General features: G+C 60.1%; 37 protein-coding genes. 16 read left to right on the plus strand and 21 right to left on the minus strand.

What is annotated here, in order from left to right; genetic code table 11:
• Positions 1-260: 260 nt before the first annotated feature.
• The 3 genes from AAFH49_RS15465 to AAFH49_RS15475 all read right to left on the minus strand — a co-directional run bounded on the left by AAFH49_RS15465 (position 261) and on the right by AAFH49_RS15475 (position 2,948).
• Entirely contained in the window at positions 261-893 is a 633-nt protein-coding gene (locus tag AAFH49_RS15465) for a bifunctional nuclease family protein (protein ID WP_342299583.1), read from the minus strand.
• A 213-nt stretch (positions 894-1,106) separates the two neighbouring features.
• The gene (locus tag AAFH49_RS15470; protein WP_342299584.1) at positions 1,107-2,084 is read right to left on the minus strand and encodes an electron transfer flavoprotein subunit alpha/FixB family protein; all 978 of its coding nucleotides are present in this window, start codon (positions 2,082-2,084) and stop codon (positions 1,107-1,109) included.
• Positions 2,085-2,207: 123 nt separating this feature from the next.
• Complete coding sequence (locus tag AAFH49_RS15475; RefSeq protein WP_342299585.1) at positions 2,208-2,948, minus strand: electron transfer flavoprotein subunit beta/FixA family protein; 741 nt, start codon at positions 2,946-2,948, stop codon at positions 2,208-2,210.
• A 154-nt stretch (positions 2,949-3,102) separates the two neighbouring features.
• On the opposite strand from AAFH49_RS15475, the gene AAFH49_RS15480 reads away from it, so the two are divergent.
• The 7 genes from AAFH49_RS15480 to AAFH49_RS15510 all read left to right on the plus strand — a co-directional run bounded on the left by AAFH49_RS15480 (position 3,103) and on the right by AAFH49_RS15510 (position 15,006).
• Positions 3,103-3,441, plus strand: a complete 339-nt coding sequence (locus AAFH49_RS15480) for a tetratricopeptide repeat protein (protein ID WP_342299586.1) — start codon at positions 3,103-3,105, stop codon at positions 3,439-3,441.
• Between the two features lie 253 nt (positions 3,442-3,694).
• Positions 3,695-4,459 (plus strand): DUF937 domain-containing protein, encoded by a 765-nt coding sequence (locus tag AAFH49_RS15485; RefSeq protein ID WP_342299588.1) that lies wholly within the window; start codon positions 3,695-3,697, stop codon positions 4,457-4,459.
• Positions 4,460-4,599: 140 nt separating this feature from the next.
• Positions 4,600-5,907 (plus strand): TolC family protein, encoded by a 1,308-nt coding sequence (locus AAFH49_RS15490; protein ID WP_342299590.1) that lies wholly within the window; start codon positions 4,600-4,602, stop codon positions 5,905-5,907.
• An 88-nt stretch (positions 5,908-5,995) separates the two neighbouring features.
• Positions 5,996-7,075: an efflux RND transporter periplasmic adaptor subunit gene (locus AAFH49_RS15495; protein ID WP_342299591.1), complete on the plus strand. Its 1,080-nt coding sequence runs from the start codon at positions 5,996-5,998 to the stop codon at positions 7,073-7,075.
• 113 nt (positions 7,076-7,188) lie between these two features.
• Positions 7,189-10,347, plus strand: a complete 3,159-nt coding sequence (locus AAFH49_RS15500; protein ID WP_342299594.1) for an efflux RND transporter permease subunit — start codon at positions 7,189-7,191, stop codon at positions 10,345-10,347.
• 276 nt (positions 10,348-10,623) lie between these two features.
• The gene (locus tag AAFH49_RS15505; protein WP_342299596.1) at positions 10,624-13,773 is read left to right on the plus strand and encodes an efflux RND transporter permease subunit; all 3,150 of its coding nucleotides are present in this window, start codon (positions 10,624-10,626) and stop codon (positions 13,771-13,773) included.
• Between the two features lie 183 nt (positions 13,774-13,956).
• Positions 13,957-15,006: a methyltransferase domain-containing protein gene (locus AAFH49_RS15510; protein WP_342299598.1), complete on the plus strand. Its 1,050-nt coding sequence runs from the start codon at positions 13,957-13,959 to the stop codon at positions 15,004-15,006.
• 67 nt (positions 15,007-15,073) lie between these two features.
• On the opposite strand, the gene AAFH49_RS15515 is transcribed toward AAFH49_RS15510, so the two are convergent.
• The 12 genes from AAFH49_RS15515 to pseC all read right to left on the minus strand — a co-directional run bounded on the left by AAFH49_RS15515 (position 15,074) and on the right by pseC (position 28,222).
• A complete protein-coding gene (locus tag AAFH49_RS15515; RefSeq protein WP_342299599.1) occupies positions 15,074-16,561 on the minus strand; it encodes an oligosaccharide flippase family protein in 1,488 nt (495 codons plus the stop codon).
• Positions 16,562-16,647: 86 nt separating this feature from the next.
• Entirely contained in the window at positions 16,648-17,958 is a 1,311-nt protein-coding gene (locus tag AAFH49_RS15520) for a DUF7033 domain-containing protein (RefSeq protein WP_342299600.1), read from the minus strand.
• Positions 17,959-18,042: 84 nt separating this feature from the next.
• Complete coding sequence (locus AAFH49_RS15525) at positions 18,043-19,350, minus strand: glycosyltransferase family protein (protein WP_342299602.1); 1,308 nt, start codon at positions 19,348-19,350, stop codon at positions 18,043-18,045.
• Complete coding sequence (gene pseI, locus AAFH49_RS15530) at positions 19,350-20,393, minus strand: pseudaminic acid synthase (protein ID WP_342299603.1); 1,044 nt, start codon at positions 20,391-20,393, stop codon at positions 19,350-19,352. The genes AAFH49_RS15525 and pseI overlap by 1 nt, the downstream gene beginning before the upstream one ends.
• A 123-nt stretch (positions 20,394-20,516) precedes the next feature.
• Positions 20,517-21,161, minus strand: coding sequence for an HAD family hydrolase (locus AAFH49_RS15535; RefSeq protein WP_342299606.1), 645 nt, complete (start codon positions 21,159-21,161; stop codon positions 20,517-20,519).
• 127 nt (positions 21,162-21,288) lie between these two features.
• Positions 21,289-23,253, minus strand: coding sequence for an NAD-dependent epimerase/dehydratase family protein (locus AAFH49_RS15540; RefSeq protein ID WP_342299607.1), 1,965 nt, complete (start codon positions 23,251-23,253; stop codon positions 21,289-21,291).
• Positions 23,225-23,818, minus strand: a complete 594-nt coding sequence (locus tag AAFH49_RS15545; RefSeq protein ID WP_342299608.1) for a GNAT family N-acetyltransferase — start codon at positions 23,816-23,818, stop codon at positions 23,225-23,227. The genes AAFH49_RS15540 and AAFH49_RS15545 overlap by 29 nt, the downstream gene beginning before the upstream one ends.
• A gap of 123 nt (positions 23,819-23,941) precedes the next feature.
• On the minus strand, positions 23,942-24,688 hold the full coding sequence (locus tag AAFH49_RS15550) for a class I SAM-dependent methyltransferase (RefSeq protein WP_342299609.1): 747 nt from the start codon (positions 24,686-24,688) through the stop codon (positions 23,942-23,944).
• Between the two features lie 28 nt (positions 24,689-24,716).
• Entirely contained in the window at positions 24,717-25,604 is an 888-nt protein-coding gene (locus AAFH49_RS15555; protein WP_342299610.1) for a class I SAM-dependent methyltransferase, read from the minus strand.
• Positions 25,601-26,335 (minus strand): cytidylyltransferase domain-containing protein, encoded by a 735-nt coding sequence (locus AAFH49_RS15560; protein WP_342299612.1) that lies wholly within the window; start codon positions 26,333-26,335, stop codon positions 25,601-25,603. Before AAFH49_RS15560 ends, AAFH49_RS15555 begins: the two co-directional genes overlap by 4 nt.
• Positions 26,335-26,988, minus strand: coding sequence for a pseudaminic acid biosynthesis-associated methylase (locus tag AAFH49_RS15565; RefSeq protein WP_342299614.1), 654 nt, complete (start codon positions 26,986-26,988; stop codon positions 26,335-26,337). The genes AAFH49_RS15560 and AAFH49_RS15565 overlap by 1 nt, the downstream gene beginning before the upstream one ends.
• A gap of 52 nt (positions 26,989-27,040) precedes the next feature.
• Positions 27,041-28,222 carry a UDP-4-amino-4,6-dideoxy-N-acetyl-beta-L-altrosamine transaminase gene (gene pseC / locus AAFH49_RS15570; protein ID WP_342299616.1) on the minus strand — a complete coding sequence of 394 codons (1,182 nt, stop codon included), beginning with the start codon at positions 28,220-28,222 and terminating at the stop codon, positions 27,041-27,043.
• A gap of 68 nt (positions 28,223-28,290) precedes the next feature.
• Between pseC and AAFH49_RS15575 the strand changes: the two genes are divergently transcribed.
• The gene (locus tag AAFH49_RS15575) at positions 28,291-30,525 is read left to right on the plus strand and encodes a T9SS type B sorting domain-containing protein (RefSeq protein WP_342299618.1); all 2,235 of its coding nucleotides are present in this window, start codon (positions 28,291-28,293) and stop codon (positions 30,523-30,525) included.
• 83 nt (positions 30,526-30,608) lie between these two features.
• On the opposite strand, the gene pseB is transcribed toward AAFH49_RS15575, so the two are convergent.
• Positions 30,609-31,628, minus strand: coding sequence for a UDP-N-acetylglucosamine 4,6-dehydratase (inverting) (pseB, locus tag AAFH49_RS15580; protein WP_342299620.1), 1,020 nt, complete (start codon positions 31,626-31,628; stop codon positions 30,609-30,611).
• Between the two features lie 162 nt (positions 31,629-31,790).
• On the opposite strand from pseB, the gene AAFH49_RS15585 reads away from it, so the two are divergent.
• Positions 31,791-33,263 carry an MBOAT family O-acyltransferase gene (locus AAFH49_RS15585; RefSeq protein WP_342299622.1) on the plus strand — a complete coding sequence of 491 codons (1,473 nt, stop codon included), beginning with the start codon at positions 31,791-31,793 and terminating at the stop codon, positions 33,261-33,263.
• A gap of 8 nt (positions 33,264-33,271) precedes the next feature.
• Complete coding sequence (locus tag AAFH49_RS15590; protein WP_342299624.1) at positions 33,272-34,195, plus strand: SGNH/GDSL hydrolase family protein; 924 nt, start codon at positions 33,272-33,274, stop codon at positions 34,193-34,195.
• Positions 34,196-34,266: 71 nt separating this feature from the next.
• On the opposite strand, the gene AAFH49_RS15595 is transcribed toward AAFH49_RS15590, so the two are convergent.
• Positions 34,267-37,668, minus strand: a complete 3,402-nt coding sequence (locus AAFH49_RS15595; protein WP_342299626.1) for a T9SS type A sorting domain-containing protein — start codon at positions 37,666-37,668, stop codon at positions 34,267-34,269.
• Positions 37,669-37,723: 55 nt separating this feature from the next.
• A complete protein-coding gene (locus tag AAFH49_RS15600; RefSeq protein WP_342299629.1) occupies positions 37,724-39,043 on the minus strand; it encodes a glycosyltransferase family 4 protein in 1,320 nt (439 codons plus the stop codon).
• Between the two features lie 157 nt (positions 39,044-39,200).
• Between AAFH49_RS15600 and ffh the strand changes: the two genes are divergently transcribed.
• The 3 genes from ffh (at position 39,201) to AAFH49_RS15615 (ending at position 42,453) form a co-directional block, all read left to right on the plus strand.
• Positions 39,201-40,565 (plus strand): signal recognition particle protein, encoded by a 1,365-nt coding sequence (gene ffh / locus AAFH49_RS15605; protein WP_342299630.1) that lies wholly within the window; start codon positions 39,201-39,203, stop codon positions 40,563-40,565.
• Between the two features lie 313 nt (positions 40,566-40,878).
• Positions 40,879-41,604 (plus strand): cytochrome b/b6 domain-containing protein, encoded by a 726-nt coding sequence (locus AAFH49_RS15610; protein WP_342299632.1) that lies wholly within the window; start codon positions 40,879-40,881, stop codon positions 41,602-41,604.
• Positions 41,605-41,619: 15 nt separating this feature from the next.
• On the plus strand, positions 41,620-42,453 hold the full coding sequence (locus tag AAFH49_RS15615) for a molybdopterin-dependent oxidoreductase (protein WP_342299633.1): 834 nt from the start codon (positions 41,620-41,622) through the stop codon (positions 42,451-42,453).
• Positions 42,454-42,555: 102 nt separating this feature from the next.
• Here AAFH49_RS15615 and AAFH49_RS15620 read toward each other — a convergent pair whose 3' ends face one another.
• Positions 42,556-42,849: a hypothetical protein gene (locus AAFH49_RS15620; protein WP_342299635.1), complete on the minus strand. Its 294-nt coding sequence runs from the start codon at positions 42,847-42,849 to the stop codon at positions 42,556-42,558.
• Between the two features lie 90 nt (positions 42,850-42,939).
• A complete protein-coding gene (locus AAFH49_RS15625; RefSeq protein WP_342299637.1) occupies positions 42,940-43,116 on the minus strand; it encodes a DUF2256 domain-containing protein in 177 nt (58 codons plus the stop codon).
• A gap of 153 nt (positions 43,117-43,269) precedes the next feature.
• Between AAFH49_RS15625 and AAFH49_RS15630 the strand changes: the two genes are divergently transcribed.
• Both AAFH49_RS15630 and AAFH49_RS15635 read left to right on the plus strand, forming a co-directional pair.
• Positions 43,270-44,013: a class I SAM-dependent methyltransferase gene (locus tag AAFH49_RS15630; RefSeq protein ID WP_342299638.1), complete on the plus strand. Its 744-nt coding sequence runs from the start codon at positions 43,270-43,272 to the stop codon at positions 44,011-44,013.
• A gap of 95 nt (positions 44,014-44,108) precedes the next feature.
• Positions 44,109-44,537, plus strand: a complete 429-nt coding sequence (locus AAFH49_RS15635; protein WP_342299640.1) for an acyl-CoA thioesterase — start codon at positions 44,109-44,111, stop codon at positions 44,535-44,537.
• Positions 44,538-44,615: 78 nt separating this feature from the next.
• Here the strand turns inward: AAFH49_RS15635 and AAFH49_RS15640 are convergent, their stop codons facing one another.
• On the minus strand, positions 44,616-45,185 hold the full coding sequence (locus AAFH49_RS15640; protein ID WP_342299641.1) for a DinB family protein: 570 nt from the start codon (positions 45,183-45,185) through the stop codon (positions 44,616-44,618).
• A 157-nt stretch (positions 45,186-45,342) separates the two neighbouring features.
• Here AAFH49_RS15640 and AAFH49_RS15645 point away from each other — a divergent pair.
• Positions 45,343-45,934 (plus strand): hypothetical protein (locus tag AAFH49_RS15645; protein ID WP_342299642.1); only part of this gene is annotated, 592 nt, incomplete at its 3' end.

The following is a 45,934-nucleotide window of genomic DNA, read 5'->3' on the forward strand; positions in this document are numbered from 1 at the left end:
GGCCGTGAGCTGAGCCGGCAGCTCGGCCAACTGCTGAATAAACGCCGTGCGTTCGGCAGGGGCGAGGGGGCTGGTGGGCAGCTGCGGCCGGCCAATGGGGTATTTGAGTGGGTCGAGGTTGGAGTCCATAACTGCAAAGAAAACGAAAACGCTGCCCCCGATGAGAAGGCAGCGCTTTCAAAAGGCATCAATAACGGAAACGGGAAAGCGGAACCACAAAAAATCTGTTTTATCCGCTAAAATCCGTTAAATCTGTGGTCTTAGCCGTTGCGCTTGTTCAACTCGTCGCGGATTTTGGCGGCTTTCTCGTAGTCCTCTTTTTCGAGGGCCTGGGCCAGCATTTTGGTCAGCTCGTCCAGCGAAACCTGGCCGCTGGGCTCGCGGGGCTCGGGCTGGGGACGGTTGGCGCGGGGCGAGTCCGTGTCGTTGTCTTCGTCCTCATCTTCATCGTCCTCCTCAGCTTCGCTTTCGGCTTCGTCGAGGTCGGAAAGGATAATGCCGGCTTCGCTTAGCACGCTTTCAACCGTATAGATGGGAACACCGAAGCGCAGGCCGATGGCAATAGCGTCGGAAGGCCGGGCATCGATATCGAATGTCGTCGCCCCGTCGGAGCATACAATGCGTGAATAAAAGACGCCTTCTTTGAGGTCAGAAATTACCACTTCCAGAATCACAACGTGCACGTGTTCAGCAAAAGATTTGAACAGGTCGTGCGTGAGAGGCCGATTGGGGCTAATCTTTTCTATCTGAATGGCAATGCTTTGTGCTTCAAACATGCCGATAATAATGGGCAAGCGGCGGTTGCCGCCCTTCTCGCCCAGAATCAGCGCGAAGGAGCCAGATTGTGACTGGCTGGACGAAAGGCCCAGGATTTCAAGCTGGATTTTTTTCAAGGGAATAAGGAACTGGGTGTCTTGGAAGCGGAAAGGAGGGAGGGGCCGGGCCGAAGCCGGTAGACAGGATGTACGTGCAAATAAAGAAAAGTCCGGGTATCTGCGGCCAAAACCTACCGTAGAAACCGGAAATGCTGAAAAAAGATTGGGGACCCGGCCCGCGGCTTCTTGCGAAAACCACCGGACCGAGTCCCCAATGCCTGCACAGTAAACCTAGTTAAGGGCCTTTACAGCGGCGGTTAGTTTGGGCAGTACGTCAAAAACGTCGCCCACGATGCCATAATCTGCCGCTTTGAAGAAAGGAGCTTCCGGGTCTTTGTTGATGACCACAATCACCTTCGAGCTATTCACGCCGGCCAGGTGCTGGATGGCACCCGAAATGCCGCAGGCAATGTACAGGTTCGGCGAGATGGTGATGCCGGTCTGGCCCACGTGCTCGTGGTGAGGGCGCCAGTCAACGTCCGATACGGGCTTGGAGCAAGCCGTAGCCGCACCCAGAGCCTTAGCCAGGTCCTCAATGAGGTGCCAGTTCTCGGGGCCTTTCATGCCGCGGCCACCCGATACCACGAGTTCGGCCTCGGGCAGCAAAATGCCGCCGGCTTGGTCCTGCATCACCACTTGCGTGGGCGCATCAGCAAAATCAGCGTCCGATAGCTGGGCTGCGAAGCTTACCACTTCGGCCGTTTTGCCAGCATCGTGCTTGGCTTCGGTCGAGTTTTTCTTCACGGCGATGATTTTGCGGTCACCACTCAGTACCACGTCCGAAAACGCCTTGCCCGAGAATGCGCCCCGCTTCACCGTGAACTGGCCGCCGTCGGTTTTGGGCAGCTCTACCACGTTGGTGGCCAGGCTGGCCTTCAGCCGCACCGAGAGGCGCGAACCTACTGCCGCGCCAATGTTGGAGTTAGCCAGTACGATGATTTTAGCCTGTTCCTGCTCGGCTGCCGTGGCGATGAGCTTCGTGTAGGCATTGTTTACGAAATCCTTGAGGCGGGGCTCAGCATCGTACAGCACTTTCGTGATGCCCTGCTCGCCGAGCTTGGCCAAGTTGGCCTCATTGGCTTCGCCTACGGCAATGGCCGTGGCGGTAGTGCCCAGTTGGGCAGCCACCTGCGCCCCGTAAGAGGCTACTTCGAGCGACGACTTTTTTACTTCGCCGTCGGCGCATTCAACTACAACTAATACAGACATGATTTTTATTTTTTGTCATCCTGAGCGCAGCGAAGGACCTTATCACGCTGGCGCTGTTAGAATTGGGGATTGCGACGAAAGCAGCCGTGATAAGATGCTTCCTCCGTCAGCATGACAGACGAATTAAATAACCTTGGCTTCGTTGCGGAGCAGCTTGATGAGCTCGCCGGCATTTTCAGCGTCGATGAGCTTCACGCCCTGCTTTTTGGGCGGCAGCGCGTACTCGGCTACGGTGGTGCGGGCGGGCTCGCCCACGGCGGTCACCACTTTCAGGGGCTTGGTGCGGGCCGTCATGATGCCGCGCATGTTGGGAATGCGGGGCTCGCACATGGGCTGCTGGCACGAGGCCACGAAGGGCGTGTTCACGGTCACGATTTCCTTGCCGCCTTCGATTTCGCGCTCCAGCGTGGCGGTGTTGCCGCTCATATCCAGCTTCATGGCCGGGGCCACGGTCGGGATGCCGAGCATTTCGCCCACCATGCCGTGCACCTGGAAACCGTTGTAGTCGATGCTTTCCTTGCCCATCAAAATCACGTCGTAAGCACCCTCTTTGGCAACGGCCGCAATCTGCTCGGCCACGAAGTAGGCGTCCTGCGGCGCGGCGTTCACCCGGATGGCGTCATCGGCCCCGATGGCCAGCGCCTTGCGGATGTTGGGCTCCGTGTCGGCTTCGCCTACATTCAGCACAGTTACGGTGCCGCTGCCGGCGGCTTCTTTCAGTTCGATGGCGCGGGTGAGGGCGTACTCATCCCAAGGGTTAATCACGAACTGCACACCGGCCTTATTGAACTCCTTGTTATCGGGGGTGAAGGCAATTTTGGTGGTCGTGTCGGGCACGTTGGAAATACAAACCAGAAACTTCATCTAAGCGGGATTAGGGTGGCGAAATCGAATGAAAAAGGCTGCATGCATAACAACCTATAGTAGCTTGCCGGTTTCCGGTAGCCAATCTTTAACAAGGGATATGCGGTGGAAAAGCCGCAATTTTGCCCCAAAGGTAAACAAAACTCCTGCCCTGATGAACACTCCGACCACTCGTTTGCAACAGTTATTGGCTTTCTATGCCGATGACCCCACCGATGCCTTCACCATATATGCCCTGGCTACCGAATACCGCGCCCAAGAGCCGGAACGGGCCTGGGAATTTTATCACAAACTCTTAACCGAACACCCCGATTACGTGGGCACTTACTACCACGCCGGCAAGCTTTTGGAGCAATTCGGCAAAAAGGATGAGGCCGAAAAAGTGTACCGCACCGGACTGAAAACGGCCCGCGCCGCCGGCCAGCAGCACGCTGCCAGCGAGCTGTTGCAAGCGCTGAATAGCTGCCTCGGGCTTGATTACGAGGACGACTAACGGTTAGGTAGCCTATAGAAAAAAAGCCCGGCAAACTGTCGGGCTTTTTTCGTTGGCTGAGTGCGGGATGGTATGCGAATTTGGCCTTTTATGCCTGAAAATGGGAAGAGCTTTATTTCATTCAGCAGGCAAATTTTGAGTTTGGTCGGGCAAATTTTGAGTTCCGCCGCGTACATAATGCTTATGCTATTACTATTTAGCTACTTTGCATCGATACCACGAGAAAGATTCTACCACATCTTCCTGTTCTGCCATGTCTGCACTGTTCTCTGCCATTGCCAAAGCCTTTCCCCGTGAGCTGATTAACCACCTGGCTGCCCGCCTGGGCGAGGGCGAAAACGGCATGAAGCGTGCCGTGGAAGGCGTGCTGCCCGTGATGATGGGCGGCATGGCCCGGCAAGCCGAAACCTCGGATGCCCAATTGCTTTTTGAATGGAGCAGCCGGGCCTATCAGACGACGCGGTACGGGCTGGGCAGCGTGACCGGAATGCTGGGCATTCTGGGCAGTGGCCAGGAGGCCGGCAGCGCCATGATGCAGGGCGAAACGCTGCTGCTGGTGTTGTTCGGCAATTCCTGGCAGACCATCGCCGCTTCGGTAAGCCGCTACGCGCAGGTGAAGCGCACCACAGCCAGCACGCTGCTGACGTTGGTGGGGGCGGTGCTGCCGGGCCTGCTGGGCCAGTATGCCGAGCGTAACCGGCTGTCGGCGGCGGCGGTTTCGGCGAATTTAATTGGCATCAAAAACCAGCTCAGCACCTTGCTGCCCCTTGATTTGCGGGCTGTGGCCGATGCCTTGGGCCTGACGGCCGGCACCCAGCCAACGAAGGGCCGGAACCGGGAAGGGCGGACTATTTCCTGGGCGCTGCTGCTGATACTTACGGCGTCCCTGGGCCTGCGTAGCACTCCCCCAGACCTGTGGGCCCATGTGCTGCCAACGGTTTCCTCGCAGCTGGTGCAGGGGTATTTGCTGGCGGTGCAGGTAGCCGGTGGAGTGGCCGGACTGACGCAGACCATGTAGGGGCCGCCCGGCCCGCAAAAAACTGGCCCCTTGAAAAATGGGTGTTCACCGAGGTTTAGCGGGCGTTCGAGGGGTAAAAGGAACATTCATTTTATCCTCATACAGGTACTGGCACCTTTGTCAGGAAATCAACGCCAATTATGTCCCGCTTTCCTTTTCTGGTTCTTTTTGGGGCGTGGTGCCTGGCCGCTCAGCCGGCAGCCGCCCAAAGCGCCGCGGCCGTCCAGGCCTCCCCAACTGACACCATTCGCCTGACGCTGCCCGACGCCGAGCAACGCTTCTTCCAAAACAACCTGGCCGTGCTGGCCCAGCAGTACAACGTGACGGTGGCCCAGGCACAGGCCGTACAGGCCCGGCTGATTGACAACCCCACGCTGTATGTAGAGCAGGACGTGCTGCGCCGTCGCATTGGCCGCCCTACGGTGCCAGAGGGTACCGCCAGCAGCCAGGCTGTGGTGACGGTGCAGCAGCTGTTTTCGTTGGCAGGGCGGCGCAAGGCAGCTGGCCAAGCTGCCCAGCAAGGGGCTGTGGTGGAGCAGTACAACCTCCAGGACCTGCTGCGCAACCTGCGCTACCAGCTGCGCACCACGTTCTACGACATCTACTTCAAGCAACAGACGCTGAAGGCTTACGCTACGGAAATTGCCTCGCTGACGCGCACCGTGGGCCTGTACCAAACGCAGTTTGAGAAGGGAAACATTGCGCTGAAAGAGGTGATTCGCCTGCGGGCTTTCCTCTTTACGCTGCAAAGCGAACGGCAAACCCTGCTCAACGACGTGGCTTCGGACCAGACCGACCTGCACGTGCTGGTGCGCGATGCGACAGGCACCCAGTTTGTGCCGGTGGTGGACGTGAACAAAACCCGCGACCTGAGTCTGAAAAGCTACTCGGAGCAGCAGCTGGCCGATACGGCCCTGGTGCTACGCACTGACCTGAACGCCCGCCGCGCCACCGTGGAGCAGCAAAACCTGAATCTGCGCCTCCAGCAAAAGCTGGCCACGCCCGACCTAGCCGTGGGCTACACCTATGACAAAGCCGGCTCCTACATCGACAACTACCAGGCCCTGACGCTGGGCATTGCCGTGCCGATTTTCAACCGCAACCAAGGCAATATTCAGGTGGCGAAGGCCCAGATTGCCGGTAGCAAGCTGCTGGTGGACCAGCAGCAGCTGGTGGTCCAGAACGAGGTGCACCAGGCCTACCAGCTGGCCGCCCGCAACGACGACCTTTTTCAGAACACCGACCGCGACACGGCACCCTTTGCGCGGCTGATGGTGGGCATTGAGCAGAGCTATGCCAAGCGCATTCTGAGCGTGGTGGAATACCTGGACTTTTTCGAGTCTTACAAGAATAACCTGGTGCAGCTGAACACCTTGCGGGCCAACCGCGTGCGGGCTTTTGAGCAACTGAATTTTGCTATCGGCAAGCCCATTTTCCGGGCCGAATAATTTCGGCTTAGCTACCGCCGCAACTGTCTTAATCCTGAAAATATCATAAGCTGCTGGCCCAAGGCCATTGGCTAACACCTACCTCCTGATGAACCGCTCCTTTCTAGCATTGCTGACCGCCGTAACCTTGGTTGGCTGCTCCAAACCCGAAGTCAAAGAAGAAAAGAAGGAGGGCTTCCGCCTGTCCGACACCATGATGCAGCAGATTGTGCTCGACACGGTGCGCCTGCGCCCAGTGCAGGACGAACTGGTGCTGACCGGCGAAATTGCCACCGACGGCGACAAAACGGTGAAAGTGTACCCGCTGGTGGGCGGCGTGGTGGAGCAGCTGAAAGTGCAGCTCGGCGACAAGGTGACCAAAGGCCAGGTGCTGGCCGTCATCAAATCGGGCGAGATTGCCGACGTGCAGAACCAGACTACCGCCGCCAGCTCCGACCTCGACATTGCCCGCAAGAACTTGGCCGTGGCCGAAGACATGTACAAAGCCGGCCTGAACTCAGAGCGCGACGTGGTATTGGCCCGCGCCGAGGTGACCAAAGCCCGCGGCACGGTGGGCAAAAACGTGAAGCAGCTCAGCGTCTACGGCATCGGGGCCGATGGGATGTACACGCTGCGCGCGCCGATTTCGGGCTTCATCACGGAGAAGAATGCGACTGACCACGAGCAGTTTAACAACGACAACGTGGGAAACCTGTTCACGGTGAGCGACCTGGACGATGTCTGGATTATGGCCAACGTGTTCGAGTCGGACATCTCGAAGGTGAAGGAAGGCTATTCGGCCGACGTGACCACGCTGAGCTACCCGGACAAGCATTTCCGGGGCAAGATTGACAAGGTGTTCAACGTGCTCGACCCCGACAGCAAGGTGATGAAGGTGCGCGTGCGCCTCGAAAACCCCGGCTATCTGCTGAAACCCGAGATGTATGCGCAGGTGCGCGTCGAGAACACGGAAGGGGCGAAGGCCCTGGCCGTGCCCGCCAAATCGGTGGTATTTGACAAGGACCGCAACTTCGTGATGGTGTTCAAGGACCGCACCCATGTCGAGACTCGGCCCGTGACCATCAGCAAAACGGTGGGCGATTACAGCTACGTGACCTCGGGCCTGAAGCCCGGCGACGTAGTGATTGCCAAAGACCAGCTGCTGGTTTACGACGAGCTGAACGACTAATCAGATAAGGTTGATATTGACTCCGAGCAATGGCTTTTTGGCCTTGCTCTGGGACAATACTGCCTTTATAATCTACCCAATCATCATTGTTTCTTCACTGTTAGAAACTGAAAATGAACAAGTTTATTCAAGGCATTATTGCCTTTTCGCTTAAGAATAAGGGCTTCATCTTCCTCATGACGCTCGTGGTGGTGGTGATGGGCATCGTGAGCTACCGGAACACGCCCATCGAGGCCTTCCCGGACGTTACCAACACCGAAATCACCATCATCACGCAGTGGCCTGGCCGCTCGGCCGAGGAGATGGAGAAGTTCGTGACTGTGCCCATCGAAATTGCCCTGAACCCGGTACAGAAAAAGGCCTCGGTGCGCAGCACCACGCTGTTCGGCCTGTCGGTGGTGAAGGTGATTTTTGACGATGGCGTGGACGATGCCTTCGCGCGCCCACAGGTGAACAACCTGCTGCGCGAAGTGGACCTGCCCGACGGCATCACGCCCGACGTGCAGCCGCCCTACGGCCCCACCGGCGAAATCTACCGCTACACGCTGGAAAGCAAAACCAAGACCGTACGCGAGCTCAAAACTCTGCAGGACTGGGTGATTGAGCGCAACCTGAAAGCCGTGCCCGGCGTGGCCGACGTGAACAGCTTCGGCGGCGAGGTGAAGGACTACGAAATCTCGGTGAACCCCGGCAAGTTGCAGGATTTCGGCCTCACGCCGCTCGACCTCTATACGGCGGTGCAGCGCTCCAACATCAACGTGGGAGGCGACGTGATAAACGAGGGCCAGCAGAACTACGTGGTGCGCGGCATCGGCCTGCTGAACAACATCTCCGACATCACCAACACGGTGATAAAGAACGTGAACGGTGTGCCGATTCTGGTGCGCGACGTGGCCAAAGTGACCGAAAGCGCCCTGCCGCGTCTGGGCCAGGTCGGCCGCGGCTTCGAGGACGACAAGCTGGAAGGTATCGTGGTGATGCGCAAGGGCGAAAACCCTTCGGAAGTCATTGCCCGCCTGCATGATAAGGTGGAAGAGCTGAACTCAAAAATCCTGCCGCCCGACGTGAAGATGAAAACCTTCTACGACCGGCAGCAACTCATCGATTTCTCGACGGAGACGGTGATTCACAACCTCATGGAAGGCATTGTGCTGGTCACGCTCATCGTGTTCCTGTTCATGGCCGACTGGCGCACGACGGTGATTGTGTCGGTGATTATACCGCTGGCGCTGCTGTTTGCCTTCATCTGCCTGCGCTTGCGCGGCATGAGCGCCAACCTGCTGAGCATGGGCGCGATTGACTTCGGTATCATCATCGATGGCGCGGTGGTGATGGTGGAAGGGCTCTTCGTGGCCCTCGACCATAAGGCGCATGAGCTGGGCATGGAGCGGTTCAATAAGCTCTCCAAGCTAGGCTTGATTAAGAAGTCGGGCCGCGAGATGGGCAAGTCGATTTTCTTCGCCAAAGCCATTATTATCACCGCGTTGCTGCCGATTTTTTCCTTCGAGAAGGTGGAAGGCAAGGTGTTCAGCCCGCTGGCCTGGACGTTGGGTTTTGCCCTGCTGGGCGCGCTGATTTTCACCCTCACGCTGGTGCCGGTGCTGGTGAGCATCCTGCTGAAAAAGAACGTGAAGGAGAAGGACAACTTCTTCGTGCGCGGCGTGAACAACGGGGCCAACCGTTTCTTCCGCTTCACCTACGCCCGCAAAACGGCCACGCTCATCATCGCCTTCGTTGTGACGGCCGTGGGCCTGTATTCCTTCTCATTCCTGGGCTCGGAGTTCCTGCCGGAGCTGAACGAGGGCTCGATTTACGTGCGGGCGCAGCTGCCGCTGAGCATCAGCCTGGAATCCTCAAACGAGCTGTGCAACCAGATGCGGCGCGACTTCCTGAGCTTCCCCGAGGTGAGCGACGTGGTGAGCCAGACCGGCCGCCCCAACGACGGCACCGACCCCACGGGCTTCTATAACAACGAGTTTCTGGTGCAGCTCAAGCACACGCCGGAAGTGGAGAAGAAGATGAAATCAAAGGCCTACCGCGAGGATTTGGTGGAGCGCATGAAAGCCAAGCTCGACAAGTTTACGGGCGTCGATTTCAACTTCTCGCAGCCTATTACCGACAACGTGGAGGAAGCCGCCTCGGGCGTGAAAGGCTCCATTGCCGTGAAGATTTACGGTACCGACCTGGCTACGCTGGAGGCCAAGGCCCGCGAGGTGTATGAGGTGCTGAAAACCGTGAAGGGCATTGACGACCTAGGCGTGTTGCGCAACATCGGCCAGCCCGAGTTCCATGTCGACCTCGACGAGCGCCGCATGGCCAGCTACGGCGTGAATAAATCGGACGCCAACTCGGTGCTGGAAATGGCCGTGGGCGGCAAGGAAGCCACACAACTGTACGAAGGCGAGCGCAAATTCCCCATCCGGGTACGCTACGAGCCCCAGTTCCGGCAGACGCCGGCCGAAATCGCGGCCCTGATGGTGCCCACCCAATCGGGCAAAACCATTCCGCTCTCCGAAATTGCCAACATCGGCTCCGTCACCGGCCCGAGCCTGATTTACCGCGACGACAACCGCCGCTTCGCTGCCGTGAAATTCAGCATCCGCGGCCGCGACATGGGCTCTACCATCAAGGAAGCGCAGGAAAAAGTGAACCGCCACGTGAAGCTGCCCGCCGGCTACGAGCAGAAATGGACCGGCGACTTCGAGAACCAGCGCCGCGCCCAGCAGCGCCTTACGCAGGTGGTGCCCATCTCGCTGGGCCTCATCTTCTTCATCCTTTTCATCCTGTTCAGCAACCTAAAGGATGCCGGGCTGGTACTGCTCAACGTGCCGTTTGCCATTATCGGCGGCATCGCGGCGCTGCTCATCACGCACACCAACTTCTCGATTTCGGCCGGTATTGGCTTCATCGCTCTGTTCGGTATCTGTATTCAGAACGGCGTGATTCTCATCTCCGTCTTCAAGCAGAATCTGGTCAAGAAGCACTCGCTCGACCATTCTATCAACGAAGGCGTGATTTCCCGGGTGCGCCCGGTGGTGATGACGGCCCTCATGGCCACCATCGGCCTGATGCCGGCCGCCATCTCAACGGGCATTGGCTCGGAGACTTCCAAGCCGCTGGCCATCGTGGTAATCGGTGGTTTGATAACGGGTACCATCCTCACGCTCTTTGTGTTCCCGCTGGTGTTCGAGCGCTTCTACCGCTCAGAGCACACCAAGTACGTGGCGCTGCCCGGCGAGCCCGGCTACGTGGAGCCGGTGGCTACGCACTAACCAGCTGTAGCGTGGACTCTGCGAGTCCGCGCCTGCCCGAACGACATCTGCTACGCGCGGACTCTCAGAGTCCACGCTACATAAAAAAAGCCCGCTGCCTTAACCAGGTGGCGGGCTTTTTTTATGCTTTCCGGCTTCATATATCCTTCACGGCTTCATAAAATCCTCATTGTTTTCTCATCAACTTTTCACCAGATTCTCATTTTCCGGCCGGCAACTATTCAAATAGGCCGCCATCGCAACTCGACACGTCGCTGCTTCCCACCACGCACTTGCATGAATAAGTTTATTTCCGGCATCGTTGCCTTCTCGCTGAAGAACCGCTTCTTCATCTTTTTCATGACGGCGCTGCTCGTCGCCGGCGGCACTTACAGCTACGTCCACACGCCCATCGAAGCGTTTCCGGACGTGACGAATACCCAGATGATTATCGTGAGCCTCTGGCCTGGCCGCTCGGCCGAGGAGGTGGAGCGGTTCGTGAGCACGCCCATTGAGGTGGCGATGAACTCGGTGCAGATGAAAAGCAACATGCGCAGTATCAGTATGTTTGGCTTATCGGTGCTCAAGATAAACTTCGAGGACAACGTGGAAGATTTCTTCGCCCGGCAGCAGGTGAACAACCTGCTGAGTGGGGTGAATTTGCCGGTCGGGTGCGACTCGCACGTGCAGCCGCCTTACGGTCCCACCGGTGAGATTTTCCGCTACACGGTGCAGAGCCGCACCGGCCGCAGTACCAACGAGCTGCTTGCCATTCAGGACTGGACGGTGGAACGGCAGCTGAAATCCGTGCCCGGCGTGGCCGACATCGCGGCCTTCGGCGGCACGCGTAAGGTGTACGAAATCAGCGTAAACCCTGCCATGCTGGCCAAGTACGACATGACCCCGCTGGAGGTATTCGAGGCCGTGCAGAAGTCGAACATGAACGTGGGCGGCGACGTGATTGAGAAGAACTCGCAGAGCTACGTGGTGCGCGGCATCGGCCTGCTCACCAAGCCCGAAGACATCGGTAACATCATCGTCAAGGACATCAACAACGTGCCCGTGCTGGTGCGCAACGTGGCCAAAGTGACTGAAAGCAACGCCCCTCGTGTGGGCCAGGCTGGGCTGGACGACCAGAGCGACGTGGTAGAAGGCATCGTCATCATGCGCAAGGGTGAAAACCCCGCTGAGGTGCTGGGCCGCGTGAAGGCTAAAATCGCCGAGCTTAACGAGAAAGTTCTGCCCAACGACGTGTACCTCAAAACGTTCTATGACCGCGACGTGCTGATGGACCACTGCACGCACACCGTAATCCACAACCTGATTGAGGGCATTGTGCTGGTGACGCTCATCGTGCTCATCTTCATGGCAGATTGGCGCACTACGCTCACGGTGGGCGTGGTGGTGCCGCTGGCGCTGCTGTTTGCCTTCGTGTGCCTGCGCCTTAAAGGCATGAGTGCCAACCTGCTGAGTATGGGCGCGATTGACTTCGGTATCATCATCGACGGGGCCGTGGTGATGGTGGAGGGCATTTTTGTGGTGCTCGACCACAAGGCGCATCAGGTGGGGATGGAGAAGTTCAACAAGCTGGCCAAGCTGGGCATGATTAAGAAGACCGGCGGCGAGCTGGGAAAGGCCGTGTTCTTTGCCAAGCTGATTATTCTGACCTGCCTGCTGCCCATTTTCGCTTTCGAGAAAGTGGAGGGCAAGATGTTCAGTCCGCTGGCCTACACGCTGGGCTTCGCCTTGATTGGCGCACTGATTCTGACCCTGACGCTGGTGCCAGTGCTGTGCTCGCTGCTGCTCAATAAGGATGTGAAGGAGAAGAACAACCCAGTGGTGAATTTCTTCGACAACATCGTAACCAGCGCTTTTGGCTTCACTTATCGCCACAAGCTGTTGAGCTTTGGAGTGACGATGGCCATTGTTGTGGCCGGTTTATATTCCTTCAAGCTGCTGGGTTCGGAGTTTCTGCCGGAGCTGAACGAGGGCGCGCTGTGGGTAGAAACCAAGCTGCCGATGTCGTCCTCGCTCACCGAAACCAACAAGATGGCGGCCAACTACCGCCGCATCCTGCGCTCATTTCCAGAGGTGACTTCGGTGCTGAGCCAGACCGGCCGCTCGAACGACGGCACCGACCCCTCGGGCATCTACTACGTGCAGGCGCAGGTCAACCTCAAGCCCAAGGAGGAGTGGAAGCGCAACATCACAAAGGAGCAGCTGATTGACGAAATGGACAAGAAGCTGAAGGAGTACCCCGGCATCATTTTCAACTACTCGCAGCCCATTATTGACAACGTGGAGGAGGCGGTGGCCGGCATCAATGCCGCGCTGGCGGTGAAGATTTTCGGCAATGATTTGAAGGAGCTCGACGGCAAGGCCAATGAGGTGATGAAAGTGCTCGGCGGCGTGCGCGGCGTGAAGGACCTGGGCATTCTGCGGAACCTGGGCCAGCCCGAAATGAGCGTGCGCCTCGACCAGACCCGCATGGCCGCCTACGGCGTGCAAACGGCTGATGCACAGACAGTAGTGGAGATGGCCGTGGGCGGCAAGGCCGCCACCCAGATTTACGAAGGCGAGCGCAAGTTTGACGTGACCGTGCGCTACCCCAAGCAGGACCGCGACACCGAAGCCAAGATTGGCGAGCTGCGCGTGCCCACCATCCGGGGCGGCAAGGTGGCGCTCAAGGAAATTGCCACCATCAAAACCGAAAACGGCCCGGCTTTCGTGTACCACGATAATGGTCAGCGCTTTATCGCCGTGAAATTCTCCATCCGCGACCGCGACATGGGCTCGACCATCGCCGAAGCGCAGAAGAAAATGGACCAGACCATCAAGCTCGGCAAGGGCTACCGCATTGAGTGGGCCGGCGAGTTTGAGAATCAGGTGCGGGCCACCAAGCGGCTCACGCAGGTGGTGCCGGTGTCGCTGGTTATCATTTTCATCCTGTTGTTCATCACCTTCGGCAACGGCAAGGATGCCGCGTTGGTGCTGGCCAACGTGCCGTTTGCACTCATTGGTGGCATCGCGGCGCTGCACATTACGGGTGTCAACTTCTCGATTTCGGCAGGCATCGGATTCATCGCGTTGCTGGGGATATGTATTCAGAACGGCATCGTCCTGATTACCGTATTTAAAGAGAACCTGCGCAAGAAGATGAGCCTGGCCGAAAGCCTGCGCCTGGGCGTGGCCTCGCGCGTGCGCCCCGTGGTGATGACGGCCCTCATGGCCATGATTGGCCTGTTCCCGGCGGCGCTCAGCACGGGCATCGGCTCCGAAACGCAGAAGCCGCTGGCCATCGTGGTGATTGGCGGGCTAGTAACGGCCACGGTGCTCACGCTGCTGATTTTCCCGCTCATCTTCGCCTTCTTCTACCGCGAAATGCACCAGGATGGCCCGGCACCCAAGCGCGTGAGTGAGGAGCGGCCGGTGCTGGTGGGAGCGTAGGCCTGTAGCGCGGGCTCTGTGAGTCCGCGCCCGTATGCGCCGTAGGGAACAGTTTAAACGAAAACCGGGCAGGCGCGGACTCGCAGAGTCCATGCGATAGTTGGAAAGAACTTCGGGCGTCCAAACCAGTTGTTCCCGGCACAACGTATTTTCGACCTCAACTATCGAATTCCCTCTCCAGATATGGCTTCTTCCGAAACCCGCGCTCAGGTGCAGGACTACTACGGTACCCAGCTGCAAACCAGCCAGGACCTGCTCACCAATGCGTGCTGCACCGACGATATTCCGTTGGCCCACCGCCGCATTCTATCGCAGCTGGAGCCGGAGGTGCTGGAGAAATACTACGGCTGCGGCGTGTGCATTCCCGAGGCCATTGAAGGCATCACGGTGCTGGATTTGGGCTCCGGCTCGGGCCGCGATGCGTATCTGCTCTCAAAGCTGGTGGGCGAAAACGGCCACGTTATCGGCGTAGATATGACCGGGGAGCAGCTCGACGTGGCCCGCCGCCACATCGACGCCCATACCGTCACCTTTGGCTACTCTAAACCCAACGTGGAGTTTCGCCACGGCTACATCGAAGACCTGAAATCGGCCAATATCGCCGACAATAGCGTGGACTTGGTGGTGAGCAACTGCGTGCTCAACCTGAGCACCGATAAGGAAGCCACCTACCGCGAGATTTTCCGGGTGCTGAAGCCCGGTGGTGAGCTATTCATCGCCGACGTATTTGCCGACCGCCGTGTGCCCGAAAACCTGCGCCAGGACCCGGTTTTGTACGGCGAATGCCTGAGCGGCGCTATGTACACCGAGGATTTCCGCCGTCTGCTGCTGCGCCTGGGCATCAACGACTACCGCCTGATGAGCAGCCGCCGCCTCACCATCAACAACCCCGAGATTGAGGCCAAAGTGGGTAATATCGGCTTCTACTCGCTCACGGTGCGTGCCTTCAAGCTCGACATCGAAGACAAGTGCGAAGACCACGGCCAGGTGGCTACTTACCTGGGCACCGTGCCAGGCCAGCCCCACCAGTTCGTGCTCGATGACCACCACACCTTCGAAACCGGCCGGCCCATGCTGGTGTGCGGTAACACGGCCGCCATGGTGGCCGACACGCGTTACGCGCCCCATTTCAAAGTGCTGGGCGATACCAGCCAGCATTTCGGTTTGTTCGACTGCGGGCCTTCGCCGGTAGCGGTGGCGGCGGGCGAGGCGGTGAGTGGCAGCTGCTGCTAAACAGCGTGTTTTTGCTTTAAAAAGAAGGGTGGGCCAGAAGATGGCTCACCCTTCTTTTTTGTAAGAATCAGCGCGTGAGTCGAGCTCGTAGGCTGGCCAACAAGTTGGCGGCCTCCGGCGCGGTGCCGGTGAGCAACACGCCGGCCCCGTAGAGCACCGTGAGCACACCGCCGCGCATGAGCAGCGTGAGCCAAGCATTGCCGGTTTCGGGCAGAACCCAGGCGATGAATCCTGCCACGGCTGCCACGGCCAAAATGCGTGCAATCTGGCCATCAAAGGGCTGCATACCGTAGTTGCGCCACACAAACCACGTCCGGATGGTGTTGATGCTCACCAGCGCGATGCAGTAGGCGAGGGCCGCGCCGGCCAGCTCCATACGCGGAATCAGCAGCCAGTTGAGGGCGACCACGGCGGCGGCGAGCGAGATATTGAACACCAAATCAAACCGGTAGCGCGGCGACGTAGCCACGATAATGCTGTTGACGCCCGTGATGCCATCAAACAGCCGGCCGGCTAGCAGCAAGAGCACGGCCGTGGTGCCCACCGCGAACTCGGGCCGGTGAATGAGGCCGTAAATGAAATTAAGATTCAGGCCAATACCTAATGCTAAGTAGCAGCCCAGCAGTGTGTTGATGCGCGTGCTGCGTCGGTAGAAATCGGCCATTTTAGCCATGTTGCCTTCTTTCCAGTATTCGGCAATGAGTGAAAACGCCGTCTTATAGAGCGCCCGGAAGGGCAGGACCAGCGCCGTACTCACATTGGTGGCAATGAGGTAGATGCCGGCCGCCGCCAGGCTTACTTTGGTGCCCACCATCAGGCTGTCAATGTTGAGCAGCACCGTGCCCGAGATGTTGCTCAGCAGCACGAAAGCCCCAAAACCCAGCATCTCACGCAGCGGCTTGATGCGCAACGCCGCCCGCGTGGGCCGCAAATGCAACTCACCAATGGCCGCCAGGTAGATTGCCAGCAACACCGCCACCACCGCGTAAGCCCCCACGTAAGCCAGTACGAAGCCGTGGAAGCTGATAACGCCCTGACTGTAAGCCACGGCGGCCCCCACCAGCATCAGCCGAAGCAGGATTTCCTGGCAAAAGGAGGAAAAGGATGTGTGATAGAGTGACCGCAAATAAGCATCCTGCAACGAGCCCAGCATAATGCAGCCCGCCAACGCAATGGCCGCTAGGTAGTGCGGCGAAAGCAGCGCCGCGTCGCCCTTAGCGTACCATTGCAGCAGCAGCGGCTTGCCCACCAGCATGGCCAGCGCCACCACCACAAAGCCCAGCAGCGGCGGCCCCAGTAGCAGCGGAAAGAAGCCCGCGTGGTTGCGCCCCTGATTCCGAAAAAATGGGAAATACCGGATGCCCATGTTGGCGAATCCGAAGGATGCCACCTGTGCCCCAATGGTCGCCATGGGCAGCAATACGCTGGCCGTGAGGCCAATCTGGGCCGGCGAGAGCAGGCGCGGCAGCACCAGAATGGTATTGGCAAAGCCGATGGCGAGGCCGACGTAGGAAATCAGGGTGTTGCGGATGCCCTGGCGCTGAACGATGCCCAATTAGGATGGTATTGAATGAATTGTAGCACATGCTTTTTGCTTGTGCCTTGCCTGACGGGCACAAGCTGAAGCATGTGCGACGGGCCTCAAAGTTCGGCCACAATCCGGCTTCCAGTGAGAAAAGCCGCCCCGCGCTGCTGCAAATAGCCCATTATTTCGGCAAACTGACGCGGGCCGGTCACCCGGTTGGCCGGGTCGAAATGGTCGTTGTGCCAGAGCACGGTGGCTACCCCACCGAACCGCTCAATCTCCTCAAACATGGGCCGGAGTGCGGGCATGATTTCCTCGGGTTGCAGCTGCAAGTAGTTGGGATGGTGCAAGGTAGCGTCCATCACATTGAGCGGGATTTCGAGGAAGCTACAGGCGGTACCCGTTGAGAAGTTGAAGGGAAAAAACGGCAAGCAATAGGAGTTGCGAAAGCCGAAATGCTCAGCAAATCCCAGGGTGGAATCATAGGCGAAGCTGCCGCTGGCCTCGACCAATGCGGGGGTCGTGCGGGGCTCCCAGCAGAGGTAGTGGAAGCGCAGGCCGTCACCGTCTGGTTTCAGGGTTGCTTTTTCCTGGTTCAATCGGACAGCCTCTTTCGCAGTGCCGATGCTGCCATGCAGGCCAATTTCAAAGCCCTGTTGCTGGAGTTGATGCAGGCGTTGGCGAAGGGCCGTGTTAAGGGCGTAGTCGGCATTCGGCGTGCCATTAGCACCTTTCCTAAGCTCTGGCAACATGAAAAAGGTAGAGGCCGCGCCGTATTCCGCCACGGTATCGGCCACGGTTTCCAGGTTGTCCCAAGCATCGGGCCGCGTCAGGTGCTGCCACAGCTGCTGGCCGAAATGCCAAAGCCGGCCCTGCTTCAGCGCGGCTTTAGCAGGCGCTTTCCAAGCACTGCGTAGGTTGTCGATGTCATGGGTGATGAAGGCCGCGAAAGGAGCCGTGCAGTCCCAGCGCCGGGGCTGCAGTGGCTGGCCAGTGACATGCTCCATGGCCGTTTTCAGCACGTCGAAGTAGTAGTTCACCACCGGCAGCGCCACGAAATCATAACTCTTTTGAATGCTGGCTGCATAGGGGAACCGCCCGTGCCGGTCGCGCATATCAGCGAAATATTCCTGCCAGCCGCTGAGTAGGTAGAAGGCCGCCGAGATGACATCGGCGTTGATAACGACACGGCCGGGATACCGGTCGAGCAGTGGGGACTCGGGCCGGCTATCGAAGAAAAACGGCACCCGCTGCCCGGACCATTCGCGGTAGTTCGGAGCTGCCGGGTAGGGGCTTTGGCCCTGAAAAAAGTCGTCCGCCAGGTCAGCCACTTCGATGGGCCGCTGGCTGCCAACGTAGCCAATCAGCTCCGATGGCACGTCCACATAGGCCAACTGAAAATGCCGCAACACATAGGCCAGCCGCATTTCGGTTGAAACCGGAACGGTGCTTATCGGGGGCGGAGTAGTGGCCGATGGCATGGCTTTTATTTGTATAAAACTAGACGATTATCAGCTGGTTGTGATGGATTGATTCAGCCAGTTGTTTAGCAGGTTTGCGGTGTGTAACTGGCTCCGGCCTTCATCGGGCGTGCCCAGCGTGGCGTTGTAATAAGCAGCGCGGAGGTAGAGGTCGGCGGGCTTGTGCAAGGCGTAGCGGCGCAGGGCGGCCGCCAGTTCGGCGGGTGTATCGGCACGCTCCACGAGGCCGCGCGCGGCATAGCCATAATAGTCGTTTGTGAGGGCAAAGGTGCCGAAGCGGAAGTAAATGCTGGCCACGTTCAGGAGCGTTGCTTCGAGGTGCGTGGAGGTGTCGGCGGCAACCAGCGCGTCCTGCCGTAGCAGGAAATCGAACACGTTTTCCTGGCGGGCGCTCGACCATTGCAACGCCGGCAGCAGCTTCCGCAGCGGCTCGAAGTCGCGGCCGTCGCTGGGGTGCGGGCGCAGGGTGAAGGTGAGGTGCGGCAGCTCGCGTAGCAGGTACACCAGCGTGTCTACCAGGGCCGGCATGGGGTCGTGGATGTTGCAGGCGATGCCTACCCGGCGCACGGTTGGGGCAGTGTTTTTCTGATTTAAATAAGCGTCGGCCTTGGGCATGCCCACCAACTCCACCCGGCCCTGCACGGGGCCGCATAGGCGGTACTTGTCCAAGGCATCCTGGCCTTCCAGTAGGCTCAGGTCGAAGCCCAGGGGTGGGAAGTTGGCACTCACACTGGCGTGTTGCACGTAGGCCGTGGGCACGCCCTCGGCGCGGCAGGCCAGCAGTAGGGAGCGGGTGTCGTCGTTGTGGTCGTTGGAGAATATCACGGCCCTGGGCCGGTAGTGCCGCAGCGCCCGCCGGTACACTTCGTAGTAGCCGATGGCGTAGAAAATGAAGTCAAAAAACCGCCAGGCCCGGCCGCCATCAGTTTTCAGCAAACCAAAAAACGAGATAGGAAATTGCCAGTAATACAGCAGCTTGCTTCGCAAGGAAAGCCGGTTCACTGCTGCGTTATAGCGCCCGATGTTCTTGCCTTGCCCCGCCACCAGCACGGCATCCGGCCGGGACTTTTGGATGAATTCCAGCGCGTCGTAGTTATTGGCACTCACCACGTAGAGCCATACCTTGCCGTGCAGGTCGTCGCGGTTTTTTATCGGCTTGATGATGTTGCCCACCAGTCGCAGGCCCGCGTAGCCCAGCACCCGCGCCAGTCGTTTTGCCGGGTTGGCTGGCGAAATATCGGCCAGCGCCGCCGGGGGCAGCCCCGCGAATATGGTAGTGAAGCGCAGCTGCAAAATGTCGCGCAGGCGCGGGATGAGCGGCAGGGTTCGGGCCGGCATTACAGCGCCTCCCAAGTCAACGGGGTGCCGGGTTTCAGGTCTTTGGCGGCTTTGCGGCCCAGCACCACGTCCCAGTGGCGCGGCCACAGGCCATCGCCGGGGCGAATGATTTTCAGGTTATCCGTGGTGAATTCCTCGCCCGCCGCAATGGGCTTGGCCACGTAAATGCTGCGCTTGTAGAGGCGGCTTTTCTCCTCACCGGTCTGGATGCAGAGCTGCACCGTGCCTAATGCCTGGTGGGCACGCTCGGTTTCCTCAACCAAGCTTTTTAACTCGTGCGGCTCCAATGAAAAGGCAGAGTCCACGCCGCCCTCGGCCCGGCTCAGGGTAAAGTGCTTTTCGATGACGCAGGCGCCCAGGGCCACGGCAGCCACGCTCGCGCCCACGCCCATGGTGTGGTCGCTCAGGCCGATGGGGCAGCCGAAAGTTTCGGCCAGCACCGGGATGGTGCGCAGGTTGGTATTGGCCGGTGAGGCGGGGTAGGTGCTGGTGCATTTCAGCAGCACCAGCTCGCGGCAGCCGGCTTCGCGCAACACCCGCACGGCATCGTCAATCTCGGCCAGGGTGGCCGCGCCGGTGCTCACAATCACGGGCTTGCCGGTAGCAGCTACCTTGCGCAGCAGTGGCCAGTGGGCATTTTCGAAAGAGGCAATCTTGTAGGCAGGCACGTCCAGCGACTCCAGAAAATCAACCGCTGTCTCATCAAACGGTGAGCTGAAGGCCAGCATGCCGTGTTGCCGGGCGCGGGCAAACAGCTCGGCGTGCCATTCCCAGGGCGTATGGGCTTCCTCGTAGAGCTTATACAGGTTCTTGCCTTCCCACAGCGACTGGCCTTCCTCGTCAATGGCAAAGCCGGTGTCCATCGTAATGGTGTCGGCGGTATAGGTCTGAAGCTTAAGGGCATCGACGCCGGCAGCGGCGGCGGCATCTACCAGAGCCAGGGCGCGGTCGAGGCTCTGGTTATGGTTGCCGGACATTTCGGCGATGATAAACGGCTTGTGCGCGGGGCCAACCGGACGGCCGCCGATGGTGATTTCGGTCATGGTTTTGGGGGGGGGCGAATCGGAAGCACAAAGGTACACGGGCTATCGCGCGATGTAGCGCGGACTTTTAGTCCGCGAGTATACTGGCTGCGCGGTGGAAGCCCCGCGGACTAAAAGCCCGCGCTACAACTCATCCAGCGAATGAATGCGGCGGTCTGCCTCATGTGCCGCATCGGCCTCGTAGTGGGCATAATTTCCGCGCAAAATCCGGACTGTTTTGAATCCCAGCGGCTTGATGCCCACAAAATCCTTGCGCACGTTGTCGCCCACGTAAGTCACTTCTTCCGGCTTCACACCTTCGCGCCGGCAAATCAGCTGGAAAACGTGCGGGTCGGGCTTGGCGCGGTGGCGGCCGTAGCGGTTGGTGAGGTAGGCGTGGCGCACCCGGCCGGTCAGGCCTAGCGCGGCCACTTTGCGGGCCTGCACTTCCTTGTGGCCATCGGTCACAATGTAGAGTGGCCAGTTGGCGAAGCGGGTGAGGCAGCGCTCAGCATCCGGAAATAAGCTCAGCGTAGGCTTGTGCTGCCGGTAGGTGCGTAGGCAGGCCGCCACCAGCGCCTTGCTCCACCGGCCGTGCTGACGTAGCACGTTATCAAAGACTTGCCCGCGCCCTTGCACGGCTTCCTCGGCAATCATGCCAGCTGCCAGGGTTTCGGCGGGCACGTCCAGTAGCGGGCTCAGAAACTCCGCCACGGCCCGGAAACCACTGTGCACGTAGCTCAACTCAGGGTACAGCGTGTCGTCGAGGTCGAAAACGAGAACGGGCATAAAGTAGGGTGCGGGGCTCGCCCCCGCCCGCCATTGAATGGTCACCTATGACTGACTGGTCGCTGGCTAAAAATTAAAATCTTTCAACGGCGGGCGGGGCAAGCCCTACCGGGTATGACCCCGCACCCTACACCGCTACCACTACATCGGTGGCCATTCGCACCTGCCGCAGTGGCCCCGCCACCGGCCGAAACGGAAACTGCTGCAAATCAGCCCCCGCCGCTTCCTGCAAAAACCAGAAGAACGAATCTACTCCCGCCGCGATGCCCAGCGTGGAGGCCCCGCCAAAACGGCTATTGCACTCGATGATGTGTAGGCCGTCATCAGGCGTGAGCAGCGCTTGCAGCACAAACGGGCCGTAGAGGCCCAGCTTTTCAATAATGGGCGTGAGGCGGGCCAGCAGTTGTGGGTCGTGGAAGGTGGTGGTTATCTGCGACTCGCCGCGCACTACCACGTCGCGGGTGCGGGCCACCAAGCCATGTACCCGGCCAGAGCGGCTCACGTAGCCATCCACGCTGATTTCGCGGCCTTGGATGAAGGGCTGGAAAATGGGCTCGGATAGGGTTTGGGCGTGGGCCACGGCGGCGGCGTAGGGCAGGTTGAGGCCCAGGCTGAGCGAGCCGGCCCCGTGCCGCTCCTTCACCACGAAGGCAGCGTTGGGATTGGGCTGGTCGCCGGCCAGCGTATCGATGCTGAGGCTGGTGGGGATGATGGGTAGCCCATTTTCCTGGCCGAAGGTGCTGAATTCGAGCTTGTCGAGGCAGCGCTGCACGGCTTCGGGCGGGCTCACCAGCACGGCAATGCTGGCATCGGCCAGGGCGGCGCGGTGCCGGCTCCAGAAAGCCAGTTCGCCGTCGCGGGTGGGGATAATGCGCGTTATGCCCTGGGTCTGGCAATGGCCGATGATGGCTGACAGGTGCTCGTCGGTCGTCATGGGCATCGCCCAGCTTTCATCTGTGAAGTGAAAGCCGAGGGCTTGCGGGTTGAGGTCGCCGCCCACGATTTTGATGCCTGGATTCAGGCGCTTGGCGGCATTTTTTACCGCATGGGCCAGCGGCACCTTGGCCGAAATACTGCTGATGAGAACGTGGCCCGGACCTTTCGCAGCCGATGCTTCGGTAGCAGCTAGGGTGTCCTGGCGGGCGCGCTCAAAGGCGATGATTTCAGGAATGGCTACTTCAAGCGTAGTTGGGGGTAGCCAGTCTATCTGGCTCGACCACAAAGTCATATCCGCTTGTGAAGCTTCAAACGGAATGTCAGAAGCCACGTATTTGGCCCGCATTCCGGGGAAGTTTTGCTTCAATACATCTACCACCTCGGCCACGCGGCGGGCGCGGCCGGTGCCTAGATTCACGAGGCCGGTCACGGTTTCGGCGGCGGCCAAGCGGAGCAGGCCTTCGGCCGTGTCGGCGGCGTAGAGGTAGTCGAAAAACGACTCGGCCCCATACACCGTGATTTCTTCGCCCGCCAGCAGCATCCGCACCCAGCGCGAGGTGATGTCGCGCCCGTTGCGCCCATAGCCGCGGTAGATGCGCGGGGCCACCGTGCTGAACTGCTGCGCCCGAAACGTGTCGAGAAAGCGCAGCTCGATTTCGTGGGCCAGCTTGGCCATGCCCGTCAGGTTGCGGGGCAGGATGGGGTCGGTTTCGCGTAGGCTGCGGGGCGCGGCCGGCACTTCCGTGAAGTTGTAGAGGGCCGGGTCGTAGATGAGGTAGCTGGAGGCGAACACCACGCGGCGTAGCGAGGGCAGGTCCTTCTGCACCGTCATCAGGTGGTGGCTGAGTTGCACATTGTGCCGGAAATTCTCCTCCCAGAAGCCGTAGGTTTCGGTGGAACGCTCGAAAGTGGCGGCGAGGTGGATGAACAAATCGGGCGCAAAATCTGCGATTTCCGCTTCGGTGAGGAAGTTTAAATCGCCCTGCCGGTACTGGAATTGGGCTGGGAAATCAACCGGACGCGGCTTGATGTCGCCCACCAGCACTTGGATATCAGCATTGAGCGTAGCCAGGCGGCGCGTCATCTCCTGACCAATTACGCCGGCCCCGCCGCTGATGAAAATTCGTTTAAAGGGCAATTCCAAAGGCTGTGGCATAGTCGGCGGCCAGTTGGCCGTGCATCAGTGAATCGGTAAAAGTACCCGGCGCAAGCTGGATATGCTGCCGCAAACGGCCTTCCAGCTGAAAGCCGGCTTCTTCCAGAATGGCAATGTGGGCCGGCCGGATGTCGTAAGTTTCGGTGAAAAGGCGGTTGAATTTCAAGCCCTCAAATGCCACCTGGCCTAGCAGGCGCAGGTGCGCCAGGAAATCCTGCCGGTATGTAGCTGCATCGGCCGCCCGCGTGGGTTCTACCAGAAACGAAACCTCGGCCCGCAAATCCAGCCAGGAAATATGGACCAAGCCGCCGTAGGCAATTAGCTCACTATCATGCAGCAGAGAAAAAAGCAATTGACCCGGCTTTTCCTGCTCAAATAGCGGCAATACTATGCGCTGAAAGTAAGTGTCTTGCTGCTCAGCGGTGAGTGGTGCGGCTTGGCGCAATACTTCCAGTTGCGCGTTGCGCCAGGCGCGGATGGGCTCCCGGTCCTCGTATCGGATGGGGATGAGGCGGTAGGCTCCGTAGCGGTATTCGGCTTGCGGGAGGGGGCGGAAGGTGGTCACGGGATGAAATTAAAGAACGTCATGCAGAGCGTAGCGAAGCATCTCGCGTGACTCAACTAATTCTATTTCAACAATTGAATTGCTACCACACGCGAGATGCTTCGCTACGCTCTGCATGACGTTCTACACCACCAAATAAGAAATCAGCGGGTTGAGCGGGCTGCGGCGCAGGGCGTAGTTGGCCACGCCAAACACCTCATCAAACGCCAGTGTTTCGCCGGGAAACTCGGGGCAGTTCAGCTCATCGAAAGCCACGATGGCCCCTTTGGTCAGGCGCGGCCGGATGGCTTCGAGGCAGGCCTTGGTGGGGGCGTAGATGTCGAAGTCGAAATAGGCGAAGGCGATGACGGTTTCGGGGTGGTCGCGCAGGTAGCGGGGCACGGTTTCGGAGGCGTCGCCGGCCACCAGTTCAAACTTGCGCTTGTGCGGGATGGGGCTGTCTGCCTCGTGCAGGGCCAGGATTTCGGTGAGGTATTCCTGGTAATTTTCGGTCACACCGTAGTCGCCTTCCTTTACCCGGTCACCGTCCTTCACATCCACCGATGGGAAACCGCCGAAGGTGTCGAATCCTATTATTTTCCGGTTGTAGTTGAACGGCTCGTAGATGCCGCGCAATGCGTGCATCAGCGCCAGGTTCTGGCCCCAGCGCACGCCGAATTCCATGGCTACCCCGTGCACCGGGATGATTTGCTGGTAGAGCTCGGTGAAGAACAGCAGGCGCGAAAACGTCTGCCGGTTCAGGTACAGGCCCAGATTGTTGAGCAGCTCGGTGTTCGGAATCGGCGACTCGCGCAGGGTTTGGGCGAAGCCTTCGCGGCGCGACTGCTCGGGCGCGGAAGCCCCGCTAAGCACGGAAATAGGAGAGGACATGGACATGATATGGGGCGTTGGCCAGCACTTAGGCCGGCTGCAAAAATGCAACAATACTGCGGCCCAGCCCAACGCCGGCCAGGGCTTCGTAATAGGCCGCCACAGCCGGTAGAGGGGCAGTGCGCAGCAGGAAGTTGTCCTGGGCCAAGCGGGCGCGGTGAGCGCCTTTCCCGGCCGTGCGGTCCATTACGTAGTTAGTGGCTGGGTTTAACAAGTTGAGGTCAATTGGTTGGTCGCCAATGATTTTAGCGACGCGCCAGTTGGTTGCTTCAGCAAGATTGCGCAGACCAGGCTGGGTGAAGTAGGATAGGTGGTCGGGCAACACAACCCAGAAGGTCCGGTCAATTTGGCCAGTGTCGAATAGGTGCTGTTGCAGAGCCGAGAAATCATTGGGCACATCAACCACCAGGACACCTCCGGGCTTGATTAGCTGCCGGCAAAGGTGCAGCAAGTCCGCCGGTTCGAGCACATGTTCCAGCACGTTATCGAGCCAGAGCACATCGAATTGCTGACCCGCTGCCACTAGCTTTTGCACTTCCTCATACAGGTCGCCGGTGCGCAGCTTTTCCCGTAGCGCCGGGTGAAACTTCTCCAAACTGAAGCTGCTGAAATCCAGCCCCAGCACGTCCCAGCCCTGCCGTTGGAAGTAGTCCAGCGCCCAGCCCTCGCCGCTGCCGATGTCAAGAAACGAGCCCGTACCCTTTGCCTCGCGTAGCTGCTCCAGCACCCAGTGGCGCAGGCGCAGCTTGCCTTCGATGTGCTCCAACTCCTCGGCCGGGTACTCGGGCTGGTAGGTGGTCAGGTTTTCCTGATAGTAGCGTTTGGCGTAGTAGTCGCGCAGCTCCTCTGGGGTAGGCTTGTGCTTAATTTCGTAGAAGCCGAACTCGTTCTGGCGCAGGGTATCGGGCAGGGTCATGTGGTTTTTTGCTCGATGTGCGCGTTCAGGGCCATTATTTCGGGGTGGGCTTCAAGCAGGGCCAGCAGGTCGGCCACGTTCAATTGGTCGGCGTGGTGCTGTTCGATGAGCGCCTTGAGCACAGCGTAGTCTTCGGCCGTATCCAGCGTGATGCGGAAGCGGCTGAAGTCGCCGCCGGGCCACACCTCGTCGCGGTAAATGACGCGGCCGGCGGTGGCCGGGTCGGCTTTCAGGTAGGGCGTGACGTGCTCCCGCTCGTAGGGCAGCGTGGCGTTGGCATAAGCCTCCGCCAGCATTTTCATCGAGAAAATCTCGAAATCCAGTCCGCGCGGGAAGGTGCGGACAATGGAATTGGAGCGGTACACCAGCGGGTTGCCTTCCTCCAGATAACGTTCTACGGCGGCCCCAATCAGCGGGCCATCCACCAGCGGGCAGTCGGAAGTGACGCGCACGATTACATCGAGGCCAAATTTCCGGGCCGTCTCGTAGTAGCGGGCCAGCACGTCGGCCTCGCTGCCCCGGTGGTAGGGGATGCCATTCGTTTCGGCGTAGGCGGCCAGCACGTCGTCGGCCGGCTCGGTGGTGGTGGCCAGGTAGATGGGCAGGCCGCTTTGCAGGGCGCGGGCTACGTGGTAGTCCAGCAGCGGGCGGCCGCCGGCGGGGAGTAGCACCTTGCTCGGCAGCCGGGTGCTGCCCATCCGCACCTGCGAGATGATGCCGGCGCGCTGCATTATTCGGAAATTTTTTCGAGCAGATACACCACGTCTTGGTTGCCGCGCTCCGCATCGTTGATGTAGGGATAGAGCTTTTGCTTCACCAAGCGCAGGTTCGGGAAGTGGTCCAGAAATACCTGGGCGAAGTCAGTTTTCCAGAGGAAGCCCTCATTGCCGCGGTACTTAATGGGCGTGGTTTCGGGAGCGTAATACTCGTAGCCCATGATGTAGCGGCGCGAGGTACGCACCATTTCGCCCATGATGCGCGGCAGGTCCTCGGGCGCGATGTGGATGAGCACGCCGTTGGTGCAGGTCACGTCGAAGTAGTTATCCTTGAAGGGCAAATCGAAGCCGCTGCCTTGCAGGATATTCACGCCGCGCACGAAATCGCGGGCTTTTTCCACGGCATACTGTTGCAGCTCAATGCCGTACAGGTTGGTGAAGCCTGCGGCTTGCAGGCCCACGAGCTGCATCCCGGTGTTGCAGCCCACTTCCAGAATCCGGGCCTCCCGGGGCAGGTCGCCGAGGAATTCGGCGTTCATCTCCAGCTTGGTGTGGCCGTAGAGGTCGCGGTAAAAGGAGTTCCACTCGTCGAGCGGGCGCGAGTTGCGGTCGGTGTATTCACGGCCGAAATCGCCGGACCAAAAGTCTTCTTGTTGGGTGTGCTGCAAGGGGAAGGTGTTATTTTAGAACTGGAATCAAAAGCGCGTCATGCAAAGCACCTTATCCTTCCTTCTGCGTTAAAAATTCGCTGATGCACGCCACCACGTAGGCCTGTTCCTCGTCCGTGAGCGTGGGGAAGAGCGGGATGCTGAGGCAGTGGGCGTAGTAGGTTTCAGATAGTGGGAAGTCGCCGGCCTTCCATCCTAGGTCTTCGTAGTAGGGCATCCGGTGCACCGGAATGTAGTGGACCTGAGTGAAAATCTGCTTGGTTTTCAGGAAGTCGTAGAGGCCTTTGCGGTCGGCTACTTCGATGATGTAGAGGTGGTAGGCGTGGCCGGGGCGACCGGGGGCCAACACGGTGAGGCCTAGCACCTGGGCAAAGGCGGCATCATACTGCGCGGCCAGCTGGCGGCGGCGGGCGAGGCCCTCATTGGCGCGGGCAAGCTGGCTGAGGCCGAGGGCGCAGTTGAAATCGGGCAGGCGGTAGTTGTAGCCGAGTTCCTGCATTTCCATGTACCAGCCGCCGTCGGGCGCGCGCCGCAGGTCGGCCGGGTCGCGGGTGATGCCGTGGGTGCGCAGGCGCAGCAGGTGATGGAACAGCGCCTCGGAGTTGGTCGTAATCATGCCGCCCTCGCCGGTGGCAATATGCTTGACGGGGTGGAAGCTGAAGATGGCCAGGTCGGCAAAGTTGCCGTTGCCGCAGCGCTGCTCCTGGCCTTTCGAGTCGATGAAAAAGCCGCCGGGCGCGTGGCAGGAGTCCTCAATAATCCAGAGGCCAAACTCATCGGCCAACAGCCGGGCTTCTTCCAGATTCACGGCCAGCCCGGCGAAATCAACCGGAATCAAACCGGTAAAATGGCCTTTCGGATGCGTTTCGAGCAACTCCCGCACCTTTACCAAATCAATCAAACCCGTTGCCGGGTCGATGTCGGCAAAGTGGACTTCGCCGCCGCAGTAGCGCACACAGTTGGCCGAGGCCGAGAAGGTGAGCGGCGTGGTGATGACGCGCTGGCCGGGCTGCACGTTGAGTGCCAGGGCGCAGAGGTGCAATGCGGCCGTGCCGTTGCTCACGGCCACGGCATAGCGGGCCCCTACGTAGGCGGCAAACTGCTTTTCAAACTCGGCCACGGTGGGGCCTTGCGTCAGGTAGTCGGCGTGCAGGGCGGCCGTGACGGCCGCGATGTCGGCCTCGGTTATGTGTTGGCGGCCGTAGGGGAGTGGCCGGGTGGGTTCAAAGCTCATGCAACCCAAAGATAGGGGGAAGGGTCGTAGCCAAGTAGAGCAGTGCATTTGCAATTACTTTTGGAGGAATGAAGAGACTTTTAAGCAAGCCCTGGCAATTGGCCTTTATGGTGGGGCTGTGGCTGACGCTAGCGGCACCCGTGCAGGCACAGCGTGAGTATTTTAACTGGCATTTTGGCGACAGCGCGGCCATTTCCTTCGTGTCTCCAACTCTGCAGACCACGGTGCTGCTCGATGGGCACGTAAAATTTCCACAGGGCGTGGCTTCGATGTCGGACGGGGCCGGGCGTTTCCAGTTTGCCTCCGATGGCTACGTGGCCTGGGACCGGACCGGCCGCCTTATGCCGGGCCGTAACGTTTCGCAGGTGTTGCGTCCCTACGGTTACAACCGCCGCCAGGTGATGGCCGTGCCCGCACCGGGTAGCACCTCGCGCTACTACGTGTTTGCCAGTCAGCGCGAGTTTTACGCCAACGAATTTCCGGTGAGCGGCAGCACGCCGGTTTACTTGCCCTATGTGGTGGTGGACATGACCATGCGCAATGGCCTGGGCAGCATTGTAGCGCACGACAGCCTGCAAATTCCCCTTGGCCTGGTACAGCGCGTTTCGGTGCCTAGCGGCCTGGGGTGCAACTGGGCGGCCGTGCGGCACGCCAATGGCCGCGACCTGTGGATGGTGGGCATTACGAGAGAAGGGCATTACCTGAGCTGGCTCCTAAACGCAAACGGCGTAATGGCTACGCCCGTGGTCAGCTCCACCAACCGCTGGTCCAGTATCAATGGCATTCTAAAGGCTTCGCCCGATGGCCGCGGGCTGGCCCTGCTGGTGAATGCATATGAAGTAGGTTTCTCGTGGGCACAGGGCCGGTTGGAAATCAGTAGCTTCGATGCCGCAACCGGCCAGGTAAGCAATGTGCAGGCGCTGCCCACCCGGTTCAAGGGCTACCGCTACCCACCGTCCAGCAATGGAACTTTTACAACGACGCTGCCCCGGCTGGACGGGCTGGAGTTTTCGCCCGATGGCGCACGGCTCTACGCCGATTCGGCCGGGGTCAACCTGCTGCAATACAATGTGCTGGCTGGCTCGGCTCAGGCCATCGACGATAGCCGTACGGCCATTCGGCCCGTGTCAGGCGTCAGCCCCACGGGCTACCTAACCGATATGAAGCTGGGCCCCGATGGCCGAATCTATCTCACGTACGGCGGCAGCGGCTTAATGAGCTGCATTGCGGTGCCCAACGCCCTAGGCCAAGCCTGCCAGTTGCAAGCGGGCAGCTTCAGCCTGCGGGGGCGCTCGGCAGGCACCGGCACGCTGCCGCTTTCTGCCAACGACCTGAACCTGCCACCCGTGGTGGTGGGCAGTGCCGGCAGCATTGCCGCCGGCAGCGGCTGTGCGGGCACCCTCATCCAATTCATGTCTTCGCTGAGCCCGTTTGTGACGGCGGCATCCTACGATTGGAATTTTGGTGACCCCGCTTCCGGTGCCCTCAACAGCAGCGGCGGCCAGGCTCCGGGGCATATTTACCAGCAGGGTGGTAGCTACACTGTCACGCTGCGCGTCACGGCCATCAGTGGCCAGCAATACATGGCCACGCAAACGGTCCAGGTGCAGGCCAGCCCGGTGGTGACGCTGGGGCCGGCCCTCCGGTCGGTTTGCCAAGGGCAATCCGTGGTGTTGAATCCGGGGCCACAGCCGGCCGGGGTCGTTTTTGCCTGGCAGGATGGCTCAACCCAGCCCACATTCCTGGCCCGGCAGCCGGGGCTCTACACGGTGCGCGTAACCAATGCGTTGGGCTGTAGCACCACGGCTAGCGCCCGCGTCGAATGGCTGGCCGCGCCGCCTTCCTTCCTGGGCAACGACACCACCATTTGTCTGGAAACGCCTTACCTGCTGCGGCCCCGTCGCCCGCAGCCCAGCGGCAGCACCTGCCTCTGGCAGGATGGCTCCACGGCGGCCAGCCTGCTAGTCCAAAGCCCCGGCCGGTACGAGCTGGAAACCACCAACGCTACGGGCTGCACCGAACGCTCTGCCATCGTCATTAGTGATGGCAACTGCCCGATGGTGCTGCCCAATATCATCACGCCCAACGGTGACCGGGAAAACGAATGTTTCGTCATCAAAAACCTAAGCACCAGCAACTGGCAGCTTGAAATATACAACCGCTGGGGCCGGCAGGTTTACCAGAAGCGCGGCTACGATAATACCTGGAATGCCCCCGGCCAGCCCAATGGTGTCTATTTTTACCTGCTGCGAAATGTTGTGACCGGCGAGCAGCGCAAAGGACAGCTGGAAGTTTCACGCTAGGCAAGCGGCACCATCTGAACACAAAAACGGCCACCCTTTTGGAGTGGCCGTTTTTGTTTGAAAGAAGTCGGTGACGCTACCTGCTACACCTGAAAATCGGCATCGACGTGCAGACGGATTTCGTCCCGAATCTGCTCCGCCGTCAGCCATTCCTCGTTGTTGAACGAATCGTATTGGAAGCCCAGCGGCACGCGCTTGCCGTCAAACTCCTCGATGAATTTGTCCACGTCCCAAGTGGGCATGGAGGGCAGAATGACGTAGTAGCGAGCCAGCTCGACGGTGCTCAGGGCGTCGGTTTCGGTAATCATGGCCTCGTGCAGCTTCTCGCCGGGGCGGATGCCCACGATTTTCTGCTCACACTCCGGGCCGATGGCGCGGGCCACTTCCGTGATTTTGTAGGAAGGAATTTTCGGCACGAAAATCTCGCCGCCCCAGGCGTGCTCCAGCGCATAAAGCACCAGGTCCACGCCTTCCTCCAGCGAGATGTTGAAGCGCGTCATGTCGGGGTGGGTGATGGGCAGCACGCCGGTGTGGCGCTGCTGCAAAAAGAAGGGCACCACCGAGCCGCGCGAGCCGATTACGTTGCCGTAGCGCACCACCGAAAAGCGCAAATCACGCTTGCCTTTCATGTTATTGGCCGCCACGAAGAGTTTATCGGAGCACAGTTTGGTGGCGCCGTAGAGGTTGATGGGGGCGGCGGCTTTGTCGGTGCTCAGGGCCACCACGTCCTTCACACCGCAGTCGAGGGCGGCATTAATCACGTTTTCGGCCCCGAAAATATTGGTCTTGATGCACTCCATCGGGTTGTACTCGGCGGCGGGCACCTGCTTGAGGGCGGCGGCGTGAATCACGATGTCGATGCCTTCGCAGGCGCGGTGCAGACGCTCGCCATCGCGCACATCGCCAATGAAATAGCGAATGGCCGGGTACTTGGCCGGGCTGAATTCCTGGCTCATCTCATACTGCTTCAGCTCGTCGCGCGAGAACACCACGAGGCGCTTCACCAGCGGAAATTGTTCGAAAACGGTGCGGACGAATTGCTTGCCGAAAGAGCCGGTGCCACCCGTAACGAGGATGGATTTGTGGTTGAGGTCGAGAGCCATGAAAATTGATAAGCCAAAACAGGACTGCAAAAGTAGTCGGCAGGAATGTAGCGTGGACTCTGCGAGTCCGCGCCCGGGCAAACGAGAACGGCCTAACACGGACTCGCAGAGTCCACGCTACATTCCCGACCTTTGGCCTGCGGAGCTGCTTCCGTGCCGCAAATGCTATTCAATTCCCTTCATTTCCTCGTCTTTTTCCCGATAGTCGTCGGGCTGTATTATGGCTTGCCGCCGCGCTGGCGCAACTCGCTGCTGCTGGTGGCCAGCTACTACTTCTACATGAGCTGGCGGGCCGTATATGCGCTGCTGCTGCTGGCCACCACGCTGCTCGACTACTACAGCGGCTACCGCATGAGCCAGCTGCCCACCAAGGCGCAGCGGCGGCCCTGGCTCTATCTTAGCCTGGCCAGCAACCTGGGTACGCTGTTTGTTTTCAAGTACTTCAATTTCTTTCGGGACAGCATTGCACAGCTCGCTGCTACACTTCACCTGCCCATTGGCACGGGGCCGGCGCTGGGGTTGCTGCTGCCGGTGGGCGTGTCGTTCTACACGTTTCAGTCGGTGGGTTACATCATTGATGTATACCAGGGCCGGCTGGAAGCAGAGCGGAATTTTGGGCGGTTTGCGCTGTTCGTGGCGTTTTTTCCGCAGTTGGTGGCTGGGCCCATTGAGCGCGGCGGGCATATGCTGCCGCAGTTCCGCCGCGAGCATGAATTTGATTATGCCCGCATCGTGAGCGGCCTGCGCCTCATGGCCTGGGGCCTGTTCAAAAAAGTGGTGGTGGCCGACCGGCTGGCCCTGCTCGTCAACCCCGTTTTCAACAATCCCCGCCAGCACCCCGAAGGCCCTCTGCTGGTGCTGGCCACGCTGGCCTTTACTTTCCAGATTTACGGCGACTTTTCGGGCTATACCGACATGGCCCGGGGCGCAGCGCGGGTGTTGGGCTTCGATTTCAACCTGAACTTCCGGCAGCCCTACCAGTCGGCTTCGGTGCCGGAGTTTTGGCGGCGCTGGCACATGTCGTTGTCAAGCTGGTTTCGGGACTACCTATATATCCCGCTGGGTGGCAGCCGGGTAGCACCAAGCCGGGCTTATTTCAACCTACTGGTGGTGTTCCTCGTGAGCGGCCTCTGGCACGGGGCCAACTGGACATTTCTGGTCTGGGGTGGCTTGCATGGCATGTATCTGGTGCTCAGCACCTGGGCAAAACCGTGGCGCGAGCGGCTGGCGCAGTTCACTGGGCTAGCGGCGCGGCCGGGCATGCGGCAAGGTTTGGGCGTGTTCATTACGTTCGTGCTGGTGGCCTACGCCTGGATATTTTTCCGCGCCAATACGCTGAGTGATGCCCTGTTCATCAGCCGGCATTTATTCAGCGGCTGGCAGAATCTGCACGGCCGGCAGCTCGCCACGCTGCTGCTCGATTTCTCCCAGCACTACCGACCCGAGCTGGCCGTGGCCGCCCTCGGCGTGGGCCTGATGCTATTGGTAGAATACTTCGCCAGCCGGCGCAGCCCGCAGGTGTGGCTGGCCGCGCAGCCCTTTGCCACACGCTGGGTGGGTTACGTGGGGCTCGCGCTGCTCATCCTCTACTTGGGCATTTTCAACAGCACTTCGTTCATCTACTTTCAGTTTTGAAAATGCTCGTGCGGACTGCTGTTTCAAAGTTGCTGCTGCGCCTGGGGCTGCTGGGCGGGGCGGGCTTGCTGGGCGCTATGCTGCTGGCCCCCGTGGTGCTGCGGGGTGGGGTCGATGCCTTTTATGGCCGATTCACGAGCCCGCCGGCCGGCTCGCTGATTTTGGGTACGTCGCGGGCGGCGCAGGGCATCCGGCCGGCGGTGCTGGCGGCGCAGCTAGGCGGGCAGTTCGAGGGGCCGATGCTGAACTATGCGTTCACGCTCACGCACTCGCCCTACGGCCCGGCCTACCTAGCCAGCATCCGCCGCAAGCTGCGGCCCGAGGTGCGCCACGGCCTGTTCATCCTGGCCGTCGACCCGTGGTCGTTGTCGCTCACCGGCCCGGAGGGGAGTTTCCCGGAAACCCAATCTTTTATCGGCCAGCTCCACCAAGTTAGCCAGAATCCCAACCTGCCTTACCTCACCCGCTACCAGACCAAGCCGCTCTACCGCCTGCCCCTCGACTACGCCACCGCCACCGAGCGCCTGCACCCCGATGGGTGGCTCGAAGTCAATATCGGTACTGACAGCGCCCAGGTGCGCGCCCGCACCGCCCGCAAATTGCAGGATTACCGCTTATTAGCGGCCAGCCAGCACCTCTCGAGCGGGCGCTTACAGGCCCTGCGCCAAACCATTGCCTTTCTGAAACCGCACGGCCGCGTGGTGCTGGTGCGCCTGCCCGTGGGAAGTTCATTGTTGCAATTAGAGCAGGTTTATCAGCCCGGGTTCGAGCAACTGATGCGCCAGACGGCCGCTGATTTTTCCGTACCATATCTGGATTACAGCGCCCGGCCCTACGCCACCACCGACGGCAACCATCTGCAAAGGGCGGCGAGCGCGGCTTTCAGCGAACAACTGGCCGAAGATTTAGCCGCCAGGCTTCAGAGAAAGTAATTTAACATCATAAGAAACAAAAAAGGCTTTCCAGATATCTGGAAAGCCTTTTTTAGTCAACTTAAGTGTGATTACTCCACTACTACCCGCTTGGCGATGGCGGCCGTGCCCAACTGAATACGTAACGTGTACACGCCTTTGGCCAAGTCTGCTACGTCAACGGTTGTGGCCGCACCGCTGTCAGCGAGTTGAATATTGCTCCGGACCTGCTGGCCCAGGCTATTGAACAGGGTGGCTTGTGCCGGGAGGCCGTTGGTCATTTTAGGAACCAGCACTGAGAAAGTAGCGTGGGCCGGGTTGGGGTAAAGCACTACATCGGCAGCCGCCAGTGCCGCGCTGGTGGCCAATGGACCAGCCGCCGGCCCAAACCGCAACTCAAAGCGCCCAACCAGCGCTTGGGCAGCTTGCTGTGCAGTCACCGTGAACGAGTAGCTGGCCTGCTGGCGTAGATTAATTTGCTGGTTGGTCTGGGCATCGACCAAGTAAGCATCCAGGCCGGTGGGGAGGTTGAGCAATTGCTCGGCACTCAGCGTGTAGCTGCCCGCAGCGGGCACGCCAATGCTTAGCGGCATGACCGTGGCAGCGGTGAATTGGGACAGGCCCGCAATGGCCTGGGCCAGGCTGCCGACGGGCAGCGCACCGAGGTTCAGGCCGCTGGAATTGAGCAATTTCACGGCATCATATTGGGAATCGAGGCCGGGAGTAGCCCCGGCTTCAGCGTACACAAACAGCGCATCAGCCGGGCCGGTGCTGCCTTGCAAGGCCAGCTGCACCAGTGGACGGGCATCGGCAGTGCCTCGGCGCACGGGTACCTGCATGGTGTAACTGGTGACGCGCTGGGCGTTGCGGAACGTGAGGCTGCCTGCCGACTGCCCCGCGCTCACTCGCACGAAAAAGCCCTGGCTGCTGCCAATAAGCGGGCTGCCGCCCACGCCGTTGGCGTAGGTGCGGTAATTTCCCTGGTATTGGTTGCTGCTCTCGAACACGTACATGGCCGCGTCGAGGTTGGGACGGTCGGTACCGTTTACCAGGCTCCAATCGAGCGGGGCAGGGTAGGGATTGCCTACGAAGGCCCAGCCAGCATCGGTGGCCGTTGCGCCCGTGTTGCGGGCCAGCGGCACGGTCAGGTCGCCGGTGTTAAGGGTGCCATTGAAATCAACCGTTTCCGAAGCCATGATATTCACGTTATAGCCACGGCCTGGCGTCAGCGCATCGGTAGTACCCGCCGGCGAAAACCAGCCCTTATCGAAGGCGCTGGAGGTATTAGTGGTAGTGGCCAGGCGGCTCTGGTCGTAGCCATATACCGTGGGGAACGGCTTAATCGACCCTGGCGTGGCCGAGGTATTGTAGGTGGCATTCAGCACCGGCGCGAAGCCGGGCGTTGCCAAATCGGCTACCGTAGTGGCTGCCACCGGGGCGCTGTAGTGCCGGTAGCCCAGGCCATTATTCACGCTGCGGTCGAGGTAGCGCTGCACCAGGGCCGTGCTGCCCTGCACAATGCCCGTGCTGCTGTTCACCACCAATGCCGTACCGGCCGCCCCCGAGGGCAGCGTCAGGCTTTTCCCATTTAGCACGAGATTGCCGGTACCGCCCACCGTGAGCACCTGCATCACCGTTTCGGCCGTATTCAGGGTCACGGTGTTGGCGTTGGTCGTGGTCAGGTTGCGAACCTGGCTGGGTAGGGCAGCCCCGGTCACCTGGGCCACGGTACCGTTATAGATATAGCTGGCATCGTTGCTGAAGCTGCGACTGCCCGTCAACTGCACCGAGCCGACGGCACCTGTCGCCTCAATCCCAGCTGCATCGCAGATGCCCAGGGTGCCGCCGGCCGCCAGCACAAAGCTGCCCGAGCCCGTCAGCGGCTGGCAGTTGGTCAGCAGCGTGCCGCCATCCTGAATCGTGAGGGTGCCCACCACCGTGAGGCCGCCGGTGAGGGTGGCCGTGCCCGCGCCGCCCGTAGCCGGGCCGGTGATGGTTACGTTGCCGTAAGTGCCGTTCACGTTCTGCGGGGTGCTCACCACGAGGTCGGGTAGCGCCGAAAGCTGATTAAGCCGGACGCTAATCGTGGCGCTGGCAAAGTTGGCCGCAAGAAAGTCCAGGTCGCCGTCGTTATCAATGTCGGCAGCAGCCACGCCATTGGGGTTAGTGCCTACTGATACAGTGCTGCTAGTGCCAAAAACACCAGCCCCGTTGTTCAGGCGCACGGTTACGTTGTTCGAATTAAAGTTAACCACGACCATATCCAGGTCGGCATCGCCGTCGAGGTCGGCGGCCGCGATGCTGGTTGGGCCGGCTCCGGTTGAATATTCAGTGCCGCCTCCAAAGCCGCCGCTGCCGTTGTTGAAGCGTACGCTGGCGTTATTGCTGCCGAAGTTGGCGCTCATCAAGTCCAAGTCGTTATCCCCGTCGAGGTCACCCAGCGCCACCCAACGCGGGCGGCTATCTAATACGGGGTCCGAACCGCCGCTGAAGGTACCGTTGCCGTTGTTCAACCGAATACTGACCGTAGAGCTGGAAGTGCCCCAGTTGGCGGTCAGCAGGTCTAAGTCGCCGTCGCCATCCACGTCGCCGGTTTGAATATTGAAGGGAAGCGTCCCAACGCTTATGGTTGAGCCGCCACTGAAGTTGCCTGCGCCATCATTCATTCGCACCATCACGTTGTCACTGGCTCCGTTGGCCACCAGAAAGTCGAGGTCGCCATCGCCATCCAAGTCCGCTGTGGTCACACTTTGGGGCTGGCTGCCTACCGTATAGTCGGTGCCGCCACTGAAAACGCCGCTTCCATTGTTGAAGCGCACGCTCACGGAATTGGCGTTGTAATTGGCCGTCAGCAGGTCCAGGTCGCTGTCGCCGTCAATATCAGCGGTTGTCACGCTGCGCGGCTGGCTACCCACGCTGGGGTTCGACCCGCCGCTGAAGCTACCGCTGCCATTGTTGAGCCGGACGCTAACCGAAGCGCCGCTGAAAGTGGGCGAGAGCAGGTCCAGGTCGCCGTCATTGTCCACGTCGGCCACCGTCACATTATAAGGACTGGTACCCACGCCCGGGTCCGAGCCGCCGCTAAAAGTGCCGTAGCCGCCGGTGGCCGCCGCCGTAAATTGGAAAAGACGCGGCGTAGCCAGCGCCCCGGCGCTGCTGCGGGCCGCAGTAGTTACGCCCACGCGCACAGTTTCGCCCGGCCGGAAATCGAAGCCGGGGGCAAACGTCAGCTGGTCGTTGTTGAGAGCAGTAGTCCCACTGGTATTCGTGCGCAACCCGCCACGCTGGCTGCTAAAAACCCGTAAGGCTGACTCCGAACCCGCCAGAAGCGGCTGGCTGAAACGAACGGTTACCGGCGTGGTACGAACCGCCGCCTTCTGATTGGCCATCGGCGAAACGGAGGTAATAATGGGCTGCGCCGCCGCTGACAGCATCAGCAGACTCGGTAGCAGCGTCAGTCCCGCAATTTTGACGTGGTAGAAACGTGTTGTCATAAAAAAGGAAAGGCGAATGGAAAGGAAAATGAGGCTAAAGTAAGTGGTTGAAAGTCTAGCTCCTATAGGATGCTACAAGTTCTGCCAACTGCCCCGCCAGCGCCCGGCGCGAGTACCGCGAATGGCTCACCGCCGGCAAATCGAGGCTTGGATTGCTGCGCCACTGTGCCACCAGCGCTTCCAGCGTTTCGCGCATCAGGGTGGTGTCTTCGTAAGGCAGGGCCTGGCCCGCGCCGCATTCCTGGAGCAGGTTGTCGGCATCGGAGCCGGCCGGGCCTACGCAGAGAATGGGCTTATTGGCGGCCAGATATTCGAATACCTTGCCGGGCAGGATGCCGAAATTGCGCGGCACATCGGGAATACCCATAAGCAGGACAGAGGCACTCAGCAGATATTCCACCGACTCATCGTGCGGCACAAAAGGAATGAATTCGGCGAGCTGCAGTAGGCCGGCCTGCTCAATCTGCCCGCGCAGCTGGGCCGAAACCTGCCCCACGAAACGCAGCCGCACCGGCACATCGGGGTGAGCGGCGGCGCAGGCGGCCACGGCTTCCAGCAGGCGGTTGATATGGTAGAGCTCGGTGATGGTGCCGGTGTGGGTGATGCGCAGGCAATCGGTGGGCGGCTGCGAGGGCTGGCGGAAATCCGATTCGTCGTAGCCGTTGGGCAATACGTGAAACTTCGCGGCCGGCACCTCCGGCAGCTTGGCTGAGAACAGCCGTTTGGTTTCGGGCGAGGTCACCAGCACGGCGTCGGCCTCGGTCAGCACCTGACGCTCGTAGCGCGCATCCAGCCAGGAAGCCAGGGGCGTGTGGTGCAGGTCTTTGTAGTAGTAAATATCCGTCCAGGGGTCGCGCATATCGGCCAGCCAGCGCAGGCCGTGGCGGCGCTTCAGCTCCAAGCCAATGAGCTGGGTAGAGTGCGGCGGCGACGACGTGAGCACGGCATCAAACTGCTCGCCGGCGGCCAGCAGTTTCTCCACGGCGGCCAGGGCATGGCGGTTCCAGCCCCGGCGTGGGTCCGGGATGAACAGGTTGCCCCGCACGAAGCGTAAGGCCTTCTGCATCAGGCCCGGCTTGCCTTCGTTGGCAAAGCCGCCGTAGGGCACGGCGCGGCCCGTCAGTTTCTTGTAGCTCTCAAAGGGCTCCGAGGTTTTGGTGCGGATGACGCGCACGCTGGGCGGCACCTCTGCCAGCAGGCTTTCATCCAGCACGGGGTAGGTGGCCTGGTCCACGGCCACGGTTATCACCGTGGGCTCCACGTTGAAATGGCCCAGGTGCTTCACAAACTTGAGGCATCGCTGCACGCCGGCCCCGCCCGACGGCGGCCAATAGTAGGTGATAACGAGCAGGCGCAGAGGGCGGGATGATGACACAGCAACCGGAAACAGAAAGCGGGCCGCGAAGGTACGCCCGCTGCCGGTTTTCGGCCTTTTATGGTTACTTTTGGGGTTCAGTTTCAGCCTGATTCCGAGGGGCCGCCCCGCACCAAATCAGCGTAATCAGTTCAATCAGCGCTAAATCAGCGATTCAATGTTCGATAATCTCTCCACCAAGCTCGACCGGGCCATTAAAACCCTTAAGGGCCAGGGCAGCATCTCTGAAATCAACGTCGCGGCCACCATCAAGGAAATCCGCCGCGCGCTGGTCGATGCTGACGTTAACTACAAGGTTGCCAAGGATGTAACCGATAAAATTAAGGAGGCTGCCATGGGCCGCGACGTGCTCACAGCCGTATCGCCGGGCCAGCTCATGGTCAAAATCGTCTACGATGAGCTCACCGAGCTCATGGGCGGCGAGAAGAAGGACATCACCATCAAGGGCGACCCGGCCGTAATTCTCCTCTCGGGCCTGCAGGGCTCGGGCAAAACCACCTTCGCCGGCAAGCTGGCCAGCTACGTGAAGAAGCAGGGCCGCAACGTGTTGCTAGTGGCCTGCGACGTTTACCGCCCGGCCGCTATCGACCAACTCAAGGTGCTCGGCGAGCAGATTGGCGTGGAAGTGTACTCGGAAGTCGAGAACAAGAACCCCGTCGAAATCTCGCGCAACGCCATCGACTACGCCCGTAAAAACGGCAAGAAAGTAGTCATCATCGACACCGCCGGCCGCCTGGCCGTCGACGAGCAGATGATGCGTGAGATTGAAGCCGTTAAAGCGGCCATCAACCCCAGCGAAACGCTGTTCGTGGTGGACTCGATGACCGGCCAGGACGCCGTGAACACCGCCAAAACCTTCAACGACCGCCTGAATTTCGACGGCGTGGTGCTCACCAAACTCGACGGCGACTCGCGCGGTGGCGCGGCCCTCAGCATCCGGGCCGTGGTGGAGAAACCCATCAAGTTCATCTCGACGGGCGAGAAGATGGACGCGCTGGACCTGTTCTACCCCGACCGCATGGCCCAGCGCATCCTGGGCATGGGCGACGTGATTTCGCTGGTCGAACGCGCTCAGCAGCAGTTCGATGAGGACGAAGCCAAGCGCATCAACGCCAAGATTCGGAAAAACCAGTTCAACTTCGATGACTTCCTCTCGCAATTGGAGCAAATCAAGAAGATGGGCAACATCAAGGACCTGATGGGCATGATTCCGGGCATGAGCAAGGCCATGAAGGACGTGGAAATCGACGATGACGCTTTCAAGCCGGTTGAGGCCATCATCAAGAGCATGACCAAGCAGGAGCGGGCCAACCCCGACCTCATCAACGGCTCGCGCAAAAAACGTCTGGCCAAAGGCTCCGGGACTGATATTCAGCAGGTAAACGCGCTGATGAAGCAGTTTGAGGATATGCGCAAAATGATGCGCACCATGAACAAAATGAGCCAGACAAAGGGTGGCATGGCCCAGATGGCCAAAATGATGGGTGGCATGAAAGGTGGTCCCGGCGGCATGATGCGCTAAGCCCTCAATACCAATTGAAGAAAGGCCCGGGCGTTGTGTCCGGGCCTTTTTTATGATTTCAAGGGGCTGAAAATTAGGCTATTTTAATAAAATCTGCGGATGCGGGAATTTTTTGGTGCAATTCTTGTTGGCATCCTCGTGAAAGAATAGTTTTTTAAGGTGTTTTGGTATGGAAAGAGGCATCCCTTTGGGGTGCCTCTTTTTTTTGGTGCATTGTGTAAGGAAGCCGCCCTGTCCGCGTCAGGCTGGGAAAGGAGCGGGTGTTGAGGCCCGGCGTACCTTGCGTTCGTTCTGTTGCACCTTTTGTGGTTTTATGAAGCAGCTTGTTGAAAAGCACCCGCTGGCCATTCGCTGGTTTCACTGGGTCAACTTCCCCGTTCTCAGCCTCATGATTTGGAGCGGGATGTGGATATACTGGGCCAATGACGTGTACCGTCTGGGCTGGGGCAAGACCACACTGGTCAAGTTCTTCCCGCAGTCGTTTTACGAGGCTTTCCACCTCGACCACAAGCTGGCGCAGGGCATGAGCTGGCATTTCGTGCTCATGTGGGTGTTTTTCCTGAACGGCCTGCTGTACGTGAGCTACACCATCTTTTCAGGCGAATGGCGCTACCTTCTCCCTAACCGGTATTCGTTTAAAGAAGCTATTCTGGTAACGCTGCACGACCTCGGGCTGTACAAAAAGCCGCTGCCGGTGCGCAAATTCAATGGCGCGCAGCAGATTGCCTACACCTCAGTCATCATTATGGGACTGGGCTCGTTGCTCACGGGGCTGGCCATTTACAAGCCCACACAGTTTAGCTGGCTTACACAATTGCTGGGTGGATATGAGTTTGCACGCATCATCCACTTCGCGCTCACCATTGGCTACGTGTTGTTTTTCATCGTGCATATCACGCAGGTAGTGCGGGCGGGCTGGAATAATTTCCGCGCCATGGTGGCCGGCTTTGAAATTGAGGAAGTCGACCCCGTCACGCACCAGGTGGTGGCTGGCCCCACGGCGCTGCCTGCCGCTGATGCTTCCCTTTCGCCCAAATAATTACCGCTGTTCGGTATGACTGACCATTCTTCCGCGCCCGCGCCGCTCGACGGCCCTGGTGCTCCGCTGCAATCCGAAGCGGCCGTGCTGGCTGAAGCCCGCCGCCGCTCGCGCCGCTCATTTATTGGGTTAGGGCTGGCTGGCCTGGCCGGCATTGGGGGCTGGCGCTGGCTGATTTCGCAGCCCGCCGATGAAGGCATTCCGCGGCCGTTGCGCAAGGTGCTCGATTTTAATAGCCGCCTCAGCCAGGCCTATTTCAAGGAAACGCGCCTGGCTCCCGAGTTCGCCCGCAGCCGTGCCAAAACGCCCCGCGAAAACGGCGACGTGGGGCTTGATGGCGATGTGGACCCCGCCACCTGGCGGATGCGTGTGCAGGGCTACGGCACCGGCAAAACCCAGGAATTTACGCTGGCCGACATCAAAGCCCTGCCCAAAGTGGAAATGACCACTGAGCTCAAGTGCATTGAGGGCTGGAGCGTGGTGGTGCACTGGGCCGGGGCGCGGCTGTCTGACTTCCTGGCCCATTACCCGCTGGCTACCCGCAGCGGCCGCCCGGCCGACCCGCTAAACCCGCCCGCCGACCTTGCGCCCTACGTGGGCATGCTCACGCCCGACGAGCAATATTATGTGGGCCTCGACATAGCCAGCGCCCTGCACCCGCAAACGCTGCTGTGCTACGAAATGAACGGCGAGCCGCTCACTTCTGCCCACGGTGCGCCTTTACGTTTGGTTACGCCGCTGAAATACGGCATCAAGCACCTCAAGCGCATCGGCACCATCGCCTTTGCCGATTCCCGCCCCAAAGATTATTGGGCGGAGTTGGGCTACGACTGGGATTCGGGACATTAGACACGGGCGCTGCAAATTGTCATTCCGACGAAGGAGGAATCTGAGTAAAACCGCTCAAACGGCCCTACTCAGATTCCTCCTTCGTCGGAATGACAATTTCTATTAATGCACCACGCGCACTTCGTAGCGCTCGGGCTGGCTGCCGAGGGCGGGCACGTGCCACGCGCCCACGCGGCTGGGGCCGTAGCCGAGGTTCACTTTCACCCATTCGTCGCGGGTGGGAAGCAGGGCGATAATTTCCTGCTCCAGTCGGGTGCGGTCTTGTTGCAGGGCGGCGGTGTTCTGGCCAGCGGTTTCGGCGGCTTTGCGCAGGGCTTTTTCCGCGTCCAGGAAGGCTTGCACCTTTTCTTCCAGCGGAATGAGGTTGGGATTGAGGTAGTCGAGGTTGGAGGCCATAAAAAAGCGGCTGGAAAATCAGCGAATTGGTAAGTGTACGGAGCTTTTCAACGCAGCCCCGGTCCCAAAAGATACGGCCGCGCTGCGCAGCTAAGCCGGAGCTGGGCCGGTGGTACCGGAGGCGGGACGGTTGCGCTGGCACTTTTCGCCACAGTATTTTACCTCATCCCAGTTAGCGCGCCACTTTTTGCGGTACTCGAATGGCCGGCCGCAGGTGACGCAGATTTTGGTGGGCAGCTGGCCTTTACGGAGTTTGGCTGGAAGCATAATGCGGGATTGAGCAGGGGTGTAGTAGCCAAACGCCCGGCCCCGGCGCGAAGTTTTGGGTAATTTTGACTGTTGTTAGGTTGTGAAGCGTAGTTGCCCCGAACCCCGGCCGTAGCGCGAACTCATTGCCCAACATGCGCTTTTAATTTCCTTATGACCACAACCACCGCCCCCGACGTGCTGGGCCAGGCCCTGCTCGACTACCACCACGGCAAAGCCGGCGCTACCGTCACCGTACATTGCAGCGCCGCCGATGACGAGCCGTTGCCCGCCGCCTACTTTTTTCGTACCGTGCTGCAAATGCCGGAACTGGAGCGCCTGGCCCTCGACGAAAGCCGGGGCCGCGTGCTCGACCTCGGGGCCGGGGCCGGCTGCCACAGCCTGGAACTGCAAAACCGGGGCTTCCAGCACGTGAAGGCCGTGGACGTATCGGCCGGCTCCGTGCAGGTGATGACCGAGCGAGGCGTGCGGACCGTGGCCCGCCACGATTTATTCGCCCCGCTGCCGCCCACCGAGCTGCCCTACGATACCATCCTGCTGCTCATGAACGGCCTCGGCCTGACCGGCACCCTCGATGGCCTCGACAAATTCCTGGCCCACGCCCGCACCCTGCTGGCCCCCGATGGCCAGATTCTGGCCACGTCCTCCGACGTGCGCTACCTCTACGAAGACGAGGACGGCGCGCTGCTCATCAACCTCAACGGCCCGTACTACGGCGAAGTCGAGTACACCCTCAGCTACGATGGCCGCACCGGCGAGCCCTTCCCCTGGCTGTTCGTAGATGCCGCGCTGCTTAATGACGCGGCCGAAACTGCCGGCTACACCGCCGAATTCCTCAGCGAGGATGAGAACGACCAGTATCTGGTGCGCCTCATGCCGCAAGGAGCGAAAGGTTAGCAGCCAGTTGCTGGTTGTCATTTATTGGCAACAAAAGGCCTCGTCAGCAACGGCTGAAAATCAAAAACTGAAGTATAAAAATTAACAACGAAATCTTGACTAACGCCATCACTTACCGCACCCGCTGGGCCGACATGGACCCGAACGGCCACATGCGCCACTCCGCTTACGCTGACTATGCCGCCGACCAGCGCCTGGTTTTATTGGCCGAATGGGGCTACGACATCAAGGAATTTGCCCGCCTGCGCCTGGGGCCCATCCTGTTCCGCGAGGAAACCACCTTTCTCAAGGAAATCCACATCGGCGAAGAAATTCGGGTGGATAGCCGCCTGCGCAGCGTGAACGACGACGGCACCCGCTGGAGCATCACCCACACCATTTACAAAGCCGATGGCCGCGTAGCCGCTACCGTGGCCGTGGACGGGGCCTGGCTCGACCTCGACAAGCGCAAGCTCACCACGCCGCCCGCCGAGCTTAGCACGGCCTTCCGCGCCCTGCCGCTTTACGAGGCACCGGTGAAGTAGACCGAACCGATACAGAAGCAAAAACGAGAGCCCTCCGAATTGTCAATTCGGAGGGCTCTCGTTTTTCGTTCAGGTGCCCTAAGCCTCTACTGGTAGTACTCTGCCGGCGGGCCGCAACGCCTTGGTAATGCGGTCCATTTGCTGTTGATGGTGGAGTAAATGGTCCACCAGGTGCTCCATTACCTGATAGATAGTGATGCGGCCGGAGCGCGGGTGCGGAAACACCGCCCGATTCTGCTGCCGGCTCGGAAACTCGTTGAGCAGGCGCTCCAGCTGCCGGCGCGATGCCTCCCAGGACTTGCGCATTTCGGGCAGGGTGGGCACTTGGCCGGTATCGGTGAGGGTGGCCACCCCGCGCGGCGCTTTGAACTTGAGGCCGGGCAGGCGCAGCAACAGGCGCACGAACTGCACCCGTAGCCGGGTAAAGAGGCTCACCTTGGGCAAAAGCTCCTCCGCCTGGAGCTTCTTCTGCACGTATTTGAGGATGTTATCCTCAATAAAAAACAGGTGATGCACTACCTGCACCGCCGACCATTTGCCCGGCGCGGGGGCGGTGTTCTGGTCCGGCCCCAGCGCTTCGGCCGAAGCCAATAGGTGCTCAGTGGCCCGTTCGAGCTGTTCAAATTTGAGGTGAAGGCGGTGATTCATGCGGGTGGGGAGGATGAAAAAGAGCCTTACGGCAGAGCAGGGGTAAAAGGTACGGCGACAATCTGATTGGTTTCGCGGCCGGATTTGGGTGGCGTATTTGGCCTGATAAACTGGGGCAATGCGTATGCTCCGGCCGGTACCTAGTTTTGCAGCACTCATGCCCATTCGTTTCTCGTTCCTCTCGGCCCCATGGCCTGCCCGCTGGCGGGTGCTGGCCGTGTTGGCACTCTACGCCGCTTATCTGCCCCTGAGCGGCTACACAGTTAACCAGTTCCGCTTCGATGCGGCTGAATACTGGGAGTTGTCGCTGAAATTCACGCAGAGCGGCGGGTTTTCGCTTCTGGCTTTTGATACTCCGCTGCGAGGCTACCTGGGGCCGCTGCTGGTGCTGCCGGCGCGGCTGCTGTGCCACTTCACGGGCTGGTCGATGCTCACCGGGGCGCGGGTGTTGGGGGCGGGCTGGGCGGCGATACTGTTCGGCGTGGCTGTGCCGCAGCTATGGGCGCAAGCCACGGGCCGCGCCCTGAGCGGCGGCCGCTGGCTGGTGCTGCTCGGGCTCACGTTGATTTTCTGGCGCGACTATTTCAACTTTACCCTCAGTGATGTGCCCGCGCTGGCATTGCTGCTGCTAGGCCTGGCGGCCCTGTCGCGGCGCGGCTGGGGTTGGGCCGCAGTAGCCGGCTTGATGCTGGCGGCGGCCATTAATATCCGGCCCATTTACCTGGCCAGTGCGCCGGGCATGCTATGGC

Origin of the sequence: Hymenobacter segetis (assembly GCF_038448715.1) — a bacterium.
Classification (GTDB): domain Bacteria; phylum Bacteroidota; class Bacteroidia; order Cytophagales; family Hymenobacteraceae; genus Hymenobacter; species Hymenobacter segetis.

Coding starts and splice junctions, on each gene's coding strand:
- AAFH49_RS15470 (WP_342299584.1), bottom strand. CDS start 2,084: ATGTCTGTATTAGTTGTAGTTGAATGCGCCGACGGCGAAGTAAAAAAG.
- AAFH49_RS15475 (WP_342299585.1), bottom strand. CDS start 2,948: ATGAAGTTTCTGGTTTGTATTTCCAACGTGCCCGACACGACCACCAAA.
- AAFH49_RS15480 (WP_342299586.1), top strand. CDS start 3,103: ATGAACACTCCGACCACTCGTTTGCAACAGTTATTGGCTTTCTATGCC.
- AAFH49_RS15485 (WP_342299588.1), top strand. CDS start 3,695: ATGTCTGCACTGTTCTCTGCCATTGCCAAAGCCTTTCCCCGTGAGCTG.
- AAFH49_RS15490 (WP_342299590.1), top strand. CDS start 4,600: ATGTCCCGCTTTCCTTTTCTGGTTCTTTTTGGGGCGTGGTGCCTGGCC.
- AAFH49_RS15495 (WP_342299591.1), top strand. CDS start 5,996: ATGAACCGCTCCTTTCTAGCATTGCTGACCGCCGTAACCTTGGTTGGC.
- AAFH49_RS15500 (WP_342299594.1), top strand. CDS start 7,189: ATGAACAAGTTTATTCAAGGCATTATTGCCTTTTCGCTTAAGAATAAG.
- AAFH49_RS15505 (WP_342299596.1), top strand. CDS start 10,624: ATGAATAAGTTTATTTCCGGCATCGTTGCCTTCTCGCTGAAGAACCGC.
- AAFH49_RS15510 (WP_342299598.1), top strand. CDS start 13,957: ATGGCTTCTTCCGAAACCCGCGCTCAGGTGCAGGACTACTACGGTACC.
- AAFH49_RS15520 (WP_342299600.1), bottom strand. CDS start 17,958: ATGCGGCTGGCCTATGTGTTGCGGCATTTTCAGTTGGCCTATGTGGAC.
- AAFH49_RS15525 (WP_342299602.1), bottom strand. CDS start 19,350: ATGCCGGCCCGAACCCTGCCGCTCATCCCGCGCCTGCGCGACATTTTG.
- pseI (WP_342299603.1), bottom strand. CDS start 20,393: ATGACCGAAATCACCATCGGCGGCCGTCCGGTTGGCCCCGCGCACAAG.
- AAFH49_RS15535 (WP_342299606.1), bottom strand. CDS start 21,161: ATGCCCGTTCTCGTTTTCGACCTCGACGACACGCTGTACCCTGAGTTG.
- AAFH49_RS15540 (WP_342299607.1), bottom strand. CDS start 23,253: ATGCCACAGCCTTTGGAATTGCCCTTTAAACGAATTTTCATCAGCGGC.
- AAFH49_RS15550 (WP_342299609.1), bottom strand. CDS start 24,688: ATGTCCTCTCCTATTTCCGTGCTTAGCGGGGCTTCCGCGCCCGAGCAG.
- AAFH49_RS15555 (WP_342299610.1), bottom strand. CDS start 25,604: ATGACCCTGCCCGATACCCTGCGCCAGAACGAGTTCGGCTTCTACGAA.
- AAFH49_RS15560 (WP_342299612.1), bottom strand. CDS start 26,335: ATGCAGCGCGCCGGCATCATCTCGCAGGTGCGGATGGGCAGCACCCGG.
- pseC (WP_342299616.1), bottom strand. CDS start 28,222: ATGAGCTTTGAACCCACCCGGCCACTCCCCTACGGCCGCCAACACATA.
- AAFH49_RS15575 (WP_342299618.1), top strand. CDS start 28,291: ATGAAGAGACTTTTAAGCAAGCCCTGGCAATTGGCCTTTATGGTGGGG.
- pseB (WP_342299620.1), bottom strand. CDS start 31,628: ATGGCTCTCGACCTCAACCACAAATCCATCCTCGTTACGGGTGGCACC.
- AAFH49_RS15585 (WP_342299622.1), top strand. CDS start 31,791: ATGCTATTCAATTCCCTTCATTTCCTCGTCTTTTTCCCGATAGTCGTC.
- AAFH49_RS15595 (WP_342299626.1), bottom strand. CDS start 37,668: ATGACAACACGTTTCTACCACGTCAAAATTGCGGGACTGACGCTGCTA.
- ffh (WP_342299630.1), top strand. CDS start 39,201: ATGTTCGATAATCTCTCCACCAAGCTCGACCGGGCCATTAAAACCCTT.
- AAFH49_RS15610 (WP_342299632.1), top strand. CDS start 40,879: ATGAAGCAGCTTGTTGAAAAGCACCCGCTGGCCATTCGCTGGTTTCAC.
- AAFH49_RS15615 (WP_342299633.1), top strand. CDS start 41,620: ATGACTGACCATTCTTCCGCGCCCGCGCCGCTCGACGGCCCTGGTGCT.
- AAFH49_RS15620 (WP_342299635.1), bottom strand. CDS start 42,849: ATGGCCTCCAACCTCGACTACCTCAATCCCAACCTCATTCCGCTGGAA.
- AAFH49_RS15625 (WP_342299637.1), bottom strand. CDS start 43,116: ATGCTTCCAGCCAAACTCCGTAAAGGCCAGCTGCCCACCAAAATCTGC.
- AAFH49_RS15630 (WP_342299638.1), top strand. CDS start 43,270: ATGACCACAACCACCGCCCCCGACGTGCTGGGCCAGGCCCTGCTCGAC.
- AAFH49_RS15640 (WP_342299641.1), bottom strand. CDS start 45,185: ATGAATCACCGCCTTCACCTCAAATTTGAACAGCTCGAACGGGCCACT.